The sequence below is a fragment of the Sphingobacterium sp. UBA2610 genome (genome assembly GCF_002339225.1).
In the GTDB taxonomy this organism is placed as follows: domain Bacteria; phylum Bacteroidota; class Bacteroidia; order Sphingobacteriales; family Sphingobacteriaceae; genus Sphingobacterium; species Sphingobacterium multivorum.
In genome coordinates, this window is the sequence record NZ_DDKA01000034.1 from 103,100 (window position 1) to 160,770 (window position 57,671).

The 57,671-nt window shown below is 38.8% G+C and carries 52 protein-coding genes (1 of these 52 cut by a window edge); 19 read left to right on the forward strand and 33 right to left on the reverse strand.

The window, feature by feature from the left end; all coding sequences use genetic code 11:
* Positions 1-32 precede the first annotated feature (32 nt).
* On the reverse strand, positions 33-1,421 hold the full coding sequence (gene lpdA, locus B4Z47_RS23475) for a dihydrolipoyl dehydrogenase (RefSeq protein ID WP_115047258.1): 1,389 nt from the start codon (positions 1,419-1,421) through the stop codon (positions 33-35).
* Positions 1,422-1,666: 245 nt separating this feature from the next.
* Here lpdA (B4Z47_RS23475) and B4Z47_RS23480 point away from each other — a divergent pair, with 245 nt between their 5' ends.
* Entirely contained in the window at positions 1,667-1,966 is a 300-nt protein-coding gene (locus tag B4Z47_RS23480) for a DUF3817 domain-containing protein (protein ID WP_046674086.1), read from the forward strand.
* Positions 1,967-1,985: 19 nt separating this feature from the next.
* Positions 1,986-2,114 (forward strand): hypothetical protein, encoded by a 129-nt coding sequence (locus B4Z47_RS23485; RefSeq protein WP_262511800.1) that lies wholly within the window; start codon positions 1,986-1,988, stop codon positions 2,112-2,114.
* Positions 2,115-2,133: 19 nt separating this feature from the next.
* Here the strand turns inward: B4Z47_RS23485 and B4Z47_RS23490 are convergent, their stop codons facing one another.
* From B4Z47_RS23490 to B4Z47_RS23520, 7 genes are all read right to left on the reverse strand, one after another.
* On the reverse strand, positions 2,134-2,538 hold the full coding sequence (locus tag B4Z47_RS23490; RefSeq protein WP_046674085.1) for an acyl-CoA thioesterase: 405 nt from the start codon (positions 2,536-2,538) through the stop codon (positions 2,134-2,136).
* 66 nt (positions 2,539-2,604) lie between these two features.
* On the reverse strand, positions 2,605-4,011 hold the full coding sequence (gene lpdA, locus B4Z47_RS23495; RefSeq protein WP_070560648.1) for a dihydrolipoyl dehydrogenase: 1,407 nt from the start codon (positions 4,009-4,011) through the stop codon (positions 2,605-2,607).
* Between the two features lie 214 nt (positions 4,012-4,225).
* Complete coding sequence (locus B4Z47_RS23500) at positions 4,226-4,759, reverse strand: plastocyanin/azurin family copper-binding protein (protein WP_070562060.1); 534 nt, start codon at positions 4,757-4,759, stop codon at positions 4,226-4,228.
* Positions 4,760-4,935: 176 nt separating this feature from the next.
* Positions 4,936-6,537 carry a response regulator gene (locus B4Z47_RS23505; protein WP_070562062.1) on the reverse strand — a complete coding sequence of 534 codons (1,602 nt, stop codon included), beginning with the start codon at positions 6,535-6,537 and terminating at the stop codon, positions 4,936-4,938.
* Positions 6,538-6,559: 22 nt separating this feature from the next.
* Positions 6,560-7,120, reverse strand: a complete 561-nt coding sequence (locus tag B4Z47_RS23510; RefSeq protein ID WP_070562064.1) for a chemotaxis protein CheB — start codon at positions 7,118-7,120, stop codon at positions 6,560-6,562.
* A 6-nt stretch (positions 7,121-7,126) separates the two neighbouring features.
* Positions 7,127-7,966 carry a CheR family methyltransferase gene (locus B4Z47_RS23515; protein WP_236560115.1) on the reverse strand — a complete coding sequence of 280 codons (840 nt, stop codon included), beginning with the start codon at positions 7,964-7,966 and terminating at the stop codon, positions 7,127-7,129.
* Positions 7,954-11,379 carry a hybrid sensor histidine kinase/response regulator gene (locus B4Z47_RS23520; RefSeq protein ID WP_115047262.1) on the reverse strand — a complete coding sequence of 1,142 codons (3,426 nt, stop codon included), beginning with the start codon at positions 11,377-11,379 and terminating at the stop codon, positions 7,954-7,956. The genes B4Z47_RS23515 and B4Z47_RS23520 overlap by 13 nt, the downstream gene beginning before the upstream one ends.
* Before the next feature lie 931 nt (positions 11,380-12,310).
* Between B4Z47_RS23520 and B4Z47_RS23525 the strand changes: the two genes are divergently transcribed.
* Positions 12,311-12,829, forward strand: coding sequence for a KdsC family phosphatase (locus tag B4Z47_RS23525; protein ID WP_070562067.1), 519 nt, complete (start codon positions 12,311-12,313; stop codon positions 12,827-12,829).
* A 2-nt stretch (positions 12,830-12,831) separates the two neighbouring features.
* Positions 12,832-13,410 carry a Maf family protein gene (locus B4Z47_RS23530; RefSeq protein ID WP_286728048.1) on the forward strand — a complete coding sequence of 193 codons (579 nt, stop codon included), beginning with the start codon at positions 12,832-12,834 and terminating at the stop codon, positions 13,408-13,410.
* 55 nt (positions 13,411-13,465) lie between these two features.
* Here the strand turns inward: B4Z47_RS23530 and B4Z47_RS23535 are convergent, their stop codons facing one another.
* From B4Z47_RS23535 to B4Z47_RS23610, 16 genes are all read right to left on the reverse strand, one after another.
* The gene (locus tag B4Z47_RS23535; RefSeq protein WP_083295805.1) at positions 13,466-16,051 is read right to left on the reverse strand and encodes a TonB-dependent receptor domain-containing protein; all 2,586 of its coding nucleotides are present in this window, start codon (positions 16,049-16,051) and stop codon (positions 13,466-13,468) included.
* A 264-nt stretch (positions 16,052-16,315) separates the two neighbouring features.
* A complete protein-coding gene (locus B4Z47_RS23540; RefSeq protein ID WP_115047266.1) occupies positions 16,316-16,915 on the reverse strand; it encodes an HYC_CC_PP family protein in 600 nt (199 codons plus the stop codon).
* A 170-nt stretch (positions 16,916-17,085) separates the two neighbouring features.
* Positions 17,086-19,551, reverse strand: coding sequence for a phosphocholine-specific phospholipase C (locus B4Z47_RS23545; RefSeq protein WP_286728050.1), 2,466 nt, complete (start codon positions 19,549-19,551; stop codon positions 17,086-17,088).
* Positions 19,552-19,735: 184 nt separating this feature from the next.
* On the reverse strand, positions 19,736-20,497 hold the full coding sequence (gene trpA, locus B4Z47_RS23550) for a tryptophan synthase subunit alpha (RefSeq protein ID WP_112373783.1): 762 nt from the start codon (positions 20,495-20,497) through the stop codon (positions 19,736-19,738).
* 3 nt (positions 20,498-20,500) lie between these two features.
* Complete coding sequence (gene trpB, locus B4Z47_RS23555) at positions 20,501-21,685, reverse strand: tryptophan synthase subunit beta (RefSeq protein WP_070562076.1); 1,185 nt, start codon at positions 21,683-21,685, stop codon at positions 20,501-20,503.
* Entirely contained in the window at positions 21,682-22,308 is a 627-nt protein-coding gene (locus tag B4Z47_RS23560) for a phosphoribosylanthranilate isomerase (RefSeq protein WP_112373782.1), read from the reverse strand. Before B4Z47_RS23560 ends, trpB begins: the two co-directional genes overlap by 4 nt.
* A gap of 1 nt (position 22,309) precedes the next feature.
* A complete protein-coding gene (trpD, locus tag B4Z47_RS23565; RefSeq protein ID WP_115047270.1) occupies positions 22,310-23,299 on the reverse strand; it encodes an anthranilate phosphoribosyltransferase in 990 nt (329 codons plus the stop codon).
* 350 nt (positions 23,300-23,649) lie between these two features.
* Positions 23,650-24,117, reverse strand: a complete 468-nt coding sequence (locus tag B4Z47_RS23570; RefSeq protein WP_286728052.1) for a hypothetical protein — start codon at positions 24,115-24,117, stop codon at positions 23,650-23,652.
* 147 nt (positions 24,118-24,264) lie between these two features.
* Positions 24,265-24,486: a DUF2795 domain-containing protein gene (locus B4Z47_RS23575; RefSeq protein WP_028072584.1), complete on the reverse strand. Its 222-nt coding sequence runs from the start codon at positions 24,484-24,486 to the stop codon at positions 24,265-24,267.
* A 122-nt stretch (positions 24,487-24,608) separates the two neighbouring features.
* Positions 24,609-25,367: an ABC transporter ATP-binding protein gene (locus tag B4Z47_RS23580; protein ID WP_075991101.1), complete on the reverse strand. Its 759-nt coding sequence runs from the start codon at positions 25,365-25,367 to the stop codon at positions 24,609-24,611.
* Entirely contained in the window at positions 25,349-26,140 is a 792-nt protein-coding gene (locus B4Z47_RS23585) for a lysophospholipid acyltransferase family protein (protein WP_088160278.1), read from the reverse strand. Before B4Z47_RS23585 ends, B4Z47_RS23580 begins: the two co-directional genes overlap by 19 nt.
* A gap of 66 nt (positions 26,141-26,206) precedes the next feature.
* Positions 26,207-27,121, reverse strand: a complete 915-nt coding sequence (locus B4Z47_RS23590; RefSeq protein WP_088160279.1) for a substrate-binding domain-containing protein — start codon at positions 27,119-27,121, stop codon at positions 26,207-26,209.
* A 5-nt stretch (positions 27,122-27,126) separates the two neighbouring features.
* Positions 27,127-27,597: a DsrE family protein gene (locus B4Z47_RS23595; protein ID WP_075991104.1), complete on the reverse strand. Its 471-nt coding sequence runs from the start codon at positions 27,595-27,597 to the stop codon at positions 27,127-27,129.
* 31 nt (positions 27,598-27,628) lie between these two features.
* On the reverse strand, positions 27,629-28,609 hold the full coding sequence (locus B4Z47_RS23600; RefSeq protein ID WP_075991105.1) for a c-type cytochrome: 981 nt from the start codon (positions 28,607-28,609) through the stop codon (positions 27,629-27,631).
* Positions 28,610-28,689: 80 nt separating this feature from the next.
* Positions 28,690-29,592: a LysR family transcriptional regulator gene (locus B4Z47_RS23605; protein ID WP_088160280.1), complete on the reverse strand. Its 903-nt coding sequence runs from the start codon at positions 29,590-29,592 to the stop codon at positions 28,690-28,692.
* Positions 29,593-29,653: 61 nt separating this feature from the next.
* Complete coding sequence (locus B4Z47_RS23610) at positions 29,654-31,024, reverse strand: dipeptidase (protein WP_075991107.1); 1,371 nt, start codon at positions 31,022-31,024, stop codon at positions 29,654-29,656.
* A gap of 107 nt (positions 31,025-31,131) precedes the next feature.
* Between B4Z47_RS23610 and B4Z47_RS23615 the strand changes: the two genes are divergently transcribed.
* The 7 genes from B4Z47_RS23615 (at position 31,132) to B4Z47_RS23645 (ending at position 39,829) form a co-directional block, all read left to right on the forward strand.
* Positions 31,132-31,446: a hypothetical protein gene (locus B4Z47_RS23615; RefSeq protein ID WP_145327816.1), complete on the forward strand. Its 315-nt coding sequence runs from the start codon at positions 31,132-31,134 to the stop codon at positions 31,444-31,446.
* A 7-nt stretch (positions 31,447-31,453) separates the two neighbouring features.
* Entirely contained in the window at positions 31,454-32,005 is a 552-nt protein-coding gene (locus tag B4Z47_RS23620) for an RNA polymerase sigma factor (protein WP_088160282.1), read from the forward strand.
* A complete protein-coding gene (locus tag B4Z47_RS23625) occupies positions 31,998-32,351 on the forward strand; it encodes a hypothetical protein (protein ID WP_075991110.1) in 354 nt (117 codons plus the stop codon). Before B4Z47_RS23620 ends, B4Z47_RS23625 begins: the two co-directional genes overlap by 8 nt.
* 183 nt (positions 32,352-32,534) lie before the next feature.
* Positions 32,535-35,258 carry an outer membrane beta-barrel protein gene (locus B4Z47_RS23630; protein ID WP_088160283.1) on the forward strand — a complete coding sequence of 908 codons (2,724 nt, stop codon included), beginning with the start codon at positions 32,535-32,537 and terminating at the stop codon, positions 35,256-35,258.
* An 18-nt stretch (positions 35,259-35,276) separates the two neighbouring features.
* Entirely contained in the window at positions 35,277-36,065 is a 789-nt protein-coding gene (locus tag B4Z47_RS23635) for a GLPGLI family protein (RefSeq protein ID WP_088160284.1), read from the forward strand.
* A gap of 253 nt (positions 36,066-36,318) precedes the next feature.
* Positions 36,319-39,036 (forward strand): outer membrane beta-barrel protein, encoded by a 2,718-nt coding sequence (locus B4Z47_RS23640; protein ID WP_286728060.1) that lies wholly within the window; start codon positions 36,319-36,321, stop codon positions 39,034-39,036.
* A gap of 1 nt (position 39,037) precedes the next feature.
* Entirely contained in the window at positions 39,038-39,829 is a 792-nt protein-coding gene (locus B4Z47_RS23645; RefSeq protein ID WP_088160286.1) for a GLPGLI family protein, read from the forward strand.
* A 59-nt stretch (positions 39,830-39,888) separates the two neighbouring features.
* Here the strand turns inward: B4Z47_RS23645 and B4Z47_RS23650 are convergent, their stop codons facing one another.
* On the reverse strand, positions 39,889-40,068 hold the full coding sequence (locus tag B4Z47_RS23650) for a histone H1 (RefSeq protein ID WP_070562307.1): 180 nt from the start codon (positions 40,066-40,068) through the stop codon (positions 39,889-39,891).
* 118 nt (positions 40,069-40,186) lie between these two features.
* Positions 40,187-42,325: a S46 family peptidase gene (locus tag B4Z47_RS23655; RefSeq protein WP_088160287.1), complete on the reverse strand. Its 2,139-nt coding sequence runs from the start codon at positions 42,323-42,325 to the stop codon at positions 40,187-40,189.
* A gap of 176 nt (positions 42,326-42,501) precedes the next feature.
* On the opposite strand from B4Z47_RS23655, the gene B4Z47_RS23660 reads away from it, so the two are divergent.
* From B4Z47_RS23660 to B4Z47_RS23675, 4 genes are all read left to right on the forward strand, one after another.
* Positions 42,502-43,872: a DEAD/DEAH box helicase gene (locus B4Z47_RS23660; RefSeq protein WP_286728063.1), complete on the forward strand. Its 1,371-nt coding sequence runs from the start codon at positions 42,502-42,504 to the stop codon at positions 43,870-43,872.
* Between the two features lie 6 nt (positions 43,873-43,878).
* Positions 43,879-44,124, forward strand: a complete 246-nt coding sequence (locus tag B4Z47_RS23665) for a hypothetical protein (protein WP_075991115.1) — start codon at positions 43,879-43,881, stop codon at positions 44,122-44,124.
* 104 nt (positions 44,125-44,228) lie between these two features.
* On the forward strand, positions 44,229-44,579 hold the full coding sequence (gene gldC, locus B4Z47_RS23670) for a gliding motility protein GldC (RefSeq protein ID WP_088160288.1): 351 nt from the start codon (positions 44,229-44,231) through the stop codon (positions 44,577-44,579).
* Positions 44,580-44,606: 27 nt separating this feature from the next.
* Positions 44,607-45,014 carry an EVE domain-containing protein gene (locus tag B4Z47_RS23675; RefSeq protein WP_075991117.1) on the forward strand — a complete coding sequence of 136 codons (408 nt, stop codon included), beginning with the start codon at positions 44,607-44,609 and terminating at the stop codon, positions 45,012-45,014.
* Between the two features lie 107 nt (positions 45,015-45,121).
* On the opposite strand, the gene B4Z47_RS23680 is transcribed toward B4Z47_RS23675, so the two are convergent.
* The 7 genes from B4Z47_RS23680 to B4Z47_RS23710 all read right to left on the reverse strand — a co-directional run bounded on the left by B4Z47_RS23680 (position 45,122) and on the right by B4Z47_RS23710 (position 52,869).
* Positions 45,122-45,649, reverse strand: a complete 528-nt coding sequence (locus tag B4Z47_RS23680; protein ID WP_046674180.1) for an acyl-CoA thioesterase — start codon at positions 45,647-45,649, stop codon at positions 45,122-45,124.
* 14 nt (positions 45,650-45,663) lie between these two features.
* Complete coding sequence (locus tag B4Z47_RS23685; RefSeq protein ID WP_088160289.1) at positions 45,664-46,578, reverse strand: SDR family oxidoreductase; 915 nt, start codon at positions 46,576-46,578, stop codon at positions 45,664-45,666.
* A 182-nt stretch (positions 46,579-46,760) separates the two neighbouring features.
* Entirely contained in the window at positions 46,761-47,705 is a 945-nt protein-coding gene (locus tag B4Z47_RS23690) for a M20/M25/M40 family metallo-hydrolase (protein WP_088160290.1), read from the reverse strand.
* A gap of 89 nt (positions 47,706-47,794) precedes the next feature.
* Positions 47,795-48,445 (reverse strand): lipoprotein signal peptidase, encoded by a 651-nt coding sequence (locus B4Z47_RS23695; protein ID WP_075991120.1) that lies wholly within the window; start codon positions 48,443-48,445, stop codon positions 47,795-47,797.
* A gap of 55 nt (positions 48,446-48,500) precedes the next feature.
* Complete coding sequence (locus B4Z47_RS23700; protein WP_046674049.1) at positions 48,501-48,887, reverse strand: TraR/DksA family transcriptional regulator; 387 nt, start codon at positions 48,885-48,887, stop codon at positions 48,501-48,503.
* A gap of 3 nt (positions 48,888-48,890) precedes the next feature.
* The gene (gene ileS / locus B4Z47_RS23705; RefSeq protein WP_286728067.1) at positions 48,891-52,304 is read right to left on the reverse strand and encodes an isoleucine--tRNA ligase; all 3,414 of its coding nucleotides are present in this window, start codon (positions 52,302-52,304) and stop codon (positions 48,891-48,893) included.
* 214 nt (positions 52,305-52,518) lie between these two features.
* Positions 52,519-52,869 carry a HesB/IscA family protein gene (locus tag B4Z47_RS23710; protein ID WP_046674047.1) on the reverse strand — a complete coding sequence of 117 codons (351 nt, stop codon included), beginning with the start codon at positions 52,867-52,869 and terminating at the stop codon, positions 52,519-52,521.
* Positions 52,870-53,154: 285 nt separating this feature from the next.
* Between B4Z47_RS23710 and glyA the strand changes: the two genes are divergently transcribed.
* The 4 genes from glyA to ffh all read left to right on the forward strand — a co-directional run.
* Entirely contained in the window at positions 53,155-54,426 is a 1,272-nt protein-coding gene (gene glyA / locus B4Z47_RS23715) for a serine hydroxymethyltransferase (RefSeq protein WP_046674046.1), read from the forward strand.
* A 542-nt stretch (positions 54,427-54,968) separates the two neighbouring features.
* Positions 54,969-55,565 (forward strand): RNA polymerase sigma factor, encoded by a 597-nt coding sequence (locus B4Z47_RS23720; protein ID WP_046674045.1) that lies wholly within the window; start codon positions 54,969-54,971, stop codon positions 55,563-55,565.
* A 458-nt stretch (positions 55,566-56,023) separates the two neighbouring features.
* Positions 56,024-56,719 (forward strand): zinc metallopeptidase, encoded by a 696-nt coding sequence (locus tag B4Z47_RS23725; RefSeq protein ID WP_070562330.1) that lies wholly within the window; start codon positions 56,024-56,026, stop codon positions 56,717-56,719.
* Positions 56,720-56,852: 133 nt separating this feature from the next.
* Positions 56,853-57,671: the 5' portion of a signal recognition particle protein gene (gene ffh, locus B4Z47_RS23730; RefSeq protein ID WP_046674043.1), read on the forward strand. Its footprint extends 522 nt past the window's final position; only the first 819 of its 1,341 coding nucleotides appear in the window; the start codon lies at positions 56,853-56,855; its stop codon lies beyond the right edge, outside the window.

Sequence of the window (57,671 nt, forward strand, 5' to 3'; positions counted from 1 at the left end):
TTTTCCCCTTTTTAGTTTTATTTTTTTTAATACTACAAGTGGATCACTTCACCGTAAGCATCAGCACAAGCTTCCATAATCGCTTCACTCATTGTTGGGTGAGGATGGATCGTTTTAATCATTTCATGACCTGTTGTTTCCAATTTGCGGGCAACAACAACTTCTGCAATCATCTCGGTCACATTGGCTCCGATAAGGTGTGCGCCTAGAAACTCACCATATTTAGCGTCAAAGATAACTTTAACAAAGCCATCTTTCGCACCAGCAGCTGAAGCTTTTCCTGAAGCTGAGAATGGGAATTTACCAACTTTAATTTCATAGCCGGCTTCTTTTGCCGCTTTTTCAGTATAACCTACAGAAGCAATTTCTGGGGAGCAATAGGTACAGCCTGGGATATTATTGTAGTCAATAGGTTCAACATGTAGCCCTTTGATTTTTTCAACACATGTGATCCCTTCTGCTGAGGCAACGTGAGCCAGGGCTTGGCCTTTAACGATGTCACCGATAGCATATACACCTTCGATGTTTGTTTTGTAGAAATCATCTACAACAACACGGCCGCGATCAGTTTTTACACCAACCTCTTCCAAGCCGATATTTTCGATATTTGGAGCGATACCAACAGCCGATAATACAATCTCTGCTTCGATAACTTCAATACCTTTTTCTGTTTTGATTGAAACTTTGCTCAACTCACCTGTTGTGTCAACGGATTGAACTTCAGATTTCGTTAAGATGGTGATACCTTGTTTCTTTAAGCTTTTCTCTAATTGTTTTGAAATTTCTTCATCTTCAACAGGAACGATTCTATCCATAAACTCTACGATCGTTACCTTTGTTCCGATTGCATTATAGAAATAAGCGAATTCAACACCGATTGCACCGGAGCCAACAACAACTAAAGACTTTGGTTGCTCAGGAAGTGTCATTGCCTGACGGTAACCGATGATTTTTTTACCATCTTGCGGTAAATTAGGCAATTCACGTGAACGTGCACCAGTCGCTAGGATGGTATGTTTTGCCGAATATTCTTTAGTAGAACCGTCTGCTCCTTTCACATCGATTTTACCACCTTTTTTAATTTTTGCAGTTCCATTGATGACGTCGATTTTATTCTTTTTCATCAAGAACTGAATACCTTTACTCATTCCTTCAGCAACCCCGCGACTTCTTTTGACAATAGCGTCAAAATCAGCCTCACCACCTTGAACATTGATGCCGTAATCAGCGGCATGGTTTAAATATTCAAATACCTGAGCACTTTTCAATAATGCTTTTGTAGGGATACAGCCCCAGTTTAGACAGATTCCGCCTAATGATTCGCGTTCAATAATCGCTGTTTTGAACCCTAACTGAGCGGCTCTAATGGCAGCAACATACCCGCCTGGACCACTACCGATTACAATGATGTCGTAATTCATATAAATAAATATTCTGTAGTTGAGTGTTATAGCTTCAAATGACAAAATATGTGAAGCATATATTCATTCAAAAGTACGCATTTTTTCTGATGAATATGAACTATTTATTGTAAAATTGGCGGTTTCTGATAAAACGCTGTCGCTGTTTCTAGCTGAATGTCACATCCTGGTCAAAGGGGGAAAAATAATAGTTAAAGCGTTTTTAGTGTCTTATTTTTGAAGTTCACAATACACAGTTTATCATTATGTTAAGAATATTCAGACAGATCGCCTTGTGGGAAGCTATCTCCACCATTTGCTTGTTTTTTATTGCTATGCCCTTGAAGTATTTTGCGGGAATCCCCGAAGCTGTCAAAATAGCCGGTTCCATTCATGGCTTCTTTGTTGTTATTTTTGTGGTTATGCTGATTATGTCAACAGTAGAATACAAGTGGCCTATATTAAAAGCGGTAAAATATTTCTTAGCATCCTTGATCCCTATTTTTGGCTTTTGGGTGGAATTGGACCTTAAAAAAGAAATCGAAGGAAAAAGACAGAAGTCATAGTATTTGTATAAAAATTCAAATGCATGATTTTTATAAAGGTTCAGGAAGAGGTAAGAGAAGGAATTGGATTGCGAATAGACCAGAGGAATCGCCTGTATTCAATGGACGAATACGTGTGTCCCTCTCCTTTGCGGGAGATATCAATTAATAAGACAGGAGAGAGATGTTTAATCCTCTCTACCTGTCTTCTCAATACCCATATACGCATAGGTAATGCTATCCCTTCCGTGGGGAGCAGGATTACCTTCTTCATCCAGGTTTACAAAGACCAATTTATCGATTGATAGAATTGTTTTTCTGGATATTTTATTGCGGACCTCGCAGCGCATCGTTAACGATGTTGTTCCAAAATTGATCGCTTCAATACCCAGTTCAAGTATATCGCCTTGTTTGGCTGAGCTTACAAAGTTAATTTCTGAAATAAATTTCGTAACCACTTTGGGGTTTCCTAATTGAACGATAGCATAAATGACCGCTTCTTCATCAATCCATCGCAGGAGTGTTCCGCCAAATAATGTTCCATTGGGATTTAGGTCTTCGGGTTTGACCCACTTTCTTGTGTAAAAATTCATCGTGTTTAGGTAGTTAAGAGAAAGGGGAAAAGTTTTCTTTTCCCCTTACGTTTCGATATTTATCGCCTAAGCGTGTATTGCTCTATTTGCTGTAGCTGCTAGCGCCGCCTCTTTGATTGCTTCCGTGTAGGTTGGGTGTGCGTGGCAAATACGTGCGATATCTTCTGCAGATGCACGGTATTCCATAGCTACGGTTGCCTCACCAATCATATCTGCTGCACGAGGACCGATCATATGTACACCTAATACTTCGTCAGTTGTCGCGTCTGCCAGTACTTTTACAAAACCGTCGGTGTCACCCGATGCTTTTGCACGACCAGAAGCTTTGAAAGAGAATGATCCAGCTTTGTATTTTACACCAGCCTCTTTAAGTTGTTCTTCAGTCTTGCCAACAGAAGCAACTTCAGGCCAAGTATAAACAACACCTGGAATCAAATTATAATCAATATGTGGTTTTTGACCTGCGATATATTCTGCAACATATACACCTTCGTCCTCAGCTTTGTGTGCCAACATTGCTCCAGTGATCACATCACCAATTGCAAATACACCTTGCACTGCTGTTTCCAGATGGGCATTAACGGGGATTTTCTTACCTCTTTCTTCTACTGTGATGCCGATATTTTCTAATCCTAAACCTTCAGAATACGCGGTACGACCAACGGCTACGATACAGTAGTCGCCTTCTAAAGTTACTTCTTGTCCTTTTGGATCTTCAGCAGTTACTTTTACAACTTTACCTTTCGCGGAAGCTCCAGTCACTTTATGACCTAAATAGAACTCCATGCCCAATGATTTTTTCAAAACACGTTGTAGTTCTTTTCCTAAGCCACCATCCATTGTACCGATGATAGATTTTGCAAATTCAACAACAGATACTTTTGAACCCAAACGCGCATAAACAGAACCGAGTTCCAAACCGATAACACCACCACCAATGACAATAAGGTGTTTTGGTATTTCTTTTAGGTTAAGTGCTTCGGTTGAGGTAATGATTCTTTTTTTATCAACAGGTAAGAAAGGCAATGAAGTCGGTTTCGATCCCGTTGCGATAATTACATTTTTAGCAGTGATCTGCTCTGTAGAACCATCTGCTTTCGTTATTTTGATGGTGTTTTTGTCCACAAATGAACCCACACCCTGAAAACTGTCAATTTTATTCTTCTTAAATAAGAAGGTGATACCGGCAGTATTTTGGGCAATGACATCGTCTTTACGAGCAATCATCTTTGCCATGTCTACTTTCAGATCTTTCAAACTGATGCCAAATGCATCAAAATTGTGCGCAGCATTGTGGTAATGCTCCGAAGAATCTAAAAGCGCTTTTGAAGGAATACATCCAACGTTAAGACAAGTACCACCAAATGTGCTATATTTTTCAATAACAGCTGTTTTTAATCCTAATTGGGCACAACGGATAGCTCCTACATATCCGCCTGGACCACTTCCGATTACAATTACGTCGTATTGCATTGATTACGTTTTATTTTTTTGTAGCACAAATTTAATGATTATTAATGGGATAGGAAATCAAAACTTACGATTTGTGATCAAAGACCCTTACTTTACATTTTTTTGATAAAAGAATGGAAATTATGCACCTTGGGGAGGAACGGGGCGGTGCTTTAAAGGGGGATAGATCTAAAAAAGGATATTCAAAATATGAATATCCTTTTTTACTTATTTGTTATTCTGCAACAATTTTTCCTTGCATAACACCATAGTGACCAGGGAAGCTACAAATAAACGTATAAACTCCTTTTTCAAGTGTAAATGTGATTTTATCAGTTTCTCCAGGTCCCAATAATTTGGTGTGGGAAACAATTGAAGATAAAGCTGATTTTGGAATATATTCGTCTGCAGCAGCTGCAGCAGCCTCAGCACCAAAAGTTGGAAGATCAACACCTGGTTTTAGGATAACGACGTTATGTCCCATGGACTCTTTCGGCATAGTACCTGCATTTTTGAAAGATAATTCTACTGGCTCACCCGCTTTTACACGGAAAAGATCCTTATTATATTTCATTTGATCGTTACCTTCTAAAGATAAGCTGTTGGAAATAGCTACGTTTTCAATACCAGGCACTGTTTCTGTTGCTTGGCTTTCGGTTGAAGTTGTCGCTTCTGTACCAGTTGATTTTTCAGACTTGTCACTGTTTCCACCACAAGATGCAATTGATAAAGCAACTGCAACTGCTGGTATCATAAAAAGTTTTTTCATTTGAATGATTGTTTGTTTATCTTTTATTTATTGTAGGCATTTCCGCAGCCTTTAGCGGTTTAGTGATGAAGTTATGACGAACTTGATTCCTTTCTGGATGTGCGTTCTTGAGAAATAACATCAAAACATATTGTTTATGTTCTAAAATTAATGATTTCATTGATAAATTGAAACTATCATTTCAATTTTGACAATAAAGTATCAATTGTTTTATATAATTTGATAGGATCGAATGGCTTTCCGACAACTTCATTGGCTCCAGCATCGAGCGCTTCCTGTTGTTCGGCTTGAAGCACAGAGGCTGAAATGGAAATAATCGGCATGTTTGCGATTATCGGATTCGTGTTTCGACGTATTTCCTTGATCGCTTCAAAACCACTCATGAGTGGCATATGGGCGTCCATAAACACCAGATCAATTTTTTTCTTATTGATTTCTTCTAATGCAATGAGGCCATTGGTCGCCAAAGTGATCTCGCAATTCCAGCTCTTCAGGATATTTGCCAGCATAAAACTGTTTAATTCATTGTCTTCAGCAATGAGAATCATCGGAAAGTTGAACTTGGGTAATTCCGTATAGAGTACCTGCGTTTCTTTCTCTACCGGTTTGTCTTTGATTTTATCAAAGGTACATTCAAAAGAAAATATACTTCCTTTACCGTATTCACTTGAAGCAAAAACCCGACCGTTGAGCAGCGCAGCAATACGTTTTACAATTGCAAGACCTAGTCCTGTACCGCCAAACTTTTTGGTGATACTATCCTCTCCCTGTTCAAACGCAATAAATATTTTCTCCAGGGCATCTTCTACAATGCCGATCCCTGTGTCTATTACCTGAAACCCTAAACAAATGCTATGGTTATCTTCTGCTAGGAGTTGAATCTTTAATACAACAGAGCCTTCCGAGGTGAATTTAAAACTATTGGAGATAAAGTTGGTCAGTATTTGTTTTAATCGAAGTGGATCGGTTAGAAAATAACTTGTGATCCGATCGTCCACATCAATTGAAAAATCCAGGCCTTTGTAGACCGCTTTATCAATGAAGAGATTGTTTAGATCATCCGTAATATCATGTACAGAGGTAGATTCCATATTAAGTTTCATCATACCCGAGTCAACTTTCGATAGGTCGAGTATGTCGTTGATAATAGTCAACAGATTTTGAGAGGCAGAATCCAATTTATTGATCCAATTTTCTTGCTCTAGCGTGAGCTGCGAGTTTTTTAGCATCTGTGTAATGCCCATAATACCGTTAATCGGGGTACGGATCTCATGGCTCATATTGGCCAAAAAGGTTTCCTTGGATTTTCGAGCAAGATCGGCCTCTTCTTTAGCTTTGAGAATCGCCTGTTTTGATTCTTCTAAGGCTATGTTTTTCTCTTTAATTTCTTGCTGTATCAGTAATTGCTGGACAAAAGATTTTACTTTCGCGATCGTTGCTTCCGGGTTAAGCGGTTTATATAAATAATCCACAGCTCCACTATTTAGTCCCTGAATAAGGTATTTGTCTTCTTTTGAGATTGCTGTTACCATAATAGGGATAATATGGTTTGTTTTCGGATTCTTCTTTAGGAAGGAAACAAATTCAAAACCATTGATCTCGGGCATCTGTACGTCAACAAGTGCTAAATCAATATCCTCTTTCCAACAGATTTTTAGAGCTTCGTTGGGATCTGTGCTCGTCACTATATTTATATTTTCGATATCCTCCAGTAATGCTGTTAGACTGATAATATTTTCAATTTTATCATCGACAATCAATATATTTACCTTCTTCATTTTAGCAAATCTAAATACAATTTTAAGTCAACTGTTTGACGTAGTCCTTTATTTCTTGAATGCTCAAAATGCGTTCCTGCGCATCGAGTTGAATAGCTGCTTCGGGCATGATGGGAACTTCAGCAGTCACAGGGTCTTGTACAAATGTCTTCCCGCCGTATCGTTTTATCATTAATAATCCTTGTGCACCATCCTGATTCGCCCCAGAGAATAAAATAGCTGTACAATTTTCTTTATATATTTCGGCTACGGATTCAAAAGTCACATCAATTGATGGTCTGGAATATTGAACAGGTTCTGAGATATCCAAAGAAAAGCTATAGTCTGGTTCAACTAAAAGATGATAGCCTGCAGGGGCAAAATAGATCGTTCCATTTTCTATCGCTTCCTTATCATCTGCAGTTTTTATTTTTTGAACAAGTGCTTTAGATAGCGTGTCCTCAATACTAGAAGCATACTTAGGGTTTCTGTGTACGATGACAATAACGGGTATGCGAATCGGCCGTTCCAATGACTTTAAAATATTTAGAATCACACTAAACCCACCTGCAGACCCCGCTAATAAAAGAATTTTTCTTTCCATTACCTACTACCCAATTTTTTGGTAAATATTCTGTTTTTTGTTTACGATCTTAAATTTAGCAGCATCTTTATAGTTGATTAAAGATTCTTTTGCTCCCAAACATAAGAAGCCCAGATGGCAAAGTGAATGATAGAATAAATCCAGGACTTTATTTTGCAATTCAGTATCAAAATAGATCAATACATTACGGCAGGTAATCAGTTGAAATTCATTAAAAACGCCATCGGATACCAAACTATGTATGGAGAAAAGGACATTTTTTTTAAGACTATTATTAATGGTAGCGGCGTTGTACATCGCTGTATAATAATCTGACAATGAGTTTTTCGGTTCCGTCTTAATAAAATTTTCCGAGTATTCCTTAACTTTCGTAAGCGAATAAATACCGCGTTTTGCCTTTTCTAACACTTTGCCATTAATATCGGTGCCATAGATAAACGCCCGTTGGTAAAGATTTGCTTCTTCTAATAAGATGGCCAGCGAATAGACTTCTTCGCCAGTCGAACAACCTGCACTCCAGAGTTTGATATGTGGATAAGTTGCGAGATAGGGAAATACATCCGTTTTTACAGCTTTATAAAAATCGGGATCCCTAAACATTTCAGTCACATTGACTGTAATTTCCTGTAGGAAATAGGTGCTGAATCCGGGCTGATTGATCAAATTGGACTTTAGCTCCTGTAGATTGAGCTTGTTAAGTTCCATTATTCTAGTCACACGTCTTTTTAAAGAAGCTCTTGTATAGCCGGACACATCATATCCGTGGAGATTTTTGACTATATCAATAACTTCTTCTAACTCTTCAAAATTGATCATTGCTACTATTTTATCAGTTAACTCAGCCATACGCGCATTAGGGATATTAATTTGTCAACATCAACCGGTTTACTAATATAATCGTTTGCACCAACAGCAATTGTTTTTTCCCGATCACCTTTCATGGCTTTCGCTGTCACAGCAATAATTGGAAGGTTTGCAAATTTCTTGTTTGCCCTTATTTTTTCAATAGCTTCATAACCATCCATCACGGGCATCATGATATCCATTAAGACAAGGTCAATCTGTTCATTTCGTTCAAGAATATCTAATGCCTCCTGACCACTGTTGGCAATTTCAATGTTCATATCATAGCTTTCAAACGCCGTGCTAAGAGCAAATATATTTCGCATATCGTCATCTGCTAGTAGTACTGTTTTGGAAGCTAAATTGTTTTCAGCAATGACAGAAGCTCCGGCGTGATTGAACATATTGTATTCGCTCTTATTGCTGCGGATTTTATTTAAGAATAAATTAACTTCATCGATCAGGCGATTATTTGATTTCGCTGACTTAAGGACCATCGCTTGGCTGTGATGCAAAATTTCGGAAGTCTGCTCTGTCGTGAGTTCCATTGCTGTATTGATGATAATAGGTAAATCCCTAAATTGATCGTTCGATTTGATTTCATTCAGGAGTTCAATGCCCGATTTGTCAGGAAGGTTTAGGTCCATAATGATGCAGTCAAACAATTTCTCTTGATCTAATAAATCGAGAGCCTGTCTCGCATTGAAGGCCTGAAATATCTGAATGTGCTGTTCTTCCAAAGATTGTTTGATGAAATCGCTTTGGATTTCCTGATCTTCCACCAGCAGAATTTTTTTCAGTGGATGACTAGTCGATGCTTTTATTTTTAAGAATGTTTCAGCCAAAGATTCTTCTGACACAGGTTTAGCCATAAACCCGATGGCTCCGGCAGAAATAGGTTCGTCATGTAAAAATGTTCCTGCCGACATCATGTGCACAGGAATCTCCTTGGTGCTGTCGATTTTTTTGAGGTTACGAAGAACTTCCCAGCCATCCATTTTAGGCAACATAATATCTAGGATAATCGCGGCAGGGCGTAAATTCTGTGCTTTTTGTAGCCCATCCTGCCCATCATAGCTGATGTATACATCGTAGCCGTTTTGTTCGGCGTAGTCTTTTAGAATATCTGCAAAAATGAAATCGTCTTCAATAATCAGCAGTTTATTATGTTTTCCATCGTTGTCGATTGACTTTGTTTTTTCGACTATAGGATTTTCCTTCGGAATTTGTGTTGGCGGATTACTTTCTTTTTCGATAAATGGTACTTTCGGAACTTGAATTTCTTGTTCTAGCGGGATATTGAAGGTGAAGATACTACCTTCACCAACTTTACTGGATAAGATTATTTTCCCTTTTAATAAGCTAGCAATTTCGCGGCATATCGATAAGCCTAAACCTGTGCCACCATATTTACGGCTCGTTGAGCCATCTTCCTGTTTAAAAGCATCAAAGATAAGCTCTTGTTTTTCAGGGGCGATCCCGATCCCGTTATCTTTGACCGTAAAAAGAAGATTTTCTGCTTCAGCTATTATTCCTAAAGAAACTTCGCCTTTTTCACTTGTAAACTTGAACGCATTCGATAATAAATTCTTGAGGACTTGTTGTATACGATGTTCATCACCAATGAATTCCTGCGGTGCATTTACATTGACATCGAGTAAGAAGTGAATATCTTTCGACGCTGCGGTATCGCTGAAAAAATCTTTAATATAATTGACAAGGTCGTACGTGTTGATACGTTCTTTTTGGACTTCAACCTTCCCCGATTCAATTTTTGCCAGATCCAACAATTCGTTAATTAAATGTAGGAGATCTGAGCCGGCACTATGAATAACAGAAGCATACTTTATTTGGTCTTCACTGAGGTTTTTCTTTTTGTTATCCTGAAGTAATTTGGCAAGAATGAGAATACTATTGAGTGGTGTCCGCAATTCATGGCTCATATTGGCCATAAATTCAGATTTATATTTGCTCGACAGCTCTACTTCCTCTATTTTTTGAGCTATGGCCTGACGGGCTTTTTCCAGATCTTCATTTTGTGCAAAGAGCAATTTGGCCTTCTCGTCCAGCTCATTATTGGTTTGGATAAGCTCTTCCTGCTGTACTCTAAGCTCTTCCTCAGAAGCCTCCAACAAATGTGTCTTATGGATTAACTCCTCATTGGTTGTTCTCAATTCCTCCTGTTGAGTCTCTAATTCCTCTGTTTGTTGTTGAAGTTCCTCATAAAGATCAGCAAGCTTTCCATGCGTTTGGGCTACTTTTATGATAACGGCAATGTTATCTTTTGCTTTATCCAAGAAGTTAAATCGCAGTTGCTCGTCCTTCGCATTAATAATTGGGCAACAAATTTCCATGATACCGACACACTGGTTTTCATAAGAGAAGGGTACAATATAAATCTCAGTTTCTAAGCGGTCGGATAATGAGGTTTCTAAGATAAGATGCTTGTGGTCGACGTCCTTTATTTTAACGACTTCATGATTGTTTGCGACTTCGCCCAAAATACCATCGTTTTCCTTAAACGTTCGTTTGATAAACTGTGTGGAGGAAATGCCAATTTTGTGGCAAAGCTGATACTCCTGATAGTTATCATCGAAAATATAAATAGTCCCACCTAAAGCTTTTGTCGTGGAAGCAATAGCATGTAGGCTTATTTCGGCAATTTTCTTGTCTGTATAGTCGCCGCGTAATTGTTCGTCGATGCCATTAATAGCATTCAAAATCCAGTTATCACTGTTGGTCTGGTCTTGCAATAGTTGGAGGCGGTTGTTGGATTCTTGCTGACTTTTCACTGTAGACCTCAGAAATCTAGAGATCGAGGAAATTTTGGCGAGAATATAGAAAAATCCACTTAAGCCAATGGCGATGAAAAGGTAAGTAATGTACTGGGCCAGTTGTAGTTCATTTCTAGATCTTTCTAAAAGTCTTGCCCTTTGATCCAATAAGTCTCTCGACATGAGATCGATCTGATTTAATATCGAGGCTTTTCGCTCGTGAATATTATGGGATATGGATTGTGTTTCCTTCGTGTTATCAATATCCTGCTCAAAGTCGTAAAATGCAACAATATCCTTTCGGATGTTTTCAGTGCTGTTTGGCTGAACATGATAGAAATCATCTTTTAGACTTAAAGATCGTAACAGTTCATCCATTTTTTTTAATTCCATTTTATAAGGAATAAATAGTGAAGCGTCTTTCTTATTCAGGTAATCAAGTTTGATGTCATTTACCTCGTCTACACTTGATTTGATTTCATTAATGATATTGAATCTATTTTCGGCGACACGAACAATACTTCGCTCGTTATTTAAGTTATGATGCAGCGATATGAAAAAATATAGGGCTGAAAGGAAGATAAGTGAAAAAGAAATGATCACTCCAATGGTAATTTGCTTTCTATAATTTTTTCGATCCATGTGAGAATGAGTTTATCGTTTTACTTTTCTGTAGGTATTGTGTTTCGATGGTACCTGGGGAAAAAGATATATGTAAAATAACAAAAAAACTTGCTATTCCTAAAATAATCAAAAGTCAGCATAGAAACAAACCTATACAGCAGTCAAGGATCCCCACCAATATAATCTATTTGCGCACAACATCGACTTTTTATTGCGTAAGCGTAACTTAGACCATTTTTTTGTCTTTTCATTCTTAGTCGCAGCACATTGGGGGCAATTAGTGATCAGGTTTGATCTTTCAACAGTATTTGTTCAGTGCTCGTTCAGTGATTGTTCAGTGCTTGTTCAGTGATTACTCAGTATGAACTGAATATTGAGTGACTGACCACTGTATAATAATAGATGGAAAACTGTAGTAAGCTTTAAAGTGATATGAAGGTCTGTCAAACCGATTGTTATTTCGATTATTGATAATAAGATATTATGGTAATCATCAAATAGTAGAATCTATAAAATAGAAGAAGAAAAAATACTTATAAAAACAAAACCCTGATGATGGGCACCAGGGTTCGTTACTAACCAATTATAAACCTAAATTATGAAAAGACTTTTTAAGGGCTTCTAAACTAAATTAGTTGCCGTGTTGTGCCGTGAAAACTAAAAATGATTGTTTTTTAAATCTTATGCAAACTTTAAGTCAATAACTCTTCTGACTGCTTGCTGTTAGTGTTTCATAGCGAGATAACCTTTAATTATCTTCTACAAAGATACGGTAAATATACCGTAGCATCCAAATATTTTTAAGAATAAGTTGCTAATACAACTATGTTGTGACACACAAATGATATTTTGGCTTATCTGAATAATTATCTGACAGTGTTGTCAATTAGATCAGTATCGCTTCGCGAATTATTACTCGAAATGCCTTACTTTTACAAAAAATATATTTATGGTATTGACTGAATTTAAATCGATAAAAGCATTTGTATTGGATGTAGATGGTGTGCTGACTGATGGTACTGTGCAAGTTAATGAAGAAGGGCATCAGTTACGTACATTTCATATAAAAGATGGCTATGCCATGCAGTTGGCGATCAAGAAAGGTTATCCGATTTTTATCATCACAGGTGGAGGTTCGAAGGGCGTCGAGCAGCGGATGAAAGGTTTGGGGATCAAAGAAGTCTATTCAAAAGTTACGGACAAGCTTTCTAAAATGAAAGAACTTGCTTGTGATTACAAGCTTGAATTAAATCAATTGATGTACATCGGCGACGATATCCCTGATCTTAGCTGCATGAAGTCCGTTGGGATAGCTGTTTCTCCGGCAGATGCAGTAGAAGAGATCAAGAAAATTTCACATTATGTGTCTGGTTTTTGTGGCGGAAAGGGAGTTGTACGTGAATTGATCGAAAAGGTAATGAAAGTACAAGGCAACTGGTATGAGGATGAAACGGTAAAAAGCATATAGGGATGTTGAAAAATCTAAAAAATAGAACAATTATATTAGGGTCTCAGTCTCCACGGAGAAAGCAGCTGTTAGCAGGGCTTGGACTGACATTTGAAGTCGACGTACGGGAAACGGCAGAATATGTGGATCCGAATTTGTCTGCAGCTGAGGTCGTTCGTCAAATTGCTATTTGTAAAGCGGAAGCATTTGCGGATAAAAAAGAATGTTTGGTTATCTGTGCCGATACTATTGTGGTATCGGATAAGGGCGAAATCTTAGGTAAGCCCAAAGATGAACAGGAAGCCAGAGAAACGCTAACAAACTTGTCTGGTCAGAAACATGTGGTGCTGACTGCTGTAGCGATCTCATGGGAGGGTAAGATGAGCACTTTTGTCGAGACGACAACTGTTTATTTTTACGAACTAGAGCTGGATGAAATCGATCATTATGTTACTCAATTTTCGCCACTAGATAAAGCAGGTTCTTATGGAATACAGGAATGGATCGGCTTAATCGCCATAAAAAAGATAGAAGGGGAATACAATAATGTGGTCGGATTACCCACGGCAAAGCTTTATCAAGAATTGAAAAAGTTAATATAAAAAAAGCGGCTTTTGCCGCTTTTTTATTACTCTTTGATTTTTTTTAGCTTACCTGTTATTTGATGAAATAACGAACGCCGGTGTAGAACATGCGTCCTGTTAAAGGACCCCAAAGCATTGACGTATCAAAATAGTTTCCAAAGGGTTGATCCGCGGCAAGGATTGGCATATTTTGGAAATAATTAGACAGATTTTCTCCGCCCACATACACGGTGAAGTTTTTCTCTTTCCCAAAAGTTTTGCTAATCTGCGCATTCATTGTCGCATAAGCCTTTGATGCTGTAGGCATTTGATATTCAAAGGGGTTCTCTGCTGTTGATGGAATGCGTTTTTGTCCAACGACATTCAATGTATAATCTACACTCCAGCCAGAATGGTGATTATATGCCAGGTTGACAAAACCACGGTGTTTGGCCAATAGCGGTTTGGTCTTTCTGCCACTTTCAAAATCAGTTTGAACATCAAGTAAGCGATAGGCCAACCTCGTTTCAAAATGTGGTGCTGGCATCAAGCGAAATTCTGTTTGCAAACTATTGGAGAAAGATTTTCCATTCAAATTATAAAAATTGATCTCTCGGGGATTTTCGTAATCGACCACGACCTGATTAGAGAAGCTGTTATGGAAAAATTCAACTGATGCCGAAGCCTCACGTCCGAAGATCCGCATACTTTGGTCTATCGCTATTCCGCTATTCCAGGAGACTTCAGGTTGTAGGCCATAAGCCTTATCGTATATATTAGGCGATTGGATAACCAATTTTCTGCTACTAGCCAATACTGCCGTGTTCTCCGCAAATATATTTGCAGTACGTTGACCTCTTCCTGAGCTAGCTCGAACTGTTGTTCCCGAAAGCGGGGCATAACGTAAATGGATGCGTGGTGTTGTAAACCATCCATACAGGGAGTTGTAGTCTTGGCGAAGACCAATAATGGCATCAAATTTTTCTGATGGACTATAGGTATATTCTGCAAATGCTCCCGAAACCACTTCTTTCCTTTTGAAGTTTTGATCTTTTAAATACCACTCATTGTAATTGTCATAATTAATGGAGGCACCAACGCGATACTTGTGGGCGACTGTCCCGATAATATCTTGAAATAAGAGATTAGCATATCCATTTTGTTGCTCCGAATCGTAGTTATTGAGCCCAAAATAGCTTTTTTGATTGTAGTTTGATCCTGCAAGCTGGAGACCTATGCTGCGGTGCTTATTTTCGGGGAACACATAACCAATTTTAGCAAAACCTTCTACGCGTTCGATATCAAATCCCAAACCATAGCGATTTGTCGTACCCTTATCTGTCTTTTTGTTAAAATCAATCTGTCCGCCTGTACGGTCGTCATTGAGATATTTAACCCCAAATTGTACCATAAGCCCTTTTCCATTTTCATAAAACCAGCGGTTGACACCAGAGAATAGATTGCCAACGGGTATATCTCTAAAACCGTTGTGACTAAAGTTCATGGATTTATTGTACATGAAATTGTCATGCAGGAGCACTGCAGTGGACCAATGCTGACCAATTTTTTGTGAAAGATTTAAGTTGACATCTGTACGTCCCATGTTGTTTGCATAGGCATTAAAAAACAATTTTTCTGAATTTTGAGGTTTCTTCAATTCGACATTGATCTGTCCGGCCATGTTTTCGAAACCGTTGGCTACGGAACCGATACCTTTCGCAATTTGAATTGATTCAATCCATGTCCCTGCAATAGAATTTAAACCTAAAGGAGAAGCGAGCCCACGTGGCCCAGGTAAATTTTCAACGGTTAATTGGGTATAAATACCGCTAAGGCCTAGCATTTGAATCTGTTTACTGCCTGTTACTGCATCAGCACTGACGACATCGACGGAGGCGTTGGTTTCAAAGCTTTCGCTTAAATCACAGCAAGCGGCTTTGAATAACTCTTTTCCGGTAAGAACTTCTAGTCGTGCAGGTGTCATACGGTCAATATAATTTGAGCGTCGTGTTCCTTTAACCTCGACTTCCATCAACACATTACCCTTCGCTGTAATCATAATGACTTCATGCAGATCTTTGATGGTGATGGTGTCAGATTTCATCCCTACATAACTTACAACCAATTTGTTGAACCCTTCTTTGTGGTCCAATTTAAATACACCATTTTCGTTTGTCCTTGTGTTTTTGGTTGGAAGGTTGGCCCAGTGTAAATTGGCGCCAATGATGGGTTTAAGATCCCCCTTTTCATTTTCTTCAACAACAACACCGGTAACGGTATGTGGATGATCATGGTTATCGGTTGTCACCGCTTTCTTTTCGGGTACTTTGCCATTTTCCAGTCGCGGATACATACAGCATTCATGGAGTTTAGCATAGGATTCATCAGTGGCCACCAGGTTGTCAACATCATGACCAACCTGAGCAATATTTTTCTTGATTGCCTCCAACTGAACTTTTTGGGGGTTATATTTGATTTGCAATAGGTTGTCTCCTGCATTCCAAATGGCCGTTTCTACGCCATGCATTTTTGCGGCCGTTTCAATACGTTTTTTACACATAGCGCAATTTCCAGCCACTGTAAGTGTGCGGGTACTGTCGGTCTGTGCCTGTACAAATGCCAGAAAAAATAAGGATAGGATGGTCGTTGTATATATTTTTTTGAAAATTTGATTCATCATTTTAATTAAGAGTATTCGCTTCAACTAGCATTTAATTTTTATCTTCATGATATCGCGCAACCACATGCAAGGGGTACGGATTTATTTTTTTCAGTTCTACAATTTTTTTGCTGAATGATTTAAAATCCACTTTTTTGTTCCGTGATAAGCTACGAAAAGATGAATGTTGGGAATAACAGTCTGCTATTCTCGCGAGATATAAAAACTATAGTGGACTTCGATCAATTCAAGAAAATGAACTGCGTTCAGTGAAAAGAGGTGATATTAAATTCTAAAATTTTGATTGAGAATAAAAACAGGAGGGCTCTGTCTATTGTAACTCGCAAAATCGGTATACGTTAGTTTAGAAAAATCGTCTTCCTCCCCAGCGAAATGATAATAATTAAGTATCCAATGAAGCGTAATTATTGCAGGAGAAAAATGGTTAAAATCAAGATTTTGTGTTACTCTGCTGAATTTATCGACCTTTTGTGCTTCGATCTTAACATCTTTACAGCTTCCTGTTTCATGACAGTGTTTCTGCTGTTTTTTTGCAGACTTGGCACACAGAGGGCAGGCCATATTATGGCTTTCCGATAACGATACACTTTGTGTTTCCCCTTGGCAAAAATGAAGATGCACTGAGGCACCACTTGCTGCGAGCAAATAGAAAAATAGGCCGATTAATAGTGCAATTTTCTTCATCGAAGCAAAAATAAAGAAAATATGTAATTTTTTTTTGTAATATTTTGGATAAATGTTATAACTTGTAGTAACAAATGAAAAACTAAAATTTACCAAAGTTATGAATTTATTATTTATCAATCCGGTCAGCTCGTATTTGCTAGCTATCTTTTTGATTGTTGGGGCAATTCTATTGTACAAGGGATTTTACCATCTGGCTCGTCGTATACAGGAATAGTACAGTATGTTCGGTGTTTTTTAGGAGCACTTTACAGGGAAACAGCCTATGTAGTTTAGTCCCTTAAATTTGACTACTCAAGGAAGATTTTATAAGAATGGGAACATTTTCTAGATGCTCCCATTCGTGTTGTTTATCGGCTTAATAAAGGGTCACTTTTTCCGGCATTTCCAATCTCTACACGACCTGCATATCGTTCTTCGAAGTTTAGAAAACCACTGCAAGTAAGGCGGAAGTCGTACCAAAAGTTTTGCTTAGCCAATTCAAAATGTATCGTGATGGATTGTCCACCTTTAAGTTGCAAACTTCTTTTTTCCTTTCCATAGCTGAGATCCTCAAAAATAAGTTGCTCGGTTGTTTTTCCATTGTTTGTACAGGAGAAAGACAAACGGCCAGTAAATGCTGCTTCATTTTTACTTTTTTCATACGTACAGCGGATCTTTATATGTGGATTATCCGCGTCGCCTTTAAATTCCCGATAAAATCCGTTTGGACCATGGATTTCGAGGTGGTACATTCTTTTGTCGAAGGCATCTAGCGGCCAATGGTCTGTTACATGATCTCCTGGAGCAACCGCATAATTTCTGGAGGTTCCAACTTCTCCTTTGTAGCTAGCAGCATGGTAAACTGTAAATGGTGCGCCTGCGGCCTGTTTGCCAAAAATTTTATCTGAAGCCTCAAATGTGACCAGGTAATCCCCTTTGGATTGGTATTCGCCATGCACATAAAGTTCATAAGGAAGGATACATGAATCCCGAAGCCCTTTTTCTTGTTTTGGGAAATAGGGTGAACTGCCGGGGTCTTGCTCTATTTGTTTGATCTCCATTGCGCTAAGCGCTTTGAACCCCATGGGAAGACCTTTGAACTTGGCTTGGTGAATCTCTTGGATAAAAGGTTCCCGCTCCAGCACAATAGGTTTGTTCATGGTTTCGCCATGATAGGGTCTAAATGCCGAAGTTAAGTCTCCACATACGGTACGCCGCCAAGTGCTGATGTTGGTTTCTTTTATATTTTTATTGATTTTGTGATTAATAAACTTCTCCAGGAATTGTAAACTGGAGGTATGGTCAAACACTTGTGAATTGACCCAACCGCCTCTGGTCCACGGAGAAGCAATAATCATCGGTACACGATAGCCAAGACCGATATTGCTTTCTCTTCCGCTTTCAGGATAATATTGCTCATCGCGGCGTACAAATTCCAATGCAGGGTTTATTCCCTCGGATACTTTTCCACTTTCTGTATCATCAGGGTTTGGTGCTGTAAAGGGTGCAAAGTGATCGAAATACCCATCATTCTCATCATAAGTAAGTATAAAAATTGTCTTTTTCCAAACTTCTGGATTTTGGGTGAGAATGTCCATAATTTCGCTGACATACCATGCGCCGAACCAAGGAGAATCGGGGTGGTCAGAAAAAAGCTGGGGCGGAGCTAACCAAGATACGGTTGGAAGTTTACCCTCCTCAACATCTTTTCGGAATTGATACAGGACATCTCCTTTAGGGATCTGTAACTCGCGCTGTTGCCCCCCTTCTTGATAATGCATTGTTTCCAATTCCATATAATCTTGCTGCGCACTGTTGTTAACAAAGGCACGGCGATGAATATCTTTTGTCCGCTCGTCGAGCTTTTCAAAGTTATCGGCTGTATATCGCTGTAATTCTTCTTGAATATGCTTGAGATTTTTCTTTAAATCTTCAAGTGCTTCGGCAGCTGGTGTTTCGCTAATTTTGCGCTCGAGATCTTCTTTTTTTAGAGTCAGGAGCTGGCGATAGCGGGGATGATATTTGACCTGATATTGGGGGAAGTACTCCATCGGATTACAACCAAAATTGGCGAGCCAGCTGTTTGCCTCTCCACTATAACCAGCACTGCTTGAAGAAATTTCATTTTGATAGATTTTCCAGTCTACGCCTAATTCCGAAAGGCGTTCAGGAAAAGTGGTCCATGTTGCTTTCCCGCTAAACTCGGAGTCTCCATTCCAAACTAAGGCTTTTCCTGTCAGATTTTCCCGGATATTGGCCGTCCAGAAATAAAGCCGGTTTGGATTCGTGCCGGTGATGCTCGAACAAAAGTGTTGGTCACAGATTGTGAAAGAGTCTGCCAGAGAATAGTAAAAAGGGATATCTTCACGGGTATAATGTCCCATAGTCAACGGCAGATCGGCAAATTCTTTAAATCCAGAATGTTTTACATCCAACCATCTGTCCATTTTACCCTTATTCCTTGCGTCGGTTTGATCGGTCCAGTTGTGCGGAAGACAGCCCATCCAGGTAACTTTTGAATCTTTGATATCCAATCGGAAGGGGGCAAATGTTTCTCCGGATTTTTGCGTCTGAAACCATACTTTATTTCGATTGGGTTGACGGATAGCTCTTGGGTCATTGAAGCCTCTTACACCACGTAGTGTTCCAAAGGCATGATCAAATGAACGGTTTTCCTGCATTAATAAAACGACGTGTTCGGCATCGTAAAAGGTGCTGCCCAATGCTGGATTAATAGCCATCGCCTTCGCAATAGCGGATGGAATAACATGGGAGAGAGATGCTCCCCCGGCAAGCATAGCCGCTTTCTTTAAAAAATCTCTTCGTGTATCCATGGTTATATCAGTATAGATTTGACGGGCCGCCTATTGCTTGGTTAATTAAGGCAGCAAAGATATTCTCTTTGAAAAAATACATTTTCAAAAACCGTCTTAAAAATAAGAGTTCGATCCAAGAAAAAAGACTTTAGATCGAACTCTTATTAAAAAAATAATGCTTTGCTAATTTTTAGCCTGTAGGTTAAGCTTTGATAGACGAGATAAATGCTGGGATTTGGTCGAGATAATCCGGTTCTTTTAACCGTTTTACAAATGCAGTACCTATAATGGCACCCGCCGTATGCTTACTTGCTTTTTGAAAGGTCGGTTTATCGGAGATACCGAAGCCAACGATCAATGGATTTTTTAATTGGAGATCATGTATCCGCTTAAAGTAAGCTGCTGTATCGTCTCCAACATCAAGTGTTTTACCCGTCGTTGCATTGGAAGAAAGTAAATAAATAAAGCTCCTAGAAAGGCTGTCAATTTTTCTGACGCGTTCTTCAGAAGTCTGCGGTGTTACGATGAATATATTGGCGATTCCATTTTTCTCGAAGGTTTCTTTGTAAAGTTCTTCGTATTCATCCATTGGTAGGTCGGGTATAATGACACCATTAACGCCTACATTTTTACATGCTTCACAGAATCTTTCCACACCAAATTGAAGTACAGGATTAAAGTAGCCCATCAAAAATACGGGGATACTGACATGCTTACGCAGGTCATTCAACTGATTAAATAACTTTTCTACAGTCATACCATTTGCCAAGGCAATTTCAGAACTGTGCTGAATGACAGGTCCATCTGCCACTGGATCGGAATAAGGGAAACCGATTTCCAGAAAGTCCGCGCCGGCATCTTCCAATTTCTTTGCAATATGGATTGTGCTGTCCAATGTTGGATACCCAGCTGTAAAATATATCGATAAAAGGGGGGTACCTTCTTTTTTCTCAATTGTATTCATGCCTTAAAAATCAAAGTATTTCATATAATTATCTAGATCCTTGTCACCACGTCCAGAAAGACAGACAACGACAGTCTCATCGCCTTTAAAAGGTATTTTTTCCAGATAAGCCAGCGCATGAGAACTCTCAATAGCCGGTATGATACCTTCTAATCGCGTAAGCTCAAGACCTGCACGCATCGCTTCGTCGTCAGTCACGCTGACATAGTTACCTCTACCGGATTTGAATAACCAAGCGTGTTGGGGGCCAATACCGGGATAATCGAGTCCCGCCGATATGGAGTAAGGTTCGATGACCTGGCCATCCGCTGTTTGCATAAGTATAGATCGGCTTCCATGTAAAACTCCCTCTTTTCCTAATGCTGTTGTAGCAGCGGATTCGCCTGAATCAACACCGTGGCCAGCGGCCTCTACGGCATACAATTGAACCGATTCTTCATCGAGGTAATGATAGAACATACCTGCCGCATTGGAGCCTCCACCGACACAGGCCAATACAATATCTGGATTTTCTCTTCCTGTTTTTGTCAAGAGCTGTTTTTTCGTTTCGGCAGAAATAATAGACTGAAAGCGAGCAACCATATCGGGATAAGGATGTGGTCCCACAACAGACCCAATGATATAATGGGTGTCGACAGGATTGTTGATCCAATCTCGCAAAGCTTCATTGGTAGCATCCTTTAGCGTTTTGGACCCTGATGTTGCCGGAATAACTTCGGCACCCATCATTTTCATTCGTGCTACATTTGGAGCCTGACGTTGAATATCAACTTCTCCCATGTACACTGCACATTGTATACCTTTGAGCGCACAGACGGTCGCTGTGGCTACGCCATGCTGTCCTGCGCCTGTCTCCGCAATGATGCGCTTTTTGCCCAGGCGTTCCGCTAATAGAATTTGGCCAATGGTATTGTTGATTTTATGCGCTCCGGTATGGTTAAGATCCTCCCGTTTTAAGTAAATCGTAGTTCCATATTTTTCAGATAGACGCTTGGCATGATATAATGGAGAAGGACGTCCGACATAATCGCTGAGCAGTTGGTTAAATTCCTCCTGAAAGCTCTCTTCTTCGATAATTTTGAGATATTCTTCACGTAGCTCTTTCACATTTGGATAGAGCATCTCAGGGATATAGGCTCCTCCAAAGGGACCATAATATCCTTTTTCATTGACTTGATATATACTCATTTTTTAATTGTATTTATACTGTGGCTTAATAGCGCAATATCTTTTAAGCCGGGTTCTACTTCAAATTTTGAATTTAAATCCAGGGCATATAGTCGTGGATCATTTCTTTCTAGCGCTGTTTTGATATTTTCGGGATCTAAACCACCGCTGAGAAAATAGGGGGTAGTAAGTTTGTATTGGTCCAATAGGGACCAGTCAAATTGTACTCCTGTACCACCATAGGAACTACTTTTGGTATCAAATAAAAAGTAGTCCACAACTTTAGCGTAAGGATCAAGCTGTATCCAGTCAAAGTTTTGATCAACTCCGAAGGCTTTCAAGATGATAACCCCTGATTTTTCTTTCAATTCAAGACAGAATTCGACAGATTCATCGCCATGCAATTGAATTACATTTAGTTGGAATTCAGTTATTTTATCTAGAATTGCTGAGAGGCTAGCATTGACGAAAACGCCGACTTTGCTTAGGCCGTCAAGCTCCTTAATGTATGCGGAGGAGCTTTGACCAACATAACGTTTGGATTGATCATAAAATATAAATCCCATATAATCGATGCCCAAGGAAGCTACAGCGGTTATATTGTCGGGATATTTCATACCACAAACTTTTACTTTGACCGCCATTTTATTTTTTGATTAGTTTTTGGAAACTTCGTAAAGCTTTACCTCCCATCAATGAACCTTCTGCTTCATAAAAACAGTCGCCAAAAGATTTTTCGGGGTTAAAGGTCTTGATCGCAAATGCGGCATTGGTCAAAACAACATTGTTCTGCACATCTGTACCCTGATTGTTCAATATCGATAAGAATGTGTGGGCGGTATCCGCTATCGTTTCACCTCCTGTCAGCTCCTGGGCTGAGACTGGGGTGAAACCAAGCTCTTCCATGTTGTAGTAATTTTCCCCTTGGTTGTTGATTAACTTAAAATCACCGGTCATGGATATCTCGTCATAACCGTCCAAAGCATGAATAATGGAATATTGTTTGTTGGTGTTTTGGTATAAATAACCATACAGTCTTGCCAATTCTAAACTAAATACACCAACAGACTGAAATCTAGGATTGGAAGGATTTGTCAATGGCCCTAGCATGTTAAAGAAAGTCTTAACACCCAATGCACGACGTATCGGGGCAACAGTTTTCATTGCAGGGTGAAACAATGGTGCATGGAGAAAACAGATGTTGGCTTCATCAAGCTGGCGTTGTAGTTCAGCCTTATCGTTGCTGAATTGATAGCCTAAATATTCCATGACATTGGAAGAACCACAGCTCGAAGATACCCCGATATTACCGTGTTTTGCGACATGGTAACCAGCCCCAGCTGTGATAAAAGATGCTATTGTCGAGATATTAAAGGTATTTTTACCATCCCCACCTGTACCGCAAAGGTCAATTAAATCATAACCATCAAAATCCAGTTTGAGACATAAATCATACATCGCATCCCTAAACCCTCCAAGCTCTTCAACGCGAATGCTGCGCATACCATAAGCGGTCATAAATGCCGCAATTTGGTGGCTGTCATATTTGCCCATGGCAATGTTGGTTAGAATCTCGTAGGCCTCTTGCCGAGAAAATGTCTTGTATTCAAATAAATGCGCTAAAATTTCTTTCATGGTAATTTAAATAAAAAAAGGGCTTACCTTATTTAGGCAAGCCCATCATATCTTGACGTATTAATCAAATAATGCAATAGGAATTTGCCACAACGTTATTCGTTGTGCCACCACCAAGCTTTATTTGAGACAGTTGTTATCATTGTTATTTTTATTAATACAAATATGGTTGATAGAATTATAAAATGCAAGTGTTTTTATTGAAAAATTTTTAAGAAAGCATCTTTGGCTTAATATTGCTCACAAATATACTTTAAAATAAAACCTGATAAGCGTGCATTTGTGTAAGACTAAGCGTGATATTTAAGGATTCTAACAGCAGGCGTCTGATAAAATAGGGGCAATGAAAACTAATAGAATACAAAATGAGCTTTATTGTTCCCTTTGGAAACTAATGTAAAAGAGGCAATTTTGCTATCACGGATGACTGCTGCAAATACAAAACGCTTGAGGTATTTGACAAAGTAGACTTGTTGCGGGGCAATACCTTCGAGATCGATATCACTTGTTTCTTTTCTTCCTGTTTGAGCAAAGCTAAGATATTCCAGTTGGTTGATATCCTTGCTCTGTACATTTATCCTGATTTCATCGATGCTTGCCAATAGGTATTCCTGTAGATCTTCGTCCAGTTTTTTTGATGTTATTAGATCTTGGCTTAAAATAATATCAGTCGCTAAATTAGGATCATTCAAGCGCTGGACAAACTTTTTTAAAACAACAACCTGTTCATTGGAAGTTTGTTGTTCCTGAGCAAATAGGCTTTGGCTGACAATACAGCCAATAAACATGAACAACAATAGCTTTAATTTTATCTTCATACTTGTAAGACTTGTCTTCATCAAAATAGATTAAAACTATGGAATAAAAACCTTCGGGAGGTTATGGATATCGTACTGAGTTGTCTCCGAAGAGAGGGCGATGTCTTTAATAAAAAACGCCTTTTGAATAAAGGCGTTTTTTATTTTTTAGTATTCATCTTCATTGAAGAAGAAATCGTCTTTTGTTGGATAGTCGGGCCAAATTTCTTCGATATTTTCATATGGCTCACCATCGTCCTCAAGAGATTGTAAGTTTTCAATCACCTCAACAGGTGCACCCGAACGAATAGCGTAATCGATTAATTCATCTTTTGTTGCTGGCCATGGTGCATCTTCTAGATGCGAAGCTAATTCTAATGTCCAATACATATAAAAACAATTTAAGTTCTCTATTTTCGCAAAACTATGATTTAATTTAACTTAAGCAAGTAAATCACGTGTTATTTTTGCTGTATTAATATAAGTTGTTGATTTTTAGCGTTATAATATTTTTAGATATTCTCAAAGTCACTTCCCTTTTCGTTTAACGCATCAAGTCTTGGTGACACTGATTTGATTTCTGGGTTTGGATAATCATTTTCGATCAAGCCATCTCGCATGCGTACAATACGGTGTGCATGTAATGCGATATCCTCTTCATGTGTGACTAGAATAATGGTATTACCCTTGGAGTGAATTTCCTCCAGTAGGCCCATAATTTCAATGGACGTTTTGGTGTCAAGGTTTCCTGTTGGCTCATCGGCAAGTATAATGGAAGGATCGTTGATCAATGCTCTTGCAACAGCAACACGTTGTCGTTGTCCACCCGATAGTTCATTAGGTCTATGATCCATACGATGCCCTAAGCCGACACTTTCCAATGCTGCAGTAGCTTTTTCCTCACGTCTAACTTTATTATAGCCCGCGTAAATTAGGGGAAGCGCAACATTTTCAAGTGCTGTATTCTTTGGTAACAGGTTAAAAGTTTGAAAGACGAAACCAATTTCTTTGTTTCTTACTTCGGCGAGTTCATCGTCAGTCATGTCACTCACATTAATCCCATTGAGGATGTATTCTCCTCGGCTTGGCGTATCCAAGCAACCGAGAATGTTCATTAACGTGGATTTGCCTGATCCTGAAGGCCCCATTAAGGCCACAAATTCTCCTTTATGGATGTTGAGTGTAACGGAGCTTAAGGCATGAATTGTTTCCGCACCAATTTGGTATTCTCTAGCAATATCCTTGATTTCGATTAAGATCTTTCCTGACATATTTTTTGGAGGTTCTCTAGGTTATGAAAATACGATTTATTCTTCATAATCCAATAGGAATGCATTTTGTCGTATACAACTTTTTCTAGTTCCGATGCATTATCATCGTTAAAATCTTTAGTTTCTATCGGGTTGAATACATGGATTTTAACTATTCCTGGGCGAGATCCCCTTTTCGAGCCGTCATCGAAAAAGATATCCCAGGCATTTTCTATGATAATGGGCACTGTGGGAACGTCATTTTGAATAGCGATTCGAAAGGCTCCGGATTTAAATGCGTGAATCTGCGGGGGGAAACCATCATCGATTTTTCCTTCTGGAAAGATAACGACACTTCTACCATTTCGGACGAGTTCATTGGCACGTTGGAAGGCCTTGAAAGAAGAAACTTTACTTCTTCTTGTGACCGGGATATCTATTGTTTTGAAAAAAATACGTGTAACCGGATTTTTAAGCAATGAAGCTTTTCCGATAAATGAAAAAGGAGCTGGGCACAAATAGGTGAGGGCTGTTATATCCAAGACCGAAGTATGATTGGGACACAATACCATGGAACGGTTCCAATCTATTTTTGATTCATAGCTCACCTTAAAAAATACACCAGCTAGGGCCGAACCACCAACTGATACCCAGCGTCGCATACGGGCGATTCTAGCATAGTTTTTTTCGGGACGTCGTGCTAAAAAATAGATATAAGGGAAAAACAGAAGAAAAACAAGTAGAACGCTGATAAAATACCAATACCGATGGAGTTTTTTGAGCAATAGGATCATACAAGTCAACTAATTTTGACCTAAAGTAAAGAAAGAAAATGGATAATTAATTATCCATTTTCTTTTTTAGTCTACTGTGAAACCATATTTCTTGTAAATATTCTTGGCTGTTGGCGAGTCCATGAATTTTAAAAAGTCATCTGCAGCCTGCGCATGCGGCGCGTTTTTCAGCTTTGCAGCGACGTAAGTTGCAGTTGTATTTTGCACATCAGGAATGGTGATCCCTTCAACTGGATGGCCAATTAGTTTTTGGTAAACGACTTCAGAAGCCCAAACGGGAGCCGCATCGGCCTGTCCATACAATATACGCATGGGGCTCTCCCTATGGTGGATCTTGGTCAGATAAGTGCTGCCATCTTTGACCTTATCTTCCATGATTTTCTTGACGAGTTGTTCGCCCCCGGCTTTTCTATAGGATGCTTTGATCTGCTCCCCAATTCCTTCCCATTGGGGATTAGGCATGCTGATACGAACTTTGTCATTCCCCAGATCATTCAATGTTCTGATATTAGCGGGATTTCCTTTTGGAATCATCAAACAGATATTGTTGTAGCAATAAACCTGTGTATGGCTGAAGTAATCTGCCATCTCGTTGATCGCTCGTTTGCTCGCTGTGTAAATATCGGGCTTATGGGTAATGCGTAGATTCCCTATCGTGATTGATCCGCCTTTAATCTGTTTAGCTAAAATGCCCGGCGGCAGGGTTTCAACAAAAATACGTTCGTATTGTGGGTATTCTTTTTTGAATGATGCAAGTAGATCATCGACAACCATAAATTGATTGCCAGCGAAAAAGACAGTAAGCTGCGGATTCTCGATATCACCATATAAATCTGGAATATTGTCTATCCCGGGTACCGTAAAATTTAGAGCCGATTCTGGTGGATTATTCCAGGGGGGATCAAAACGATGTTCTTGTGCCTTAATTTCCTGGGCTCCCAATAATGCTATTGTTAGACCAAGCAGTAGAAAATTTTTCATTATACTTATGGTTTAACGATAACCCAACCTTCATTTGCTCTTAAGATTAATTCACCATTTCCGCTAGGAACATAGCCTATAAAATCAAATAGTTCTTCTTTGGCAATATGTTTCTCTTCCAACGTATTCAGGCACTGCGCTACGATAACGCCTTTCTCGACGAGGTCTTTCAAAGGTTTCTCATATTGGCTGTTCTTTTTTAGGTAAGCTTCGGTACCACCGGAAAATGCAACCAACTCAATCTGTAAGTGTCCTTTTAACCGTGGGTCTTTCAAGACATTGTTAATATTACGGATTGCTTTTTCAATTGTTTTTGGATCATTGCTGTCCAGCTGATAAATGGCTTTATACGCTTTTTTCTTAGCAACGGCACCGCTATATTGATGGTTATTGAGCAACAATTTATTGTCCTGTGCTTTCGCTTGAATAGTCATTATCGCTACTAAAATGCAAGCGATTGTAAATTGTTTTTTCATATTTATTATTGATTTAATGGGGTATTTATGTTTAAAAATTAAAAGGTCCGAGTTTATGTTGTTCTGTACTAACGTTATCGGCATAAGGTGGATAGGGGCTATCTTTGGGTTTTTTGCTTAGATTAGGATAGTCCAATTGCTTGTTTGTTTTTTGAGGTCTATCGAAAGAATTGATATATGCTGCGACATCATAGGCCTCGTCGTCTTTCAATTGAGGTGCATCATAAGTTGCGCCTAAAGGCATATTAGCTTTGATAAAACGAGCCGCGGTAAGCAATCGTGCCATTCCAGCACCATCATTGTAGCTGTCTTTTCCCCATAAGGGTGGATATTGATATCCTTTTCCCGCTGTTTGTGGTAGCCCCTGACCATCCTTTCCATGGCAACTTGTACATTTATTCTCAAAAACCAATTGACCATGTTTCAAGTCCGCGGCACGATTGGGAATATCCATTTTTATAAATCCTTGGCCTGCCAACCGACCTTTATTAACTGTATTTATGCTGATGTTTTTAATATAGGTGATAATGGCTCTCATTTCCTTGCTATTTTCAGGAATGGCTCGGCCGTTCATGCTTCTCTCAAAGCAACCGTTGATGCGCTCTTCAAGTGATTCAACCTTATTTTCTCGTCCAATATAGGTTGGAAAGACATTGGTGAGCCCGACATAAGGGGCAGCAAAAGCCTTTGTGCCTCCATTGAGATGGCAGCTACTGCAGGCAAGCTTGTTTCCGATTTTGACCTCCCCATCATAGAAATAATCGTATGTATTTTTGATTAGCTTTTCACCATAACTGGCCATTTTACCTTCGGGATTATCTTTGAATGAGATTTCCTTAAATTGGGAAACGTGCGTAATAAGCGAGTCGTTGCGCATTTCAAGAGAATCTGTTTGCTTTTTGTTTTCCTCATGTTTTAGTGGAAATACACATAAGGTCGTACATGTAATAACCAATGCTACAATGATCCAGCTGAGTGCCTTTAAATAATCTGTTAGTTTTTTATATTCCATTACGCTAATTCATTTGTACAAATCTAGCCGCCTCAAATCTGGAATTAAAACGAAGTTTGTTTATGAGATATAACATTTGGTTATAACTTGAAGTTTTGCCGCAAACAGAATTGCAGAAACTGGTTGGGCGTACCGGCAAGGCCTCCATATAAATGGGTAAAATAGAAATAACGTTCTATTGTCAATTGTGGAATATCAACAATGGTCAATAGATTATTTAACACTTCTTTTTGCACTGTATAAATAGATAAAAAAGCAAAGCTGTTGCGACGAGCAAGGTAGCCTTTGATACTCTCTGTTGAAGGCAAGATCATTTCTATCTGTACTTCGGATAGATTAATGCTTTTATCTTTTAGTGCATTCTCAATAATTGTTCGTGTACCTGAGCCCTGCTCGCGTAGTACCAAAGGTAAGCGCGTGATATCGGATAATATTGGATTTTTTAATTGAGCTAATAGTGGGTTTTGGCTATTTGTGACCAGAACTAGCTCATCCTTCATAAAAGGAATGTATTTCAGCGCCCGGTTGTCGGTAGACCCCTCCGTGATACCTAAATCCAATGTTTTGTCGATAAGCTGCTCCTCAATACTGCGGCTATTGGATTGAAAAGACTGGATACGGTTGTTGGGATATTGGGATAGAAAATCGGCAAGCAGAGCAGGTAAAACATATTGGGAGATGGTTGTGCTGGCTCCTAAGACCAGCTTTCCTTTTCGCCCTTCCTGCAACTCCTGTATTTCTTGGCCCGCCTGATTATACAGATTGATAATCTGTTGGGCATATTTATAGAGAATTTGACCTGAATCGGTTAAATTAAGATTGTTGCCCTTTCTTTCGAAGAGTGGTACGCCAAGTTTCTTCTCTAGTTCTTGGATGTTTTTGCTTACGGCTGGTTGTGAGATGAAAAGGGCCGAAGCCGTTTTGGTGAAATTAAGGTGCTGAGCCGCAGTGTAAAATACAATTAAACGAAAATCAAAATCCATAAAACGATAAAGGGTTATTTCTAAAATTTAAAAATAACCCTTTATCTAATGAAAAACTAAATTATTTGCTTAGTTCCGCGTAATATTTATGAAATAAAGGAATTGTTGATATTCCCATAAGGTAATTCTCAATACCATACTTTTCATTGGGAGAGTGTAGGTTGTCACTATCTAGTCCGAAGCCTAAGAGTACAGTCTTTAAACCCAATACTTCTTCAAAAAGAGCGACGATTGGGATCGAACCACCACCACGCGTTGGGATAGGTTTAACACCAAAGGTGTCATGCAGGGCTTTTTCTGCCGCTTTGTAAGCAACACTGTCGGTCGGTGTGACGACAGGTTCACCACCATGATGAGGTTTAACTTCTACTTTCACATAATCTGGTGCAATAGATTCAAAATGTTTTTTGAAAAGCTCCGTAATACGGTGAGAGTTTTGGTTTGGTACAAGACGCATTGAAATTTTTGCATTCGCTTTTGAAGGCAATACTGTTTTGGCGCCTTCACCGATATAACCACCCCAAATACCATTTACTTCTAAGGTTGGGCGAATACCGGTGCGTTCTAATGTTGTGAAACCTTTTTCTCCCCAGATATTTTGGATACCCAGGTCAGTTTTGTATGCTTCAATGTCAAAAGGTGCTTCATTTAATGCTTTACGTTCTTCAGCCGTCAATTCGACAACATCATCATAAAATCCAGGGATAGCGATATGATTATTTTCGTCATGTAATGATGCAATCAGTTTTGCTAATATCGTCGCAGGATTGGCTACTGCTCCACCATATACGCCGGAGTGTAAATCTCTATTAGGCCCCGTAACTTCAACTTCAACATAAGAAAGTCCACGTAAGCCAGTTTCTAACGATGGTTGAGCCATGCTGATCATCGATGTATCGGAAATAACAATAACATCAGCTTTCAGTCTTTCTGTATTTTCTTTAACAAATGTGCCCAAATTGACTGAGCCCACTTCCTCTTCACCCTCAATCATAAATTTGATGTTGCATGCTAATGCATCATTTTTAATCATGTATTCGAAGGCTTTTACATGCATATAAAACTGACCTTTATCATCGGCAGAACCACGTGCATAGATTTTGCCATCACGAACCGTCGGTTCGAAAGGAGGGGTATCCCACAACTCGTATGGATCAGCAGGTTGTACGTCGTAATGACCATATGTCAACACTGTAGGAAGTGCCGGATCGATAATTTTTTCTCCATAAACGATTGGATTACCAGCGGTAGGACAAACTTCTACATTGTCGGCTCCGGCTTCACGCAATTTCTGAGCAACAAATTCAGCAGTTTTTTCAACATCTCCTTTAAATTTAGGATCGGCACTTACTGATGGTAAACGCAATAAATCAAACAACTCATCCAAAAAACGTTGCTTGTTTGCTTCTACATATTCTTTAATGTTTTGCATATTGTTTGTGTTTGAAACAAATTTACACAAATCGAGACATTTAACTCAATTTGTTGTAACCTTTTCGGGGATGGTTGCGACTAATGTAAAAACTAATTCAAATAATTATGGAAAAGCAATCAGTAGGAGCCATTTTAGGAATCGGACTATTTACATGTATCACCTTGTGTGTTTATTTTATTATGCGGTATCGGAGCGTGGCTGTACAGATTCCGGGTGAAAATAAGAAAAGAGAGTCACTAGATTGGCAAAAGCCCGGGATTTTGGTACTTGGTATAGGAATAGGATTATTCATTGTGGGAATTTTGGACAACTACATGAATACTGATTTGCCAGATTCACTTGCCGTCGCAATTTTGATTATTTCTGCGGGTGTTGCAATGATAATTGCTAACCGATTGGATAAAAAACGCGATATTTAACCCGCCAATGGATGAAATCTATATTCGAAAAGTTCTATCAGGCGATGTGGAATCCTATCGTTATTTTATAAAAACGTATAAAGATATGGCATTTTCTGTCGCTCTTTCTATTGTAAAGGAAGAGCATTTGGCAGAAGATGCCGTTCAGGATGCATTTATAAAATGCTATCAATCGCTGTCTTCCTTTAAAGGGAAATCGAAATTTAGTACCTGGTTTTACCGAATTGTTGTGCATGTTGCTTTTAATGCCATTCGTCATAAGAAACTGGAGTTGGTCAATTTTGATCTATCCCACCATGACATGTCGCATGAAGATTCCGTATTGGATGAAATAATCGACCACGAAAGAAAAGAAATGATCAACGATGCACTCACTATTCTGCCCGCTCGCGAGTCTGTTGCATTACGGTTGTTCTATCTCGAAGAACAGTCGATGGATGAAATTAAAGAGATTATGGGCTGGACATTAGCGAATACCAAAGTGATCTTGCACCGGGCCCGTAAAAATATGCAGATCATTTTAAGTCAGTTAATTAAAAAAGCGGAGTATTATGGATAAGGAACAGGAAAAATTCAAGAAAGTTATGCAAATGAGTAAAATAGAAATGCCATTTGATGATTTTGAACAACGTATCATGAACGGTATTGCTGCGCTCGAGAAAGATAAAGAGAAAGCCCTGTCAAATAAAAAGTATGCGATTACATTTTTTCTTCTTGGGACTGTTTGTGGCATGATGTTCAATAATTATCTGATGGCCAAAATTCAAGTTGCAGACATTGCCCCGGATCTTAAAAATTATAGCACGATTGGTGGCCAGTTATCTTTTGCTGTTTTGATATGCTTTTTCTGTCTTCAGTTGTGGCGTTTGATCAATATGCAAAAGAAGAGGCATTATCAGGTATAGTGAAGATCTTTTGTATGAATACATCGGATCTGAGCTGCTGTAAAAAGGACCTCTTATTTTGCTCGAATGGGGAACTATGAACCAAAATCCAATTTTTAAGAAATAAAATTAAATTTACTGTAACAAAACATTGGTTTTATCTACTAATGTTATATTGATATTAATTTACTATCCAACAATTTTATGAAAAGAGTTTTACAAATTCTCTTATTTTTCATTTTTGCTATTCCTGGTTTGGCTTTGGGCCAATCCAAGATTGCTGGAAAAATAAGTGATGTAAAGGACCAACTAAAGTTATCAGACGCAACAGTTATGCTGTTGACCGCTAAAGATTCCATATTAACAGGCTTTACGAGATCTGACGAAAATGGTCTTTTTTCCTTAGCCAAGCCCGATACAGGAGCTTACGTGCTGATTGTGAGTTATCCCAAGTATGGCGATTTTTATACGGAGATTCAATCTGGAGTGGATTACTCCAAATTGGCTATTGGCCTAACCAATACAGCCACATTATTACAAGAAGTCATCGTTACTGGACGCATCCCAATCACAATTAAAGGTGATACCACAGAATATGATGCCGGTAGTTTTAAAGTTGAGAAGAATGCCAAGGTTGAAGATCTGTTGAAAGCTTTGCCTGGCATCACGGTTGATGCATCTGGAAAGATTACTGCACAAGGTAAAACAGTCAAAAAAGTATTGGTAGATGGTGAAGAATTTTTCGGTGATGATCCGACACTGGTGACACGAAATATCCGATCGGATATGGTGGATAAAGTTCAGGTATACGAGAAAAAATCCGAGCAGGCAGAGCGAACAGGAGTGGATGACGGTCAGCGTGAGCAAACGATCAATGTAAAGCTAAAAGAAGGCTCTAAAAATGGCATGTTCGGAAAAGCGCTTCTTGGCGGTGGAACCGACGACTATTATATGGGGCAATTGATGTTGAACAAGTTTAAGGGATCGCAGAAAATATCAGTTTATGGGCTTTTCGGTAATAATGGTACTACGAGCATGAACTGGCAGGATGCACAAAAGTATGGTGGTGATTCAGGTGTTTCCTATGGTGATGACGGATCAATGAGCTGGTCTAATTTTACGGATCCTTTTTCTGGACAAGGGGTTATTGGTGTACCTAAGGCTATAAATTCGGGCGTTAACTTCTCGGATAAATTTGATAAGGATAAACATACAGTCAACATTAACTATAAATATGGAAGATTGAGCAGCGATGGAAATGATGAAACGATTACGACCGGTTTGATCAATAACAAATCGGTGAAGAATGTAGATTCTGAAAATGACCAGCATCGTGCGAATCTGAAATATGACCTGAAATTAGATTCGTTAAATCTCTTAACCATACGAGGCGGGGCATCAAGAAAGAATCTTTGGTCAGATAACAAGCGTGAAGCTTATCAGTTTGGCCAAAATGCAGATACAACTATTGCTGAGAATACGCGAGAATTGGTGAAAAATAATATCAACGAGCTCAATTTTAGCACTTATTTTACGCACAAATTCAAGAAAAAAGGACGTTCTTTTACATTCGATGGTCAATGGAAAAGAAATGAGATGAAAGGTACTGGACATTTAAATTCCGACCTGAGAAATTATAGCTTAAAAACGGATTCAACTACAGATCAAAGTAAGGTGCGTAACAATACAAGTGACGTGCTAAGCGCTTCAATTTCCTATACCGAACCTTTATCCAAAATTTGGAATCTTGTTGTGGGAACAGGAATTGAGCAAAGTAATAGTAGTTCCATCGTGGAGTCTTTCAATATTGATGGAGCCGGAAATTATACTCAATTGGATCGTCGTTTCAGTAATAACTACGATTTTGATAGAAGCAGCAATAGGTACAAATTGGCTGTAGTTCATACAACTGAAAAATTTAAGTTCACTGTGGCTAATAATTTCAATAATGACAAATTGAAACAGTTCAATAACTATACAAGCGAGGGGATTACAAGAAGTTACTTTACGTATAATCCAAATGTAAGTGCAGGTTATTCCTTTACAAAAACTAAGGGGTTATGGATGAACTATACCGGTAAAAATCAATTACCTTCTTTAAGCCAGATCCAACCGATCTTGGATAACTCAGACCAGATTAATCGCTATTTGGGAAATGAAAACTTAAAACCATCATTTAGAAACTCATTAAATCTGAATTATAATTCGTTCCGTGTGTTGACCGGAAACTATGTTTATGTCGGTGGTAATATCTCTACCGAAAAGAACCCGATTACGCAGAATATTGATACCCTAAAAGGGATTAATACATATACTTGGAATAATGTTGATGGTAAGACAAATACTTCCTTGAACGTATGGTCTGGAGTTTATTTCAAGCTGAGCAAAAAACTTGGCCTGTCCAACTCGCCACAGTTTTATGTGAATATGAGTGATAATTATAATATGTTCAATCACCAATTGAATAAAGTCAATACGACGAACTTTAATTTTACGTATAATTTCAAGAGAGATACCAAGACAGGTTTAAATTTTGACCTGAACTTTAGTCCGCAATATCGTTTGATGAAATCAAGTTTGGAACGCAATACCAACAGTAATGGTTTTGTTTTCGCTTCCAACGGAAGTGTGGAGTATTTTTTCAACAAAACATTTAAGGTTTATACCAATTATACCTACTCCTACGAGGCGGCCACCAAAGCTTTTGATGAGAAGTTTGAGCAGTTTTTGTTGCATCCAGGTGTAAGCAAGAAATTCCTGAAAAATGAATCGTTGGTGTTGGATTTTATGATCAACGATGTTCTTAACCAGAACAAGGGCTTTAGTCGTTCGGCATCGACTTCTGTCTTTACGCAACGTCGATATGATACGATACGCAGATATTATATGCTTAAACTATCATGGGATTTTACAAAAATGTTTTTATAAAATATTAAGCGAAATACAATGTTAAAATATATCTTTTTTCTCTTCTTCTGTTGTTCAGCCTTAGGTCTTAAAGCACAGTATACATTGTTTGGTCGATCGGGAACTATTTCCTACGATAAGACGATGTATATGAAGAATATCGTAAGTAAAAAATTCATCGCTAAGGCCGATGATAACTCAAAACAGTTTTTTGAGCGTATAATACCGAGATTACCAGAAAGTGCCGTGTTAAAGAAGTCAATGAAATTCAATACCACGGAGACGTTGTTCGAATCGGTAAAAGACGAGAGCCTGGATGCAGAGATTAAGCAGTATATTATGATGCTTGCGCTAGACTTTGATGCAGCAACACTTTCAAATATGTCCAACCGATCCTTTTTGAGATACAACGATATCGTAGGTGAAAAAATCATCGTTCAGGATTCCATGAAACGCATCAAATGGAAAATCACAGATGAATACCGCGATATCGCTGGCTACAATTGCAGGAGAGCCAATGGTATTACACCAGACTCCATTTATGTCATTGGATACTACTGCAATGAAATCCCTATCAGTGGCGGCCCCGAATCCATCAATGGTCTTCCGGGAATGATTTTAGGCTTGGTTGTACCTAGTCAGCACGTCTCCTATTTTGCAACAAAAGTTGAACTCAGCAACACAGTTGTGATGGACAAAAAGAAATTTGAGAATACGAAGGTAAAACGAATGACAAGAAAAGCCATGACAGATCAGATTACAGGTGTGCTGTCTCAACATATGAATAAAGAAACTGTTCAATTTATTATGGAACTTGGCAATTTATAAAAATCACAGCATGCTGTTCACATCATATGTTGTGTATTTCTAACTGTTTAGATAAAAAAGCTCTTCTTTTGAAGAGCTTTTTTTATGATTTTTAATTTGTATTATGTTGTTAATCAATGGTCTGTTTTATTTTTTTAATATCTTTTTATTACTTGTATTTTTTTTGAGATAAACTTAAATTAACTGAAACAAAATATTAGTTTTGTGCACGAATTTTATTATTTATATAATTATATACTATCCAAACCATATTATGAAAAGAGTGGGGCAACTACTTTTACTTATTTTATTCTGTTTCTGCGGAATAGTTCATGCTCAATCCCGTATTGAAGGAAAAATCACTGATGTAAAAGATCAGCTTAAGCTGCATAATGCAACAATTATGTTGTTAACAGCTAAAGATTCCATTTTGACCAATTTTGCCCGTTCGGATGAAAATGGTAAGTTCTCTCTTGAGCGGCCTGATACTGGACAATATTTTATCATTGTAACCTATCCGAAATACGGTGAATATTACGCGGAGATCCTGCCAGGGCAGCATTACAGTAACATGTCTATTGGAATGACCAGCAGCGCAACCTTGCTGGAGGAAGTCATTGTTATGGGACGGGTGCCCATTAGTATCAAGGGGGATACAACGGAATATGATGCTGGAAGTTTTAAAGTGGAAAAAAACGCTAAAGTTGAAGATTTGTTGAAAGTCCTACCTGGGATTACCGTCGATGCCTCTGGAAAAATTACTGCCCAAGGAAAAACAGTGAAGAAAATGCTTGTTGACGGGGAGGAGTTCTTTGGTGACGATCCTATTTTAGTAAGCCGGAATATTCGTTCTGATATGGTTGATAAAATTCAGGTCTATGAAAAGAAGTCTGATAAGGCTGAGAAAACAGGGATTGATGATGGTGAACGTACACAGACAATCAACGTGAAGTTAAAAGAGGAGGCTAGACGTGGAATATTCGGCAAAGTGGATGTTGGTGGAGGTAGTGATAAATTCTACGCTGGACAGGGCTTTTTGAACTATTTTAATCAATCGTTTAAAGCTTCGGCTTATTTGATTGCAAGTAATACAGGCAAGAGTGGGCTCAGTTATGAGGAAGTATCAAACATGGGGGGAGACTACGATAGAGGCGATAATTTTAATGGTGAAGGTATTCCTAAGTCCTTGAATACGGGATTTCTATATTCAGATAAAACCGCTAACAAAAAACATGCTTGGCGGATCGACTATAAGCATATCCGATCCGATGTTGATTTGGATCGCAGCTTGTTCACACGCAATGCGGCACGCGACACGATATTGACTAGCAACAGCAGCACGTTGGCGTCAAATGAAAACAGAAAGCATAATATTGGTTTGAAATATGAATTTAAGGTCGATTCCATGTCGGATTTAACGGTTTGGGCAGGTGCAAACAAAAGGCATGATAATAGTTCTTCAGAGACACAATCAACTACTGTTAATCAATTTGATCAAAAGATCAACGATAACATGCGAAAGTTTAAGAACGATTCTAGGTCAGAACAGTATAATGCCTCAGCACTCTATGTAAGACGTTTTAAAAAGAAAGGCCGTTCGTTATCATTCAACTATTTTACATCGGGCAATAAACAGGATGGTGAGCAAGATTTGTTTTCTAAACTTAGATTTTACAAAGAAGGGAATGCTGAAAGAGATTCGACTCTCGACCAGAAGAAATTTGTTAAAAATAGCTCTTTTTCCACTGGGGGTGAATTTGCTTATTCCGAACCGCTTTCAAAAAAGATTATCCTTTCTTTCGAATATGGATTGAATCTCAACAGAAATAACAACGCAGTTAGGTCTTTCGATAAAAATCAGCATACCGGTACTTTTGATAGACTAGATAGTTTGTATAGCAATGATTTCTTATATAAAACGATAAAAAACACCTATAATTTCGCAATTAATTACAAGCCCCTAGAAAAGCTAGTGGTCAATGTCTCGAATAAGTTCGAAAATAGTAATCTGTCGCAATTAAACCGTATGGAGAATTCGAGACTTTCACGATCATTTTTTGTATATAATCCGGTGGTTGATGTTAATTATGAAATACAAAAAAATAAATCGATCAATTTGGAATATCAGGGTACCAATGGTTTGCCCTCTTTAAATCAGATCCAGCCACTGCGGTCAAATTTGGATCCGCTGAATGAATATTTAGGTAATGAAAATTTGAAACCATCTTACACCAATAATTTGAACCTAAGCTTTAGAACCTATTCTGTATTGGAAGATAAGTTTATAGGTGTCTTTTTAAGTGCATCACGTACAAACAATGCATTGGTGCAAAATACAACGATTGATTCACTGGGTAAGACGACATTTGTTTGGGGAAATTTGAATCATAATAGCAACAATCAAATTAGCATCAGGCCAATGTATTACGGCAAATTATGGAAAAAAATTCAATTGAGACATGGTGGCGGTCCATCGGTATCTTTCAGCAACAATTATAACTATGTCAATACTGTTTTGGCGAATGCCAAAGTGCAGCGTTATGGGTTCAATTATAGTCTACAGCGATCGACAACGAAAGGCTTGGACTTTGGTATTGAATTGTCTCCAGGCTATCTTATTCAAGATAATGCCATTGGCGCAATGGAAGATAGTAAGGGATTTACGTTTTCATCTGAAGGAAACCTAAAGTACTTTCTGCCAGCGAAATTTATTGTTCGGGCAGATTTTAGCTATAATTATCAGGCTCCTACGGCGGTGTACAGTAAAAAATTTGAACGATTTGTGCTGAGCCCTGCATTATCAAAAAAATTCCGAAAAGATGAAAAGTTGGAATTGACTTTTATGGTTAATGACCTCCTCAAACAGAATGTGGGTTTTGACAGAAGTCAAAACGGGACACTACTGACCGAACGCCGATACAACACAATCAGTAGATATTATATGGTTAAGCTGACTTGGGAAATAAATAAAATGCTCGTAAAATCGAAATAAAATGAAAGATATCAAAAATTTACTCGTCCTATTGCTGTTCCTTTTCTGGGGAGCCACAGCTTTTGGACAATATGCTTATTTTCCTACGCAAGGAACAATTACCTATGACAAAACCGTGTTTCTTAAAAACCTGCTCAAACGCTATGCAACCTATGCAAAAGACGAGGATACACGTAGCTCTATCAAAGAAATGATCGGGCAGATTCCCGAAAATCAGGTGTTGAAAAAGAAACTGACATTTTCCAATGATGAGGTCCTCTATGAGCATATTGCTGAAGAGTATTCGGATGTTGTTAGCGGGCTGATGCGGTCTGGAATTTTTGAGTCAGGGATAAGTGGCTACCAAAATTTGAAAAGTAAAGCATTTAATTCTGTCTTTGAGTTAGGCGGGGAACGGGTTGTCTTGGCAGATTCGACATTAAAGATCAAGTGGAAAATCACGAATGAATACCGTGAAATCGCAGGTTACCCCTGCCGTAGGGCCAATGGACTTGTATTGGATTCCATCTATGCCGTTGCTTTTTATACGGATCAAATCCCTGTTTCGGGAGGTCCTTCGGCCTTTAATGGACTACCGGGGATGATCCTTGGTTTGGCGGTTCCAGAGCTGCATTACAATATGTTTGCAACGAAGGTTGAGTTGGGAGCCGTAAACCCTTCATCGGCAACCTTGTTAAAGAAGAAAGATAAACCCTTGACCAGGCAGCAGGTTTATGATAAACTGAAGGCCTCTTTCGGTGATTACCTGGGTATTAAGATTTACAATTTGGTGATGGCCTGTACATTTCTGTAAAAGCCAACAAAAAAGGCCTTTCATTTGAAAGGCCTTTTTTATGTTTAACTTCGAAAAAACTATTTTCCGTCGTTTTTCTTAGCAGTAACTTCGTTACGAAGTTCTTGTGCTAAGGTTTTGATTTCTTGTAATCCTTTACGTACACGTGTACCAGCTGCAGAATTACCATTGTTGAAGAACTTGTCTGCATCAGCTTCGATAGAAGCTACTAACTCTTTTAATTTTACGTAGTTTTCCATTTTTTTATAATTATAATTTTAGTTTTTATGGTTTTTCCTAAACACTCCTTAAATATACAAAAACGAATCAAATAGAAAATAAATTTCGTTTTTTTTTATCGAAAAAGCTTAAAAAAAACTATTCAACAATCTTAAGTTCGTCAATAATGTTGGTTGCTCCTGCAAATTTATCGATGATAAATAATACATAACGGATATCAACTGAAATTGTACGTTGTAGCTTGTGGTCGAAGATCACGTCACCAGCCATAGCTTCAATATTACCATCAAAAGCTAGGCCAATTAATTCGCCGTTGCCATTTATTACTGGTGAACCTGAGTTTCCGCCTGTTATGTCGTTGTCACTTAGGAAGTTCACTGGTAAATATCCTTTCTTGTCGGCATAACGACCATAGTCCTTATTATTGTACAAATCCATCAAACGTTGTGGTAAATCAAACTCTTCGTCGCCCTTTTTGTACTTCGCAATAGTGCCTTTTAACGTCGTGTAAAAGTTTTTGTCAGCGTCATTACGGGGATCTTGTGGTAGGCCTTTGATCGAACCGTAAGTTAAACGTAACGTACTGTTCGCATCTGGATAGAATTTACCTTTTGGATTCGACGCTAATACCCCAGCGACATATTTACGATAAGCACCTTCAAATTTGTCGTCTTGTGTTTTCCAGCTAGGATCTACTTGACGGTATCTGTTAAGTAAGGCCGAAGAAAGTTTATACAATGGGTCATTGGCTAAAATTTCAGCGTTAGGGTTCTCCAGGTAATTGTTCAAACGTTCAGCAGAAGCGAAGATGCTGTTCTTCACAGATTCTTTGACATAAGCCGTAAAGTCACCATTATTTTTAGCAGCCAATTCTGCAATATATGGTGCAATATTTCCTGCTTTTTTAGCATAAAGATTCAATTCGTCAATCAATACTTGCTCTTCAAGCGGCATGTACATTTTTTCATAACCTGCATCGATGGCAGATTTTAAACGAGGAAGAATAGCATTTCTTCTTGCTTCATCTCCAGCAGTATATACTTCTAAACCTGATCCAATTGTGTTCGGTAAAGCTGCAATTGCACTAGAACGCAACATGCCCATTAAATAGTTGTCATGTCTAGCTTTCTCGTTTGTCGAAGCATAAAATTCGTTGATTGTTTTGATGACATCACCGTATTCTGCTTTGTTTGCAGCTTTATTTGCCCATTTGTCAAATTTAGCTTCGTCTTTTGCTTTAGATTCTGCAGTTTTATGTAATGTCAAAGCATCAATCATTCCTTGACGGTTTTTCCAGTAATTAGCTACCTGAGAGTATTTTGAAGCGTAGTTCAATTTTACAGCTTGGTCTTGATCCATGAATTTTTTCATGGCATCCATACCTGTTTTAGAAGCTTCTACCCAAGCTGGATAAGCGAATTTAACATTCTGATTGATTCCTCCAGCGGGCATCCAACGATTGGTACGACCTGGATAGCCTAAGATCATCGCGAAATCTCCTTCTTGAACACCTTTTAAGCTGACAGGTAGGAAATGTTTAGGTTTCAAAGGCACATTATCTTGTGCATACTCTGCTGGATTACCATTTTTATCGGCGTAAACGCGGAAAATTGAGAAATCTCCGGTATGACGTGGCCATTCCCAGTTATCCGTATCACCGCCAAATTTTCCAATGCTATTTGGGGGTGTTCCTACCAAACGGACATCATTGTAATCTTGGTATACAAAATAATAATACTCGTTGCCTTGGTAGAATGATTTTACTTCAACCACATATTTACCATTTTCGCTATTCTCTTTTTGAATTTTGGCAATTTCAGCAGCAATGATTTTTTTTCGTTCATCTTCAGCCATTTTGTTGTTGACCAAACCTAAGATTCGTTTTGAAACATCATCCATGCGCACAAAAAAGCGAACCGACAAAGATTTAGGCTTTAACTCTTCATTTTTGGATTTGGCCCAGAAACCATTTGTTAAATGATCATTTTCTGGTGTAGAAAGTTCAGCAATAGCACCATATCCACAGTGATGGTTGGTGAATACCAAGCCTTGATCAGAAACGATCTCAGCAGTACAGCCACCATTGAATTGTACGATTGCATCTTTTAAGCTAGAGTGGTTAATGCTGTAGATTTCTTCGGCACTTAAGCGAAGCCCTTTTTTCTGCATATCTGACTCATTCAGACGCTTTAGATACATTAAAAACCACATTCCCTCATCGGCAAATGCAGCAAAGCTTGTTGTGATGAACAACAAACACATCCATAATTTTTTCATATCAACCTGATAAAAAGTTTGTTTATACCCTACAAAAATGCTTTAATTCTCTTAAAAACCAAAATATTAGACTTTATAATATGCTTTTTACCAATTTTTATGTCAATTGAAAGTAAATGTGTACCGTATTGGTGGTCAAGGAAAGTCAAATGGACTCTTTTCCTTATCTTTGCAAGATGCAGCAATCATTTGAAAATTTTAAATTCAATAAACAGATCTTAAATGCGATAGCGGAGGCGGGGTATCAACAACCGACAGAGATCCAAGAAAAGGCAATTACTCCAATATTGGCCGGGCAGGATGTGATGGGAATCGCTCAGACGGGAACTGGAAAAACAGCGGCATTCGTTTTGCCGATGCTGATGAAGCTAAAATATGCTCAGGGAAATGATGCGCGTGCGTTGATTTTGACACCAACGAGAGAATTGGCCATGCAGATCGAAGAAAATATTAAGTTGTTTTCTACTTATCTTGATTTGCGTTCAGTGGTACTTTATGGTGGATTAGGACCAAAAACTCAGATAGAAGCACTCGAAAAAGGAGTGGATATTATCGTGGCAACTCCAGGTCGATTTTTAGACTTGTACCTCGAAGGGCACATTGTTGTCAAATCACTCAAATTTTTGGTCTTGGATGAGGCCGATAAGATGATGGATATGGGTTTTATTAGTAAGATCCATCGTGTACTTGAAATTGTGCCACGCAAACGTCAGAACTTATTGTTCTCAGCAACAATGAGTGAGCTTGTTCTCAAAATTGCAGGTGATTTCTTAGCGTTTCCGACCATTATTGAGGTGTCCGAACAAGCTACACCAGCCAAGACGGTAAGTCAGGCGCTATATGTCGTTCCTAACCAAAAGACAAAATTGAATTTACTTCAACATCTCTTGAAAGATGATGAAGCGTTTAGTCGACTGATTGTTTTCTGTAAAACAAAGCAGGTAGCAGATAATGTCTTCCACTTTTTGGAACGTAAATACGGTAAAGATGAGGTTCGTGTTATTCATGCCAATAAAGGTCAGAATACACGTATCAACTCCATCAATGCGTTTAAGGAAGGGAATATTCGTATTTTGGTCGCAACGGATGTGGCGGCGCGAGGGCTTGACGTTTCTAATGTAAGCCATGTGATCAACTTTGAAGTACCTATTGTTATAGAAGATTATGTGCATCGTATTGGACGTACCGGGCGAGCTTTCAATGAGGGGGATGCTATCACGTTCTGTAATGATGCTGAGAAATATTATGTTCGCAAAATCGAAAAATTGATCAAGCAAAGTATTCCTGTCTACGCACTACCAGAGGATGTTTTTATAGAGAAAACACCCTTTCATGAAAAACAGGATATTGCACGAGAGATTGATAATCAAAAGCGGAAAGATGATCCAGATTTCCAAGGTGCTTTTCACGAGAAAAAATACGTTATCAAACAGAAAGAAGTGCGGGAGGCACAACGAGCTTCCGGATTTAAACCAAAAGCAAAAAGTAAAAGTAAGTCTGCAGGCGGAAAATCGGGAGGAACAAATCGTAATTTTAAAAAACGTTAATTTATTGTGCGCTTTACACCACTAAATATCGCTAGTGCATGCCTTGTTGCCTGGTTTGTTATGGAAAACCCCAATGACGAAAAGGCCTTATTTACTTGGGGCGCATTTATCCTATTGTTGTTGATATTGACCGTCATTGATATTGTATTTAGGGTCTTTGTAAAGCCAAATAAAAAAATGTGGTTATTACAATTGGCATTTTTGGTAGTCGTTTGTGTCACCAGTTTAATTGTCAAAGTAACCTTTGGGTAAGAAGTAAAATTAAAAATAAAGACGAGTTAGGTTGTGAATCGATGGCAAATATAGTTCCTGTTTCAAAAAACATAGCTCAATATAAATAGCTCAATAATATTAAAATGAAAAAAGCTGAAATAAAATTACAGGTAGAGTTAGATGAAAACAACGTGCCTGAAAATATCATGTGGTCTTCTACAGATGGAAATAATGCGGAGGAATTACCTGCAAAAGCGATGTTTTTAGCCCTATGGGATTCACATTATAAAAATTCAATGCGTATTGATCTTTGGACTAAAGATATGCCCTACGATGAGATGAAACGTTTTTTCTATGAAACGCTGCAAACATTGGGCGACTCTTTTATCCGTTCTTCAGGCGGTGATCCGATGGCGGAAAAAGTTATTGGCGACTTGCGTGATTACTGTGCGCATTTTGCAGATAAAATGGAAGTTTTAATGCCACAACAATAGTTTTTAACGCTTAACAGAAATTTGACCATGCAATACTTCTTAGTAAAATCTGAACCATTTAAATATAGCTGGGAACAATTTAATAAAGATGGCCGTACATTTTGGGATGGCGTTCGTAATTATCAAGCTAGGAATAATATCAAAGCTATGAAAGAAGGGGATCTGGTTCTGTTCTACCATAGCAATGAAGGAAAAGAAGTTGTGGGGGTGGCCAAAGTCGTCAAGGAATTTTATCAAGATCCGACAACAGATGATGAGCGTTGGGTCGTGGTGGATCTGGCACCTGTAGAGACGCTGAAGAAATCCGTTACGTTGGAAACCATTAAGGCTGATGAACAGTTGCAGGATATCGCCTTGGTCAGACAAGGACGTTTGTCTGTAATGCCTTTGAAGCCAGAAGAATTTGATCGGATTTTAGCGCTTGGCAACGCGTAAGCTAGCGCAAATAAATCGACCCAGTGTATGGGGATATAAAAAAAGGGAAAACGATCGTTTTCCCTTTTTGATTATTTACAAGGTATGTAAGTCATGAACATCAAGCATTAGTTCTTTTGGCTAAAAAGACTGACCAGCGCTTTTAATTTTTTTGCATTTTCAGGCTTTAATTTCCCCGCGAGAATAAGGCGCAGTTCTCTTCGTTGTAATGCATCTTCGTAAGCTTTGTGTTCTATATCTGTTTCCGGAATTAATACAGGCACAGCTTTAGGATTGTTATCCGCATCAACAGCAACAAAGGTATAATAAGCTTCGTTGGTTTTTACACGGGTGCCTTCCGGTAAATTAGACGCGAAAATTTCCATGCGTACTTCCAAAGAACTATTAAACGCACGCGTTACCTGAGCTTGTATCGTGACGACCTCACCAAGTTTAATGGAGCGCTTAAAAGATACATTGTCGACTGATACTGTTACGACGACATTGCTACAGTGTTTTTGAGCAGCAATAGCCGAACAGATATCCATCCAATACAATAAACGGCCACCCATCAAATTCCCAAAAGTATTTGTGTCGTTGGGTAATACCAATTCGTTCATCTCAGTGTATGACTCTCGCGCAAATTTCTCTATCATATCATTATTTGTCATTATCGTCCAAACGTTTTGAATTGATTATCTATGATTGCCAAAGAATCCATAAATGACGTCGGCACATAACCCAATTCAGCGTTAGATCTAGTCAGATCAAAGCCTGTCTGCCGTGGCCTGTTCTCCGCCTGTCCAATGCTGGCAGCACTGATCTCTGAAATCAGTCCTTTGTCTAGTTGCCAGTAGTCTGCAATTTTGTAGACTGCCTCATTGATCGACATTAATTCTGCTCCTGAAATATGAAATATTCCCTGCGCTTTTCTGTCAATAGCGAGTTGGCAAGCATAAGCTAAATCATCCACAAAGGTAGGCATTCTCCATTGGTCATTGACTACTTTTATGGGTTCATTTTGCGACAACTTACTTTTAGCCCATAATACTAGATTCGAACGATTGGGGTCAGCATTGATCCCATATACTAATATCGTGCGAAGGATAGCATAATTACAGTTGGATTGTACAAGCACTTGTTCGGAAGCATATTTACTCTTCCCATATTCACTTTGTGGATTGGGGAGATCTGTTTCATCATAAGGCGCATTTTTTTTGCCATCAAATACAAAGTCCGTGGATAAGTGGATCAGTTGTGTCTGATGTGCAGTACAATAGGAAGCCAGATCGGCTACGAGATCGACGTTAAGCAATTGACATGCTGCTTGATCTGCTTCACAAGCTTCCACACTGGTCATAGCTGCTGTATGTACAATTGCATCAAAAGTTTGTGCAGATAAAAAATCTGTCAGTTTTTCCCGATCCGATAGGTCTACCTGAAAGAAAGCATAATTCACTTGATTCGGGTTACGATTTGGACCCTTTGAAATGGCGACAACATCATATTGGTCATTTTTAGCAAGTAAATCAACGACTTTTTGGCCAAGGAATCCATTGGACCCTGTCACTAGAATTTTTTTCATCAACAATAATTAAATGATATCCAAGCACCTGTTTATAAAGACTCGTTTGCAGGGTCTTAAGTGCGCTGTTTAGTTTATTCGTGTATGTCTACAAACTAATTTACTAATCTCTGTTATAGTATTTGAGCATATAAAAAGCTAGATTATCACATGCTGTTAGACACAAATCCGCCTTTTTTGTTTTAGTTGGTCCATATAAAATCCATTTTACTGGATTGTTTCATGATATTTTCAACTACTGTTTTTTCTAGATCCAAAATGGATTTTAAAGCGTTATAATCGATTTTATCGGCATCATCGGTCGGCATATGATAGTCTGGGTGTCCACCAGTATGGAAAAACAACACCGGTATATTCTTTTTGTAGAATGAAGTTTGGTCAGATCCGCCGTTGCCATCCTTGCTAAGATTAAATTTTATAGGTGCCTGAACATCTTTGAATATAGCTGGCCATTGACTACTTGTTCCATAGCCGATTACAGCAAGGCCATTGCTGGGATTATAACGGCCGATCATATCCATATTGAGCATGGCTGTGATTTTCTCCAATGGTAGGGTAGGGTGTTCCGTAAAATATTTGGAACCAACTAATCCCAATTCTTCCGCTCCGAAAGCAATAAACAACAAGTTGTAGGGTTCTTTTTCATTGTTGCTGCTAAAGTAACGTGCGAGCTCCAATAAACCAGCAGTACCAGAGGCATTATCGTCGGCTCCATTGTGGATTTTGCCTACTCCTAAGGAGTCTTTTGAACTTCCTTGACGACCTGTTCCCAAGTGATCGTAATGTGCGCCTATAACAACTGTTAAGTCTGCACCATTGTCAATAAATCCAATGATATTATCTGCATTGCGAATGCTGTCTGCAACTTTTACTTTCCAGACTTTGGCTTTGAAGGATTGGCGGTACCCTTTTTCACCTTTAGGCTCAAGTTTGTATTTTTTGAATTCCTTTTCAATATAATCTGCAGCTTGAAATACTTCCTTACTGCCCGTTCCCCGTCCCTGCATTTTGTCGTCAGCGAGGTAATAGATATGTTTCTTTAAGTTGGAAACTTCGATCTGTTGTGCCTGTGCTATTTGGATTCCTAGTAGGCCGCAAAATGTCAGAAGTAGGCTAATGTTTTTCATGCTAATAGTAGAGTTTAGATAGTTGTATTGGGGTATATGTACAAAAAAATAAAAGCCTTGGGATTAACAAGGCTTTTAGGGATATTTCGTTAATCTTCAACGATTTCACTGTGGATGCTGGATTTCTCTTCTTTTTCTGTTTTGAAATACCGTTTTTGAAATAACAGGATCAAAACCACCCCAACAGAAATTGCCGAGTCGGCAATGTTGAATACAGGTCGGAAGAAGAGGAACTCTTCACCGCCCCAAAAGGGCACCCAAGAAGGGAAGTTGCCTTGAATTAATGGGAAATAAAGCATATCGACCACTTTTCCGTGCAGGAAGGAAGAATAACCACCACCTGCTGGGAATAAACTTGCTTTATCATACCAGGTACTTTCACTAAAGATGACACCGTAAAAAGCAGAATCGATGATATTTCCTAAGGCACCGGCAAGAATTAGGGCAACATTCAAGATGAAACCACGGTTATACTTATTTTTGATCATGTAATGCAGGCCGTATCCAATACCAGCTACGGCTAAAATACGAAATACCGTCAAAAATAATTTTCCATAATCACCGCCAAATTCCATACCATAGGCCATTCCATTGTTTTCAATAAAATGAATCTGGAAAAATTTGCCCAATACATGGTGGCTTTGTCCAATTGTCATTGTGAGCTTAACCCATATTTTTGACAATTGATCTATTAAAAGTATCGCTACGATGAGCGCGATCGGTTTCGTATAACCCTTCATTGTGTTATAAAAATGGTCTTTGCCTAAGCAAAGACCATATATTTAATGCCTAAAATTAATATTGTTTGTTTTTCGCTTCGATGCTCAACGTTGTATGTGGAACAGCTTTCAAACGTTCTTTTTGAATCAGTTTTCCGGTCTCTCTACAGATACCATACGTTTTGTTCTCGATGCGCACCAACGCTGCTTCTAGGTTGTCGATAAATTTCTTTTGACGAGCAGCCAATTGATTTGTTTGCTCTTTTTCTAAAGTAGCTGAACCGTCTTCCAATGTCTTGTACGTTCCAGCAGTATCGTCGGTACCATTAGCATTACTGTTATTAAGCGTTGCGGTCAACGAGGAAAGCTCTTCTTTTGCTATTCTAAGCTTGTCCAAGATAATATCTTTGAATTCTTGTAATTCTGAATCGCTATAGCGTGTTTTCTCGTTGTTGTTTGCCATAATTTAATTTTTTTGGATTAATGCCTTAAGTTCTTTGCCATCGATCTCGATGGTCTCTCCTTCAGTTAGTGAATCTTCAAATACCAATGAATCGGCCAGAATTTCGGTGCAAATATACGATAAATTTTCGTTGGCAGCATTGACCACTTCTGAAGCAGCTGTTAACTTTACGTTAATTCTATCAGTGACTTCTAATCCTTTATCCTTCCTTAGATTTTGTAGGCGGTTGATCAATTCTCTTGACAAACCTTCTTTTTTCAATTCTTCGGTGATATGTACATCTAATGCTACGGTCAATTTACCTAGATTCGCTACTTGCCATCCTTCAACGTCTTCTGCTATAATTTCTACATCGCTCAGTAAAATCGTATATGGCGTGCCTGCTAGGGCCAATTCGCCTGTTGATTCCAACGTGCTGATTTGATCTATAGTCAACGATTGGATAGACGAAGAAACTAACTTCATATCCTTACCAACTTTCGCGCCAAGAGCTTTGAAATTTGGTTTTATTTTTTTCTTAATAATACCAGTGGTATCTGTAATGAACTCGATATCTTTGATATTGGTCTCAGAAAGTATCAGATCTTTTACTTTCTCTACCTTTTCTTGGAAAGCACTATCAAGTACCGGAACCAAAATTTTGTTTAATGGTTGACGTACATTGATGGAAGTTTTCTTCCGTAAAGAAAGTGTCAGCGATGAGATATCCTGCGCTAAAGCCATGCGTTCTTCCAGATCTTTATCGACTAGACTTTCATTATAAACCGGGAAATTCGCCAGGTGAACAGATTCAACTTGTTCCTTGTTAGTGGCTGAATTCAAATCCAGGAATAATCTATCCGAGAAGAAAGGTGATATTGGGGACATCAATTTCGCAATCGTATCAAGACATGTATAAAGTGTTTGATAGGCCGAAATTTTATCTTCTGTATAATCTCCTTTCCAGAAACGACGACGGCAAAGACGGACATACCAGTTGCTGAGATGTTCATCAACAAAGTTTTGAATAGCGCGCGCGGCCTTTGTAGGCTCGTAATCCGCTAAGTATTCGTCTACCTCCTTGGTCAACGAATTTAACAAGGAGATAATCCAACGGTCAATTTCAGGACGTTTTTCCAAAGCGATATCTGGTTCTGAATACGAGAACTTATCGATATTGGCATACAATGCAAAAAAAGCGTAGGTATTATATAAAGTACCAAAGAATTTACGGCGGACTTCATCCAATCCTTCCATATTGAATTTAAGGTTGTCCCATGGTGCGGCATTGCTGATCATGTACCAGCGTGTTGCATCGGCACTGTATTGATCGATCGTCGAGAATGGATCAACACCATTGCCTAGGCGTTTGGACATCTTATTTCCATTTTTATCCAACACCAAGCCATTGGAAACCACGTTTTTGAAGGAAACCGATTTGTACATCATTGTAGAAATCGCATGTAAGGTGAAAAACCAACCCCGTGTTTGATCAACTCCTTCAGCGATAAAGTCTGCAGGGTATGCATGATCAAATCCAGCTTTAAAAGGAAACTCTTCGCCTTTGGCTAGTTTTTCGTGATCCAATCCCCATTGTGCATAAGGCATTGCGCCTGAATCAAACCATACGTCTATCAGATCAGGTTCGCGGAATAACTTTTGTCCGGCATCAGAAACAAGAACGATATCGTCAACATATGGACGGTGAAGATCCAGTTGCTCGGTGTCGAATTTATCCAAGTAAGCTTTATTTTTCGCTTTTTCATCGTCAGATAAAACGTCTGAGGTCAAAGAAGCTTCCAATAAGGATTTTAATTCAGGTAAGGAGCCGATACAAACTTCTTCATTTTCGTCTTCTGAACGCCAGATAGGAAGTGGAGTTCCCCAGTAACGCGAACGCGAAAGGTTCCAGTCCACCAAGTTTTCTAACCAGTTTCCAAAGCGGCCGGTACCGGTTGCTTCAGGTTTCCAGTTGATGGTTTTATTTAATGCAACCAAATCTTCCTTCACTGCTGTCGTGCGGATAAACCAGCTATCTAATGGATAGTATAGAACAGGTTTGTCTGTACGCCAACAATGTGGATAGGTATGCTCATATTTTTTGACATCGAAAGCTTTGTTGTCCTCTTTTAGTTTGATAGAGATCAACACGTCTGTGGGTTTGAAGTCTTCTTTTGAACGTTCCTCTGTGCTGTAATATTCCTCTTTGACAAATCTTCCGGCAAAATCTGTGATTTCACTTACAAAACGTCCGGTACGGTCAACAGTAGGTACCTCTTTTCCGTTTTCATCTTTCACCAAGATGCCCGGTACACCATGTTCTTTTGCGACACGAAAGTCATCCGCACCATAAGTAGGAGCAGCGTGAACGATACCGGTACCGTCTTCAGTCGTAACAAAGTCGCCTGGAATAACGCGGAAAGCATTTTCTTGTAAGTCCTCGCTGGTGATATAAGGCAACAATTGCTCATAACGCAAGCCAACAAGTTCTTCGCCTACAAATTCTGCTGCAAGCTCCCAAGGAATTACTTTGTCGCCCAATTTATAGTCTTGGAAGGATGCATTTTCTCCTTCCGCTTTAAAATGTTTGCTGATCAGATCTTTCGCTAATACGACGGATACAGGCGCACCGGTATATTTATTGAACGTTCGGATCTTCACATAATTTATTTTCTTGCCTACAACCAGAGCTGTGTTGGACGGTAAAGTCCATGGCGTGGTCGTCCAGGCAATGAATGCTACATCCTCCGCATCGTCGTCAACTAATTTTTCTATAGCTGGGTGAAGCTGACTTTTGATCAGTCTAAATTCTGCAACGATGGTGGTATCTTTAACATCTTTATAGGTGCCGGGCTGGTTAAGTTCATGCGAACTCAATCCCGTACCTGCTGCCGGAGAGTAAGGTTGTATCGTATACCCCTTGTACAAAAGACCTTTTTTGTAAAGTTCTTTTAATAAATACCATAAGGTTTCGATGTATTCATTCTTGTAAGTAATATAAGGATGCTCAAGGTCAACCCAATAGCCCATTTTGGTGGTTAGGTCATTCCATACATCGGTATATTTCATTACCTCCTTGCGACAAGCGTCATTATATTGTTCTACAGTAATCTTTTTGCCGATATCCTCTTTTGTGATTCCAAGAGCTTTTTCGACAGCAAGTTCAATGGGCAGACCATGGGTATCCCAGCCGCCTTTTCGTTTCACTTGGTAACCTTTCAAAGTCTTGTAACGACAGAAAATATCCTTAATCGTACGTGCCATCACGTGGTGAATTCCAGGCATTCCATTTGCAGAAGGCGGACCTTCAAAAAATGTATAGGTCTTGCTTTCAGGACGATTATTGATACTTTTTTCGAATATTTTTTCCTGTTCCCAACGGGTCAAAATCTCTTTACCTATCTCGGGTAAATTTAACTGCTTATATTCTTTGTACATCAGACTGTTGTATGCTTCTTTTCTAAAGGTCGCTAATTTAGTGATTTATGATGGAAAATGAAAGAGGGCTTTGTTGTGCTTATATCATTAAATCGAGGTTGAACTTTTTGAAATCTCTCCTCGATCAACCGACAAAAAATGAGTGTGGTGTCTACTACGACAAAGGGACTACCTATGGCAGTCCCTTTCTTATTTCATTTGTACTGAAATTCAGTTATGCTGAAAAACTGCTTCCACATCCGCAGGTACTTGTTGCATTGGGGTTATTAAATGTGAAGCCCCTTGCATCGAGTCCCGATTTGAAGTCGATTTCCATTCCGGCAAGATATAGGCCATGTGCTTTGTTCATAAAGATGCGGATTCCTTGAATTTCGTATTCGTTATCGCCGTCCTTTTTCTGGTCAAAGCCCAAGATATAACTCATACCGGAACAACCGCCGCCTTCAACACCGACACGTAAACCAAAATCATCAGAGATTTCTTGTTGATCCTTTAATTTATTTAGTTCCTTGATTGCCCCCTCTGTTAAAGAAACAGGAGCAACTGCTGTATGTTCTGTACTCATTGTAATAGTGTTTTAGCCAATCCAATACAAAAATACATTTTTTTAACGGCAAATTGCTTGACCTTGATTTTTTGACATTTTCGAAACATTCAATTCTTTGTCCGCTTATTTTGTCCGATAGTACCATAAAATGATCCCGACCTAATTAGGTAATTCGCATTAATAAGGCTGTTTTTCTAAGAACATTTAATTAAATAGGACTTTTTGTCGATATTCTTTATGGAATATGCTATCTTTGAGGCATTAAAATAAACTACAAAATTTACTTTACAACATTTAAAAACAATGGAAAGAGATCAAGCCATTTTTAATTTAATAGCTGATGAGCTTAAACGCCAAGAAGAAGGTATTGAATTAATTGCTTCAGAGAACTTTGTTTCAAAACAAGTGATGGAAGCTGCTGGTTCAGTGTTGACAAATAAATATGCAGAAGGCCTCCCAGGAAAACGTTACTATGGAGGTTGTGAAGTTGTGGATGAGATCGAAACCATCGCAATTGACCGTGCAAAACAATTATTTGGCGCAGAATGGGTAAATGTTCAGCCTCACTCTGGTGCTCAAGCAAATGCGGCTGTTTTTTTGGCGACAATCAAACCTGGCGACAAAATTTTAGGTCTTGATTTATCTCACGGTGGTCACTTGACACACGGTTCGCCAGCGAACTTATCGGGTAAGATCTATCAACCATTATTTTATGGTGTAAAAGAAGACACTGGTTTAATTGACTATGAGCAATTGGAAGAAACAGCGCTTCGTGAAAAACCAAAGATGATTATCTGTGGTGCTTCTGCTTATTCTCGTGATTGGGATTACGCACGCATCCGTAAAGTTGCAGACGAAATTGGTGCTATCGTGATGGCAGATATTTCTCACCCTGCAGGTTTAATCGCGCGTGGTTTATTGAATGATCCACTTCCACATTGCCATATTGTTACAACAACGACGCACAAAACGCTTCGTGGCCCTCGTGGTGGTATGATCATGGTCGGTAAAGATTTTGAAAATCCATGGGGTATCAAAACACCTAAAGGTGAAATCCGTACAATCACACAATTATTGGATTTAGCTGTATTCCCAGGTACACAAGGTGGTCCTTTAGAACATACAATCGCTGCTAAAGCAATCGCTTATGGTGAGGCTTTATCCGATGAGTATATGGAATATATCGTTCAGGTAAAGAAAAATGCAGCTGCATTGGCGCAATTCTTTGTAGAAAGAGATTATAAGATCATCTCTGGTGGTACAGACAATCACTTGATGTTGGTGGATCTACGCAATAAAGATATTTCTGGTAAAGAAGCCGAAGCTGTATTGGGTAAAGCGGGTATCACAACAAATAAAAATATGGTTCCTTTCGATACACGTTCTCCTTTTGTGACTTCAGGTGTACGTTTTGGTACTGCTGCAATCACTACACGTGGTATTAAAGAGAATGAAATTATTCAAATCGGTGAATTGATCGATGAGGCATTGAAAAATGCATCTAATGATGCGCAACTGGATTTGATCCATGGTAAAGTAAAAGCAATGATGGCTGAGTTCCCATTGTATAAATAAGACTTTTTCCATAGGAATAGAAAAAGCGGAATTACCGATGCGGTGGTTCCGCTTTTTTTATCCCGTCTTTTTTTCTACTGCTATTTTAGAAAGAATAGTTCCGTTACAGTCTCGTATCAACTTAACTTTTTAGACGAACTTAACAACAATCTTATACGGACTTTAAACGGATTTTATAGGTATTCATCCGAATGAGGTCCCTATAAGGTCCCTATTAGCTCCCTATAAAGTCCGTATGAAGTAGTAACTTTAAAACTTGTTATTTTGGAGCTGTTCGAGGTTGTTATTCCATCTTGTCTGAAGGGGCGTACTGTGGTCGAAGAACCTTTATTTTGGAATTATGAGGTAGATAACTTATTTTTAAATGTTAAAAAATCTTAAAATAAATTGTAATAATTTGATTACTCATTTATTTTACGGTAATTTGGTTTTAGATTAATTGATTGTTTTACAATAAGAAAGGATAGTTTATACGGCAAACATTTACATTTTAACACAGAACTGATAATTTATTTGCGAACTGCTAAAAAAGTAAGTGACGTATGAGACTTTTAAAAAGTAAAAGCGATCAAGAGTTGATCCAAATGTATGTCGGCGGCCAAGAGTCCGGTCTAGAGGCATTGTTGAATCGATATAAATCGAAAATATATACTTCCATATATATGAAAGTTAAAGATGAATATCTTGCTGAAGATATTTTCCAGGAGACTTTCATAAAAATCATCAACACCTTAAAATCCGGTAAATATAATGAAGAAGGTAAATTTTTACCTTGGGCTATACGTATAGCGCACAATATGATTGTTGACTTTTTTAGAAAAGCAAAACGTGCTCCGAATATTGTGAATGCCGACGGGTTTGATATTTTTGAGGTGCTCGAATTTAGTGATGAAAGCGCAGAGTCAAAAATGCTCAAACAGCAGGTTGATGTAGACCTTAAAAAAATGATTCAAAAGCTTCCGGACGATCAAAAAGAAGTGCTTATTATGCGTCACTTTTGTGATATGAGTTTTAAAGATATTGCGGAGATAACCGAAGTAAGTATCAATACTGCTTTAGGGAGGATGCGCTACGCATTGAGCAATTTACGTAAAATGATTGAAGGTACTGATCTTACCCTGCAAATGGGCTATTTATAATAAAGGGGGCATTTTTTAATGCCCCTTTTTATTTGCATTCCTAATTGGAGCCATAGGAAGTCTCGACGCTTTTGTAGTTTCTCGTCTTTTGTCTTAGTTTCTCATCTTTGTCTTAATAGTATAGCAAGGCTACAATCCGTTGAGCATCGTGTTTTCAAAAGCCATTTGCTTCAATAATAAGCTCCCTGATCGAACTTGAAATAAAACGCATCTCCAATACTCACCGATGAGACTACATCTTGGATTCTTGTTAAATAGCGCAGGTGTTTCACTGTACGAAGCTGAAAATGGAGTCTGCCCAAATGATCTGGCAATTATGTCATGTGGAGATCAGATGAACCTGTTCTTTTTGTCAGGTCAAAGACTTTTTTTATCTTAGAAATTCATGCATATGCCTTTTTTCGACGATTGGAATAAGGTTTGATAGTCATATAATAAAATAAAACGATTGAATAGCTATGTACTTGATTTTATTTATTGGAATAATGGTGGTAAGCCTGATTGTCCAAACAAGATTCAAAAACAAATTTAAGAAATACGCCGAAATGCCTTTGAGCAATGGGATGTCTGGAGCTGAGATTGCGCAAAAAATGTTGAATGATAACGGTATATATGATGTAAAGGTAGTGTCTATTCCAGATCGCTTGGGAGATCACTATAATCCGTCAGATAAAACCGTAAATTTAAGTCCTGAAGTTTACAGTGGCCGCAGTGTTGCAGCTGCAGCAGTAGCGGCGCACGAATGTGGCCATGCTGTACAGCACGCCAAAGCCTATAAATGGTTGGGATTCCGTTCGGCAATGGTTCCGATGGTAAATGTGGCCTCTAAAATGACATCATGGGTATTGATGCTGGGTGTTATGCTATTTGCTTTTTCCAAAGGGGGTAACCCATGGCTTTTAGCTGTTGGAGTGGGGGCTTTGGCTATTACGACCCTGTTCTCTTTTATCACCTTGCCCGTAGAGTTTGATGCGTCGAACCGCGCACTGGAATGGTTAAACCATGCTGGTGTAACCTATAATGGCGAAGAACATGACGGTGCGAAAGATGCTTTGAAATGGGCAGCGATGACTTATGTCGTAGCGGCGTTAAGTGCGTTGGTAACACTTTTGTATTATGCGTCTATTTTATTCGGTGGCCGTAGAAGTGATTAAATACGGATATTGTAACTTTATCCTACAAAAATGTGATTATTTTTCATAGTCGCATTTTTTATGGGGTGTTAATGAGGTTACTATAGACAATTTTTTTAACTTTGCTGTTTATATAGAATAAGATTCAGATTTTATGTTTTCAAATCTTCAAGATAAGTTAGATAGGGCCTTTAAAGTATTAAAAGGACAGGGGAGTATTACCGAGATCAACGTTGCAGAAACGATGAAAGAAATTCGCAAAGCGTTGTTGGATGCCGATGTGAATTATAAAACTGCCAAAACTTTTACCGACGATGTTAAACAAAAAGCTTTAGGCGAAAATGTACTGACAAGTATTTCCCCGGGCCAATTGTTGACGAAGATCATGAACGATGAGTTGACAGCTTTGATGGGCGGATCTGTTACGGAGCTTGAGACTGGAAAAAATCCAACAGTCATTCTAATTGCGGGTTTGAATGGTGCTGGTAAAACAACTTTCTCCGGTAAGTTGGCCTTGTACCTTAAAGATAAAAAGAATAAAAAACCATTGTTGGTGGCTGGTGACGTTTATCGCCCTGCAGCGATCGATCAATTGGAAGTGCTTGCCGAACAAGTGGGCGTACCAGTGTATGTGAATCGTGAATCTAACGATCCTATTGCGATTGCCAAAGCCGGTGTGGAAGAAGCAAAACGCAATGGAAATAATGTCGTAATCATCGATACAGCCGGTCGTTTGGCCATCGATGAGCCTTTAATGGTTGAGATTACAGCAGTTAAAGAGGCGACAAAGCCAGACGAAATCCTATTTGTTGTGGATTCAATGACTGGTCAAGATGCCGTGAATACAGCTAAGACGTTCAACGACCGTCTGGACTTTACAGGTGTAGTATTGACTAAGTTGGATGGTGATACACGCGGTGGTGCAGCTTTATCGATTAAATCTGTCGTTAATAAGCCTATCAAGTTTATTGGT

What these genes read in the sequence shown, in the direction of transcription:
- lpdA (WP_115047258.1), bottom strand. Translation starts at nt 1,421, where the DNA reads ATGAATTACGACATCATTGTAATCGGTAGTGGTCCAGGCGGGTATGTT.
- B4Z47_RS23480 (WP_046674086.1), top strand. Translation starts at nt 1,667, where the DNA reads ATGTTAAGAATATTCAGACAGATCGCCTTGTGGGAAGCTATCTCCACC.
- B4Z47_RS23485 (WP_262511800.1), top strand. Translation starts at nt 1,986, where the DNA reads ATGCATGATTTTTATAAAGGTTCAGGAAGAGGTAAGAGAAGGAATTGG.
- B4Z47_RS23490 (WP_046674085.1), bottom strand. Translation starts at nt 2,538, where the DNA reads ATGAATTTTTACACAAGAAAGTGGGTCAAACCCGAAGACCTAAATCCC.
- lpdA (WP_070560648.1), bottom strand. Translation starts at nt 4,011, where the DNA reads ATGCAATACGACGTAATTGTAATCGGAAGTGGTCCAGGCGGATATGTA.
- B4Z47_RS23500 (WP_070562060.1), bottom strand. Translation starts at nt 4,759, where the DNA reads ATGAAAAAACTTTTTATGATACCAGCAGTTGCAGTTGCTTTATCAATT.
- B4Z47_RS23505 (WP_070562062.1), bottom strand. Translation starts at nt 6,537, where the DNA reads ATGAAGAAGGTAAATATATTGATTGTCGATGATAAAATTGAAAATATT.
- B4Z47_RS23510 (WP_070562064.1), bottom strand. Translation starts at nt 7,120, where the DNA reads ATGGAAAGAAAAATTCTTTTATTAGCGGGGTCTGCAGGTGGGTTTAGT.
- B4Z47_RS23515 (WP_236560115.1), bottom strand. Translation starts at nt 7,966, where the DNA reads ATGGCTGAGTTAACTGATAAAATAGTAGCAATGATCAATTTTGAAGAG.
- B4Z47_RS23520 (WP_115047262.1), bottom strand. Translation starts at nt 11,379, where the DNA reads ATGGATCGAAAAAATTATAGAAAGCAAATTACCATTGGAGTGATCATT.
- B4Z47_RS23525 (WP_070562067.1), top strand. Translation starts at nt 12,311, where the DNA reads ATGGTATTGACTGAATTTAAATCGATAAAAGCATTTGTATTGGATGTA.
- B4Z47_RS23530 (WP_286728048.1), top strand. Translation starts at nt 12,832, where the DNA reads ATGTTGAAAAATCTAAAAAATAGAACAATTATATTAGGGTCTCAGTCT.
- B4Z47_RS23535 (WP_083295805.1), bottom strand. Translation starts at nt 16,051, where the DNA reads ATGATGAATCAAATTTTCAAAAAAATATATACAACGACCATCCTATCC.
- B4Z47_RS23545 (WP_286728050.1), bottom strand. Translation starts at nt 19,551, where the DNA reads ATGGATACACGAAGAGATTTTTTAAAGAAAGCGGCTATGCTTGCCGGG.
- trpA (WP_112373783.1), bottom strand. Translation starts at nt 20,497, where the DNA reads ATGAATACAATTGAGAAAAAAGAAGGTACCCCCCTTTTATCGATATAT.
- trpB (WP_070562076.1), bottom strand. Translation starts at nt 21,685, where the DNA reads ATGAGTATATATCAAGTCAATGAAAAAGGATATTATGGTCCCTTTGGA.
- B4Z47_RS23560 (WP_112373782.1), bottom strand. Translation starts at nt 22,308, where the DNA reads ATGGCGGTCAAAGTAAAAGTTTGTGGTATGAAATATCCCGACAATATA.
- trpD (WP_115047270.1), bottom strand. Translation starts at nt 23,299, where the DNA reads ATGAAAGAAATTTTAGCGCATTTATTTGAATACAAGACATTTTCTCGG.
- B4Z47_RS23570 (WP_286728052.1), bottom strand. Translation starts at nt 24,117, where the DNA reads ATGAAGATAAAATTAAAGCTATTGTTGTTCATGTTTATTGGCTGTATT.
- B4Z47_RS23575 (WP_028072584.1), bottom strand. Translation starts at nt 24,486, where the DNA reads ATGTATTGGACATTAGAATTAGCTTCGCATCTAGAAGATGCACCATGG.
- B4Z47_RS23580 (WP_075991101.1), bottom strand. Translation starts at nt 25,367, where the DNA reads ATGTCAGGAAAGATCTTAATCGAAATCAAGGATATTGCTAGAGAATAC.
- B4Z47_RS23585 (WP_088160278.1), bottom strand. Translation starts at nt 26,140, where the DNA reads ATGATCCTATTGCTCAAAAAACTCCATCGGTATTGGTATTTTATCAGC.
- B4Z47_RS23590 (WP_088160279.1), bottom strand. Translation starts at nt 27,121, where the DNA reads ATGAAAAATTTTCTACTGCTTGGTCTAACAATAGCATTATTGGGAGCC.
- B4Z47_RS23595 (WP_075991104.1), bottom strand. Translation starts at nt 27,597, where the DNA reads ATGAAAAAACAATTTACAATCGCTTGCATTTTAGTAGCGATAATGACT.
- B4Z47_RS23600 (WP_075991105.1), bottom strand. Translation starts at nt 28,609, where the DNA reads ATGGAATATAAAAAACTAACAGATTATTTAAAGGCACTCAGCTGGATC.
- B4Z47_RS23605 (WP_088160280.1), bottom strand. Translation starts at nt 29,592, where the DNA reads ATGGATTTTGATTTTCGTTTAATTGTATTTTACACTGCGGCTCAGCAC.
- B4Z47_RS23610 (WP_075991107.1), bottom strand. Translation starts at nt 31,024, where the DNA reads ATGCAAAACATTAAAGAATATGTAGAAGCAAACAAGCAACGTTTTTTG.
- B4Z47_RS23615 (WP_145327816.1), top strand. Translation starts at nt 31,132, where the DNA reads ATGGAAAAGCAATCAGTAGGAGCCATTTTAGGAATCGGACTATTTACA.
- B4Z47_RS23620 (WP_088160282.1), top strand. Translation starts at nt 31,454, where the DNA reads ATGGATGAAATCTATATTCGAAAAGTTCTATCAGGCGATGTGGAATCC.
- B4Z47_RS23625 (WP_075991110.1), top strand. Translation starts at nt 31,998, where the DNA reads ATGGATAAGGAACAGGAAAAATTCAAGAAAGTTATGCAAATGAGTAAA.
- B4Z47_RS23630 (WP_088160283.1), top strand. Translation starts at nt 32,535, where the DNA reads ATGAAAAGAGTTTTACAAATTCTCTTATTTTTCATTTTTGCTATTCCT.
- B4Z47_RS23635 (WP_088160284.1), top strand. Translation starts at nt 35,277, where the DNA reads ATGTTAAAATATATCTTTTTTCTCTTCTTCTGTTGTTCAGCCTTAGGT.
- B4Z47_RS23640 (WP_286728060.1), top strand. Translation starts at nt 36,319, where the DNA reads ATGAAAAGAGTGGGGCAACTACTTTTACTTATTTTATTCTGTTTCTGC.
- B4Z47_RS23645 (WP_088160286.1), top strand. Translation starts at nt 39,038, where the DNA reads ATGAAAGATATCAAAAATTTACTCGTCCTATTGCTGTTCCTTTTCTGG.
- B4Z47_RS23650 (WP_070562307.1), bottom strand. Translation starts at nt 40,068, where the DNA reads ATGGAAAACTACGTAAAATTAAAAGAGTTAGTAGCTTCTATCGAAGCT.
- B4Z47_RS23655 (WP_088160287.1), bottom strand. Translation starts at nt 42,325, where the DNA reads ATGAAAAAATTATGGATGTGTTTGTTGTTCATCACAACAAGCTTTGCT.
- B4Z47_RS23660 (WP_286728063.1), top strand. Translation starts at nt 42,502, where the DNA reads ATGCAGCAATCATTTGAAAATTTTAAATTCAATAAACAGATCTTAAAT.
- gldC (WP_088160288.1), top strand. Translation starts at nt 44,229, where the DNA reads ATGAAAAAAGCTGAAATAAAATTACAGGTAGAGTTAGATGAAAACAAC.
- B4Z47_RS23675 (WP_075991117.1), top strand. Translation starts at nt 44,607, where the DNA reads ATGCAATACTTCTTAGTAAAATCTGAACCATTTAAATATAGCTGGGAA.
- B4Z47_RS23680 (WP_046674180.1), bottom strand. Translation starts at nt 45,649, where the DNA reads ATGATAGAGAAATTTGCGCGAGAGTCATACACTGAGATGAACGAATTG.
- B4Z47_RS23685 (WP_088160289.1), bottom strand. Translation starts at nt 46,578, where the DNA reads ATGAAAAAAATTCTAGTGACAGGGTCCAATGGATTCCTTGGCCAAAAA.
- B4Z47_RS23690 (WP_088160290.1), bottom strand. Translation starts at nt 47,705, where the DNA reads ATGAAAAACATTAGCCTACTTCTGACATTTTGCGGCCTACTAGGAATC.
- B4Z47_RS23695 (WP_075991120.1), bottom strand. Translation starts at nt 48,445, where the DNA reads ATGAAGGGTTATACGAAACCGATCGCGCTCATCGTAGCGATACTTTTA.
- B4Z47_RS23700 (WP_046674049.1), bottom strand. Translation starts at nt 48,887, where the DNA reads ATGGCAAACAACAACGAGAAAACACGCTATAGCGATTCAGAATTACAA.
- ileS (WP_286728067.1), bottom strand. Translation starts at nt 52,304, where the DNA reads ATGTACAAAGAATATAAGCAGTTAAATTTACCCGAGATAGGTAAAGAG.
- B4Z47_RS23710 (WP_046674047.1), bottom strand. Translation starts at nt 52,869, where the DNA reads ATGAGTACAGAACATACAGCAGTTGCTCCTGTTTCTTTAACAGAGGGG.
- glyA (WP_046674046.1), top strand. Translation starts at nt 53,155, where the DNA reads ATGGAAAGAGATCAAGCCATTTTTAATTTAATAGCTGATGAGCTTAAA.
- B4Z47_RS23720 (WP_046674045.1), top strand. Translation starts at nt 54,969, where the DNA reads ATGAGACTTTTAAAAAGTAAAAGCGATCAAGAGTTGATCCAAATGTAT.
- B4Z47_RS23725 (WP_070562330.1), top strand. Translation starts at nt 56,024, where the DNA reads ATGTACTTGATTTTATTTATTGGAATAATGGTGGTAAGCCTGATTGTC.